This is a genomic window from Streptomyces sp. NPDC001594, assembly GCF_042893675.1.
In the GTDB taxonomy this organism is placed as follows: domain Bacteria; phylum Actinomycetota; class Actinomycetes; order Streptomycetales; family Streptomycetaceae; genus Streptomyces.
Window position 1 is genome coordinate 31,552 of record NZ_JBIAVB010000029.1, and the last position, 42,518, is coordinate 74,069.

Sequence of the window (42,518 nt, forward strand, 5' to 3'; positions counted from 1 at the left end):
TCACGACGGAAGCCACCACCGGACGGACGGTCGTCACGGCGGAAGCCGCCACGGTCACCGCGGTCGTCACGGTTGAAGCCACCCGACGGACGCTCATCGCGGCGGAACCCACCCGACGGACGGTCGTCACGACGGAAGCCACCACCGGACGGACGGTCGTCACGGCGGAAGCCGCCACGGTCACCGCGGTCGTCACGGTTGAAGCCACCCGACGGACGCTCGTCACGACGGAAACCACCCGACGGACGGTCGTCACGGCGGAAGCCGCCCGAGGGACGGTCGTCGCGGCGGTCGTCGCGGCGGAAGCCACCACGGTCACCGCGGTCACCGCGGTCGCCCCGGTCGTCGCGGCGGTTGTCGCGGCGCTCGAAGTTGCCGCGGTCGTCGCGGCGGTTGTCGCGCTGCTCCTGGGCGGCGGCCTGCGCGGCCTGCTCGGCCACGGCGGCGGCCAGCTCGGCCTCGGCGGCCTCGACGACCTCGGCGACGGCGGCCTCCGGGTCCTCACCGCGCTCGCGGGCGGAGCGGGCGACGAGGCGGTCGGCCTCCTCGCGCAGCTCGGCGGCGCGACGGGTCGCGCGCTCCAGCTGCTTGGTCAGGTCGGCGACCTCGCGCTCGGCCTGCTTGGCGGCGTTGTTCGCGGAGTCTGCCTGGACCTCGGTGAGCGAGCGCGCACCGGTGATCTCGGCGACCTCCGGGTCGAAGGCGCCGGCCCCGCCGACGATGTGGCGCGAGGCGTCGACGCCCGCGTCCTCCATCAGGCGGAAGATCTGGCGGCGCTGGTGCGGCAGGGCCAGGGAGACCACGACGCCCGACTTGCCGGCGCGGGCGGTACGGCCCGAGCGGTGCAGGTAGTCCTTGTGGTCGCCGGCCGGGTCCACGTTGAGGACCAGGTCGATGCCGTCGACGTGGATGCCGCGGGCGGCGACGTCGGTGGCGACGAGCGCGTTGACGTAGCCGTCCTTGAAGTCGGCCAGGACGCGGGTACGGGCGCCCTGCGTCATGCCGCCGTGCAGCGCGTCGGCCTTCACGCCGGACTCGACGAGCTGCTCGGCGATGCGGTCGGCGCCCAGCTGGGTGCGGACGAAGATGATGGTGCGGCCCTTGCGGGCGGCGATGGCGGCCGTGACCGGGGCCTTGTCCTTCGGCTTCACGACGAGGACGTGGTGGGTCATGGTCGTAACGTTGCCCTGGGCGCTGTCGACCTCGTGGCTGACCGGGTTCGACAGGTAGCGCTTGACCAGGGTGCCGATCTCGTTCTCCATGGTGGCGGAGAAGAGCATGCGCTGGCCGCCGGCCGGGACCTGGTCGAGCAGCTCGGTGACCTCGGGCAGGAAGCCCAGGTCGGACATCTGGTCGGCCTCGTCGAGGACCGAGACCTCGACGTTCTCCAGGGAGCAGGCGCCGCGGTTGATGATGTCGCGCAGACGGCCGGGGGTGGCGACGAGGACGTCGACACCGCGCTCCAGGGCGTAGATCTGGTTGCCCATGGAGGTACCGCCGCAGACGACCTTCATCTTCAGGCCGAGGACGTCGCCGTACGGCTGGAGGGCGTCCGCGACCTGCATCGCGAGCTCGCGGGTCGGGGTGAGGATGACGGCGCGGGGCTTCTTCTTCTCCGTGTGGCCGTCGGCCAGGCGGGCCAGGGTCGGCAGACCGAAGGAGAGGGTCTTGCCGGAGCCGGTGCGGCCGCGGCCGAGGATGTCCTTGCCGGCCAGGGCGTCCGGGATGGTGGCGGCCTGGATCGGGAACGGGGTGGTGACGCCGTTCTGCGCGAGCTTGCGCACGACGCCCTCGGGCAGACCGAGGTCCGCGAAGGTGATCGTGGGCTCGGCGTCGGCGTCGGCGTCCTCGTCGGAGTGGAGGTCCGAGTCGACTTCGTCGGCCGTCACATCGGCCTCGAGCGCCTCGATGATCTCGTTCGCCTCCGCGGCCTCCATGGCCTCGGTGACCACAAGGGCCTCTACGGCGTCGACGATCTCGGTGGAGTCGTTCTCGGGCATGACGGAACGGTCAGAACTGGAAATGGACATGCGAAATGCGAAACCTTCCGGAGTCTCGGCACGCGCCCAAACTCCGTGAATCGCAAATCGACCGCCTCAATGCGGTCAGCCACGGCTAGGGAGAGTACGCGCCACACGGCGCTCTTCGGATTCGGCGCCGGGCAATGGGATCAAACGATCTATAACCATACGCACCCCCCCGGGGGTCTGGCAAGTCGTTCCTGCGGAACCCCCTCCGAGCGGGGTCGCGACACCCCCGTTCCCCCGCCCTCAGGCCACGCTCGGCCCAGGTGAGGCGGGGGGCGGCTCGCTCGGAGTGGGTTGCGTCACAGGGGGCGAGCTCTCCCCTCCGCCGGGCGTGGACCCCCCGGATCCGGACCCCCCGGAACCGCCCGACCCGGACCCGCCGGCCCCACCGGAACCGCCCGCGCCACCCGACCCCGACCCGGAACCGGACCCCCCGGCTCCCGACCCGGATCCCGACCCGGAACCACCCGCACCGGACCCCGAACCCGACCCCGACCCGGAACCGCCCCCGGACGGCACCTGGCCCCCCTGCCCGCCGGCCCCGCCCCCGGGACCGGCCGACGGCGAGGGCTGGCCCGGCCGGCCCGCGGGGGCGCCGGGGGTCGGCGTGCCCCCGGTCGCCCCGGAGGCCTTCCCCGGCTCGCCGGACTTCCCGTCCTGCGGGGTGCCGTCCTTCACCCCGTGCCCGTTGCCGTGGATCCCGGAGCCGTGCCCGGCACCCGCGGCCGCGCCCGCCCCGCCGGGCCCCTTGCCGCCCACCGAGGCGGCCGGCCCCGGCTTCGCGGCGTCCTCCCCGACGCTCATGCAGCCCGCGGTCGCCGCGACCGCCAGGGCGGAGACGGCCAGTCTGAGGGTGGTGGACAGCGAAGCGGGCAACGGGCGCACGGGGGCACCTCCGGGGCGCGGGGCGGGGTCCGCGGTGAGCGGGTCAATGAGCCCAACTCCCTTTACCCCGTAAGAGACACGCCCCTTGCGCGAGTAAGCCGGACGGCGCGGGCGGGCCGGCCCGGCCGCCGCGCCGGGTCAGGCGAACAGCTGCCGCGCCACCTGCGAGCCCAGGGTCACGGCGCCCAGGCCGACGAGCACCGAGGCCGCCACGTTGGCCGCGGCGAGGAACTTCCAGCCGCGCTCGGCCAGCCTCAGCGTCTCGTACGAGAACGTCGAGTACGTGCTCAGCGCCCCGCACAGCCCCGTCCCCAGCAGCAGCGCCGTCCGCGAGGACGCGGCGCCGGCCAGCAGCGCCCCGCTCAGCACCCCCAGCACGAGGCAGGCGCCCGCGTTGACCACGAAGGTCCCCCACGGGAAGACGGAGTCGTGCCGCGCCTGCACGAACCGGTCGGTCAGGTACCGCAGCGGGGCCCCGACGACCGCGCCCGCCACCACCAGCAACCAGTTCACCCGGCCCTCCGCCCGCGCAGCGCCAGCCGGGTCAGCGACGCCGCCGCCCACACCGCGCCCAGCGCGCCCACGAGGGTCAGCCCGGCGTACGCCAGCGCGAGCCCGGCCCGGCCCGCGTCCAGGAGCCGCGAGAAGTCCGTCGCGTACGTCGAGAAGGTGGTGAACCCGCCGAGCACCCCGGTGCCGGCGAAGGGCCGCAGCAGCGGGTGCGGGGAACGCCGGCCGCCCTCGCTGATCAGCGCCATCAGCACGCCGATCAACGCGCAGCCTGCCACGTTGGTCCAGAAGGTGGCCCACGGGAAGCCCTCGGCCGCGGCCGGCCACAGCAGCGCCACCGCGTAGCGCGCGCACGCCCCCAGGGCCCCGCCGGCGGCCACCGCCGCGACGACGCGGCCCTGCGGCTCGGCGCGCTGGGCGGGGACGTGGAGGTCGACGTCCGGGTCGATCGCCTCCGCCCCCGTCAGCGGCCGGGTCACCCGTACCCCAGGGCGTGCAGGCGCGCGTCGTCGATGCCGAAGTGGTGGGCGATCTCGTGGACCACCGTCACCTCGGTCTCGGCGACCACGGCCTCGCGGTCCTCGCACATCCGCAGGGTGGGGTTGCGGTAGATCGTGATGCGGTCGGGGAGCACCCCGGCGTACCACTCGCCGCGCTCCGTGAGCGGGGTCCCCTCGTACAGGCCGAGCAGGTCGGGATCGCCGGCCGGCGGCTCGTCCTCGACGAAGACCGCCACGTTGTCCATCAGCCGCGTCAGCTCCGGGGGGATGCGGTCCAGGGCCTCTGCGACGAGCTCCTCGAACTCCTCGCGCGTCATCTCCAGCACCCGGCCATTGTCGCCCCCGCGCAGGCCGTTCCCCCTGCCGGGCGGGAACCGTTTTGGCGATACCTCCTCCGATCCCATATGCTTCTCACGTCCCCGACGCGCTGAAAAGTGCCCGGCGGGCCTTTAGCCCTCATCGTCTAGTGGCCCAGGACGCCGCCCTTTCAAGGCGGTAGCACGGGTTCGAATCCCGTTGGGGGTACGCAACACCATGTGCAAGACTTGTTCTTGCACACACCAGGTCCTGTGGAGCAGTTGGTTAGCTCGCCACCCTGTCAAGGTGGAGGTCGCGGGTTCAAGTCCCGTCAGGATCGCTGAGGCTGGAAACAGTCTCGTGGCTGGGTAGCTCAGTTGGTACGAGCGATCGCCTGAAAAGCGATAGGTCGCCGGTTCGACCCCGGCCCCAGCCACAAGAGGAAGGCCCCGTCTCCGGACGGGGCCTTCCGCGTTTCACTCCTCCTTCTCCGCCGCCTCCTCGCGCACCGAACGCCGCCGGCGCAGCAGTCCGAAGGCCAGCGCCCCCGCCGCGACCAGGCCGAGCAGCGCCCAGTCCGGTACGGCGTCCGCGACGGCGCCGACCCGCTCCTCGACCGCGTACGAGTCGTCGACGTCCAGCAGCCCCGGCAGCGCGCTCGCCCCGTCGTAGACCAGGAACAGGGCGCCCAGGGTGATGAAGAACAGCCCGGACAGCAGCGAGGTCGTGTGCAGCTCCAGGCGCCCCACGCGCAGGGCGCGGCCGCGCAGCCAGCGCCGCCGGCCCAGGTCGAAGCGCTCCCAGAGCAGGGCGAGCACGAACAGCGGTACGGCCATGCCCAGGGCGTACACCGCCAGCAGCAGCCCGCCGTAGACCGGGCTGCCGCTGACCGCCGCCACCGTCAGCACGCTGCCCAGGATCGGGCCCGCGCAGAAGCCGGCCAGCCCGTAGACGGCGCCGAGCGCGTACACCGACAGGGCGGTGGTCGGGCGGATCCGCCCCGAGAGCTCGGAGAGCCGCCTGGGGGCGAAGCCGAGGCCGAGGATCTGGGCCAGGCCCAGGGCGATGATCAGCCAGCCGCCGGCCAGGACGAGCTGGTCGCGGTGGGAGTGGAAGAACCGGCCCGCGAGCGAGCCGGCCGCCCCGAGCGGGACGAGGGTGGTGGCGAGGCCCGCGTAGAAGATGCCGGTGCGGGCGAGGAGCCGGGAGCGGGAGTCGACGGAGTACGCGAAGAAGGCGGGCAGGAGCAGCGCGCTGCACGGGCTGAGCAGGGCGAGGAGGCCGCCGAGGAGGGCGGCGGCGTACCCGATGCCGCCGCTCACCGCCCGTCCTTCGGCTTCGCCTGCGCCTTGGCCCGGTCGATGGCCGTGGTGAAGGCGGCGAGGGGCTGGGCGCCCGCGATGGGCTGCCCGTTGACGAGGAAGGAGGGGGTGGACTGGACGCCGATGCGGTAGCCCTCCTCGCGGTCGCGGCGCAGGGCGGTGGCGGCCTGCTCGCCGGCCATGTCGGCCTTGAAGCGGTCCAGGTCGGGGACCCCGGCCTCGCGGGCCAGCTCGAGCAGCCGGTCCTCGCCGAAGCCCTTGGCCTTGGCGCCCTCGGCGTAGGCGGCGGTGTGGAAGGCGGTGAAGCGGTCCTGCTGCCCGGCGGCCCAGGCGGCCTTGGCGGCGGCCTCCGACTCGGCGCCGAAGATGGGGAAATTGCGCCACTCGATGCGCAGGGTGCCGTCGGCGACGTACCTCTTCACCAGTTCGGGCTCGGTGTCCCGGGCGAACTTGGCGCAGTAGCCGCACTTGAAGTCGGAGTACTCGATCAGGACGACGGGCGCGTCGGTGCGGCCCACGGCGAGCCTGTCGCCGGCTTCGCGGCGGGCGAGCGCCTTCAGCTCGGCGAAGGCGTCGGGTGCGTCCGGGGCGTCGGACGCGGAGGCGGAGGCGCTGGCGGCCGGGCGGCGCGCCTCGTCCTTGGGCGCGGTGGCCTGCCAGGAGACGAGGCCGAGGGTGATCGCCGCGACGGCGACGCCGGCGGCGTACAGCAGGGGCTTGCGGGAGGACGTGCGGGAGGTGGGCATACGGGTGCTCCTGAGCGGGACGTACGGGGGAACCGGCGGACCGGCTCCCCTACACCCGCATCACGTTCAGCTCCACCGGCCCCGGCGCCCGCTGGTCGGGCCCGCGCACGGGCACCCGTACGCACTCGGCCCGCTGCGCCCGCACCCCGTCGGGCAGGGCCCGCGCCACGAGGACGGACCCGTGCTCGTGCCCGGCCCGGACCGGGACGGCGGGCTCGGTCCCGGCCCCACCGGAGCCGGGCGCACAGGAGGACCCCCGCCCCGGCCCGCCCTCCCCGAACCCGACCTCCACGGCCCCGCCCCGGCCGGAACCGGCCTCCACGGACCCGGGCCGAGCGGCCCCGGCCTGGGCGGACTTGGCCTGGGCGGCCCCGGGCTGGGCGACCCCGGCCTGGGACGGCCCGCCCTGGGCGGACCCGGGCTGAGAAGGCCCGGCCTGGGAAGGCCCGGGATGGGTGGCGGGGGTGGCGGCCGGGCCTCGGGGCGGGCCGGCCAGGGCGACGGCGAGGGACAGCAGGCCCGCCACCACCGCGCACAGGGCGGCGGCCCACGGGTACGGGCGGCGGCGGCAGGACAAGGGTGGGCTGCCTCTCACTCGCCGAACTGGGGGACTCGTCCCGAAATGGTACGGGGAGGGGCACAAATGCGTTCGCCACCCGCCGGGCGCAGGTGAGATCCTCGACCAGGTATGTCTACTTCCTTCGCCGCCCTGCAGACGCTTCTCGGTGAGATCTCCCTCCGCGACGCGCACCGCCTCGGCCGCCGCCTCGAAGGCGCCCGCCGCATCCGCAAGCCCGAGGCCCAGCAGGCCGTGCTCGACGAGATCGCCGCGGAGGCCGAGAAGGCCGCCGGGCGACTGGCCGGCCGCGCCTCGCGCATGCCGGAGGTCACGTATCCCGAGAACCTTCCCGTCAGCCAGAAGAAGGACGAGATCGCCGAGGCGATACGCGACCACCAGGTCGTGATCGTCGCGGGCGAGACCGGCTCCGGGAAGACCACGCAGATCCCCAAGATCTGCATGGAGCTGGGCCGCGGCCTCCGCGGCATGATCGGGCACACCCAGCCCCGTCGGATCGCCGCCCGCACGGTCGCGGAGCGCATCGCCGAGGAGCTGAAGTCCGAAATCGGGCAGACCGTCGGCTGGAAGGTCCGCTTCACCGACCAGGTGAACCCCGACGCGACCTTCGTCAAGCTGATGACCGACGGCATCCTGCTCGCCGAGATCCAGACGGACCGTGAGCTGCGCGCCTACGACACGATCATCATCGACGAGGCCCACGAGCGCAGCCTCAACATCGACTTCCTGCTCGGCTACCTGGCCCAGCTGCTCCCCAAGCGCCCCGACCTCAAGGTCGTGATCACCTCCGCGACCATCGACCCCGAGCGGTTCTCCCGCCACTTCGGCGACGCCCCGATCGTCGAGGTCAGCGGGCGGACGTACCCGGTCGAGGTCCGCTACCGGCCGCTGCTGGAGGAGGACAGCGAGGAGAGCGACCGCGACCAGATCACCGCGATCTGCGACGCAGTCGACGAGCTCCAGGGCGAGGGCCCGGGCGACATCCTGGTCTTCCTCTCCGGCGAGCGGGAGATCCGCGACACCGCCGACGCGCTGATCAAGAAGAAGCTCCGCTTCACGGAGGTCCTCCCGCTCTACGCCCGCCTCTCGCACGCCGAGCAGCACCGGGTCTTCCAGCCCCACACCGGCCGCCGGATCGTGCTGGCCACCAACGTCGCCGAGACCTCCCTGACGGTCCCCGGCATCAAGTACGTGATCGACCCGGGCACGGCGCGCATCTCCCGCTACAGCCACCGCACCAAGGTGCAGCGGCTGCCCATCGAGCGGATCAGCCAGGCCAGCGCCAACCAGCGCAAGGGCCGCTGCGGCCGTACCAGCGACGGCATCTGCATCCGGCTGTACTCCGAGGACGACTTCAACGCCCGGCCGGAGTTCACGGACGCGGAGATCCTGCGGACGAACCTGGCCTCCGTCATCCTCCAGATGACCGCAGCCGGGCTCGGCGAGATCGAGAAGTTCCCCTTCATCGACCCGCCGGACCACCGCAACATCCGCGACGGCGTCCAGCTGCTCCAGGAGCTCGGCGCGCTCGACCCGGCGGAGAAGGACCCGAAGAAGCGGCTCACGGCGATGGGCCGGCAGCTCTCCCAGCTGCCGGTGGACCCGCGCCTGGCCCGCATGGTCGTGGAGGCGGACAAGAACAACTGCGTCCGCGAGGTCATGGTCATCGCGGCGGCCCTGTCGATCCAGGACCCGCGCGAGCGCCCGTCGGACAAGCAGACCCAGGCGGACCAGAACCACGCCCGGTTCAAGGACGAGACGAGCGACTTCCTGTCCTTCCTGAACATGTGGCGCTACGTCCGCGAGCAGCAGAAGGAGCGCGGCTCGTCCTCCTTCCGCCGGATGTGCAAGCAGGAGTACCTGAACTTCCTGCGCATCCGGGAGTGGCAGGACATCTACGCCCAGCTGCGCACGGTCGCGAAGACGATGGGCATCCACGTCAACGAGGCCGACGCCGCCGAGACGAACATCCACGTCTCGCTGCTGGCGGGTCTGCTGTCGCACATCGGCCTGAAGGACACCGACAAGAACGAGTACCTGGGCGCGCGGTCGGCGAAGTTCGCGATCTTCCCGGGGTCGGCGCTGTTCAAGAAGCAGCCGAAGTTCGTGATGTCGGCGGAGCTGGTGGAGACCTCGCGGCTGTGGGCGCGGGTCAACGCCAAGGTGGAGCCGGAGTGGGTCGAGCCCCTCGCGCAGCACCTGACCAAGCGCACGTACAGCGAGCCGCACTGGGAGAAGGACCAGGCGGCGGTGATGGCGTACGAGAAGGTCACCCTGTACGGGGTGCCGATCGTCGCCCAGCGGAAGATCAACTACGGCCGGATCGACCCCGAGGTCTCGCGCGAGCTGTTCATCCGCAACGCGCTGGTCGAGGGCGACTGGCGCACCCACCACAAGTTCTACGCGGACAACCGCAAGCTGCTGACCGAGGTCGAGGAGCTGGAGAACCGGGCGCGGCGCCGCGACATCGTCGTGGACGACGAGACCCTGTTCGACTTCTACGAGCAGCGGATCCCCGAGCACGTGGTGTCGGGGGCGCACTTCGACTCCTGGTGGAAGCACAAGCGGCGCGAGGAGCCCGAACTCCTCGACTTCGAGCGCGAGATGCTGCTGACGGAGAAGGCCGCCGGGGTCACCAAGGCCGACTATCCGGACTCCTGGCGGCAGGGGCAGCTGAAGTTCCGGGTGACCTACCAGTTCGAGCCGGGCGCGGACGCGGACGGCGTGACCGTGCACATCCCGCTCCAGGTGCTGAACCAGGTCACCGAGGAGGGCTTCGACTGGCAGATCCCGGGTCTGCGCGAGGAGGTCGTCACCGAGCTGATCCGCTCACTGCCCAAGCCGATCCGACGGCACTACGTTCCCGCGCCGAACTACGCGTCCCGCTTCCTGGAGAAGCCGCCGGCGCTCCAGGAGCCGCTGCCGGTGGTGCTGGCGCGCGAGCTCCAGCGGATGGTCGGGGTGCCGGTCTCGGCGGAGGACTTCGACCTCTCCCGGCTCCCCGACCACCTGAAGATCACCTTCCGGATCGTCGACGAGCGGCGGCGCAAGCTCGCCGAGGCCAAGGACCTGGAGGCCCTGCGGCTCCAGCTGAAGCCCAAGGCCCGCCAGGCCCTGTCCAAGGCCGCCGCGGCCACCGCCGAGCGGGCGGGCGGGGAGTCGGTGGAGCGCACCGGGCTGACCGACTGGACGATCGGCTCCCTGGTGAAGGTCTTCGAGACCCGGCGGGCCGGCCAGCCGGTGAAGGCCTACCCGGCGCTGGTCGACGAGGGGACGAGCGTCTCGGTGCGGCTCTTCGACACCGAGGCGGAGCAGCAGCGGGCGATGTGGCTGGGCACCCGGCGGCTGATCCTGCTGAACATCCCGGTGAACCCGGCGAAGTTCGCCTCGGACAAGCTGACCAACCAGCAGAAGCTGGCCCTGTCGCGCAATCCGCACGGTTCGATCCAGGCGCTGTTCGACGACTGCGCGACCGCGGCCACCGACAAGCTGATCGCCGACCACGGCGGTCCGGCCTGGGACGAGGCGGGCTTCCGCCGGCTGTTCGACAAGGTCCGGGCCGACCTGGTGGACACCACCGTGCGGACCGTCGCGCAGGTGCAGCAGGTGCTGGCGGCCTGGCAGGCCTGCGAGCGGCGTCTGAAGGCCACGAACAGCCTGGCCCTGATGGCGAACGTCGCGGACGTGAAGGCGCAGCTGGCGGCCCTGATGCCGGCCGGTTTCGTGACGCTGACCGGACTGAAGCGGCTGCCGGACCTGATGCGCTACCTGGTGGCGGCCGACCGGCGGCTCCAGCAGATGCCGACGGGCGCCCAGCGCGACACCACGCGCATGGAGAAGGTCCACGAGATGCGGGACGAGTACCTGTGGCTGCTGGAGCAGCTGCCGAAGGGGCGGCCCGTGCCGGAGGAGGTCACCGAGATCCGCTGGATGATCGAGGAACTGCGGGTCAGCTACTTCGCGCACGCGCTGGGGACGGCGTACCCGATCTCCGACAAGCGCATCGTGAAGGCGGTGGACGCCCTCGCTCCGTGATCCGGTTCGACCGCACCCCCTGACCTGCTGTACAGTCTGACTCGCAGCCGAGCGATCGGCAGCGAACGAGGACCTGTGGAGCAGTTGGTTAGCTCGCCACCCTGTCAAGGTGGAGGTCGCGGGTTCAAGTCCCGTCAGGTTCGCAGAAACGTCAGGGCCCGTATTCCGCAAGGGATTCGGGCCCTGACGCGTTGTCGGGTCCCATGGGACGGCCCTTCGCGGACGCGCTCCGCCACTTCATGATCACGCGGGGCTCACGATGCCCCTGGAGGCCCCTCAGAGGGCCCCGGCCGCCCGTCCCGACCTCCTGGGACCACCCTCACCCCCGCGAGCCCTCCAGGGCCGCCCTGGAAGCTCGGCACCCGTTCGCGCGAGGCGCTCTGTACGGGACGTCCCTTTACGAGGCGCATTGCCGGATGTACAAGAGTCATCAGGTGTGACGGGAGTCACCACACGAGTTTTTGAGACTCGCACGTTTATCGGAGCCCTACGCACGCTCGATTTAATATGTGCAATGGCACCCACCCGGGCAGGGGGGTTCCGGGCACAAAAAAATCGCGCTGGACCCGGCGGAGTCCAGCGCGATCGACGACTGTGCCTGTTGGGGCAGGCCCTGCCGTGTGAAGCTGTGTGGGTTCATCGGATTGGGGGATCCGATACACACCCTTTAAAGCGGTGGTGCTGCGGGACCTCAGGCCTCGCTGCGCTGCTGCGGAATTCCCGCGAGCAGTGCGCGAACCTCGGCCTCGCGGTAACGGCGGTGTCCACCCAGGGTGCGGATGGACGTGAGCTTGCCGGCCTTGGCCCAGCGGGTAACCGTCTTCGGGTCCACGCGGAACATGGTGGCAACCTCAGCCGGGGTCAGCAGCGGCTCGGCATCAGGGGTGCGAGCGGTCATGAGCGGCCTCCTCGGGAGAACCGAACCATCTCGGTTCTTTCCTCTAAATTCTGCACCTTGGCCCGCGTTGCCCGAAATGGACAGACGCAGGCCGAGTCGGTTATAGGACGAACGGCTTGTCCTCGGCACTACAACTACACCATCCGTCCAGCCTCGACGGCCAAACCGATGGAATTGCCCTCCGAGGTGTTCATCAGCGGCGGAAGCCGATGGACCGCCCTATAACGGACAGTCACCCCACTGTGACGATCAGTCACAGAGCGATCAGGAGTCGTCAGACCCCCCATAGAGTGCAATACCGAGCATTCCGCCCTTAGTTGGGCGGAAGGAACCCTCCCCGGACTCCTTGTCCTATTTTGGCATGAGGATAGGGGATGGGCGCAAGGGTGTGGATAGTGCAGTCCGTCACGCTTGAGCCAATGGCCCGGATCGGGACGTAGGTCCTGGAACAAAGACCCTAATACCGTGATCAAGCCCCTGATCTGCGACTTGTGGGCCATTCGGCCGATCATGACCGATACGGGCGATACGCGTAGCGTCCGAACGGGTTCCGAACAGGTGCATCCATGATCTACGCAGACCCCGCCTCCGGAAAGGGTCAAGGCTGCCTCTAGTTCGCGAAAAGTCTCTCCCTCACCACCCTCCAGCGCCCGGCCAGTTCCCCGTACACCGCCGCCGCACCCTCCTCGTCCCCCGCCCGGAGGGCCGCGATCCCCTCCGCGAGGTCGCGCGCCGACCGGTCCGCGGCCAGTCCGTCAGCCGGGAGGGCGTGGAGCAGCCCGCCGTAGTCCAGTTCGACCATCGACCTCGGGTGGAACTCCTCCAACCAGCGCCCGACCTCCGCCAGCCCCTCCGCCAGCGGCCCGTACCCCGGCCGCCCCCGCCCCTCCGCCTCGCGCAGCGTCCGCAGCCCCCGCGCGAGCCGGCGCCGCGCCTGCACCATCGGCGTCCGGTAGCGCAGCCGCTCGCCCGGCAGGTACTCGCGTTCCTCGTCCGCCACCAGCACGAACCAGCGCAGCGGCACCTGCCACACCCCGGTCCGGATCCACGGCCGCGCGTCGGGGTTCCGCTCCCGCCAGGCCCCGTACTCCGCGGCGGCCCTGCGCCGGGCCGAGGGCGGCAGCGCCGCGTCCAGCACCGGCGCCGGGAAGTTCGCCACCAGCTCCTCCAGGGCCAGCCACCCGCGCAGCCGGGTCCGCCACGGGCACACCAGCAGCACCCCGTCCACCTCGGCGGTGAACGCGTCCCCGCTCTCGTGCGCCGGCACCCCGACCACCGGGACCCGGACCAAGTCGGACAGGGACCGCCGCAGTTCATCCTGGGCGGTCGGCGCGGGCCCGCGCCGGGCGTACGCCGCCCAGTGCGTGCGCTCGGGTTCCGGGAAGGAGCCGAGGGGCTCGTAGACCCGCAGGTAGGACGCGTACGGGACCGTCGGCGCGGGTCGCGCCGACGGCGGCCGGAGGTCGGGGGATTCGCTCACCCCCTCGTCCTCCCCGCTTTGGCGGCCCGGTTCACCTCCAACTCGCGGTCCGGCAAGGCGATCCGGGAACCGGGCCGGACCAGCGGCCGGACCCCGGGCGTTCCGATCCCCGGACAACGGCCACCGCCGCCCGCCACAGGTCTTACTCTGCTCCCAGTGCGCCCTCCCCCACCCGCAGGGCGGGCGTCTTTTCCGCCGCATCTCTTCCATGGGAGTCACCACCGTGACCGAAATGACCGACGGCGTCCTGCACACCCTGTTCCGCAGTGAGCAGGGCGGCCACGAGCAAGTCGTGCTGTGCCAGGACCGGGCCACCGGACTCAAGGCCGTCATCGCCATCCACTCCACCGCCCTGGGCCCCGCCCTCGGCGGCACGCGCTTCCACGCGTACGCCTCCGACGAGGAGGCCGTCCGCGACGCGCTGAACCTCTCGCGCGGCATGTCGTACAAGAACGCCCTCGCCGGTCTCGACCTCGGCGGCGGCAAGGCCGTGATCATCGGCGACCCGGCCGTCCTCAAGAGCGAGGAACTCCTGCTGGCCTACGGCCGCTTCGTGGAGTCCCTCGGCGGCCGCTACGTCACCGCCTGTGACGTCGGCACGTACGTCGCCGACATGGACGTCGTCGCCCGCGAGACCCGCTGGGCCACCGGCCGCTCCCCCGAGAACGGCGGCGCCGGCGACTCCTCGGTGCTCACCGCGTTCGGCGTCTTCCAGGGCATGCGCGCCAGCGCCCAGCACCTGTGGGGCGACCCGACCCTGCGCGGCCGCAAGGTCGGCGTCGCGGGCGTCGGCAAGGTCGGCAAGCACCTGGTGCGCCACCTGCTGGAGGACGGCGCCGAGGTCGTGATCACCGACGTCCGCGAGGAGTCGGTCCAGGAGGTCCTCGGCCTCCACCCGGAAGGGAAGATCAGCGCCGTCGCCGACACCGAGGCCCTGATCCGCGCAGAGTCCATGGGGGGGCTCGACATCTACGCCCCCTGCGCGCTGGGCGGCGCCCTGAACGACGCCTCCGTCCCGGTGCTCACGGCCTCGGTCGTGTGCGGCGCGGCCAACAACCAGCTGGCCCACCCGGGCGTCGAGAAGGACCTCGCGGACCGCGGGATCCTCTACGCCCCGGACTACGTGGTCAACGCGGGCGGCGTGATCCAGGTCGCCGACGAGCTGCACGGCTTCGACTTCGACCGGTGCAAGGCCAAGGCGTCGAAGATCTTCGACACCACGCTGGCGATATTCGCACGTGCGAAGGAAGACGGCATCCCGCCGGCCGCCGCGGCCGACCGGATCGCCGAGCAGCGGATGGCCGACGCCCTCGCCGCGCGCGCCGCGGCCCGCAAGGCATAGCCCCGCCGGGGTCCGGGCAGACGCCGAACGGACCCGTGCCGGTGACCCGCCGGAGCGCGGCGAGACGGAACTCACTGCGCTTCGGCGGGTCGGCGGCCAGGAAAGCGTTAATATCGCAGCTGACCAGCGAGTACGGGGTGTCCCGCTGGTTCTGTGGAGAGGCACGTCATGCGGGCGGCGTACCGTATGGCCGCGGAAGCAGGTACCGTTAAACCCCTACGGACGGTCTCTCCACGGAGAGCCCGCTCCGAACCATGAACGCGTGTCAGACTCTGGGGCCGTCGAGCCCCGTCACCGAGGGGGTCGAGCCATGGGGCGCGGCCGGGCCAAGGCCAAGCAGACAAAGGTCGCCCGCCAGCTGAAGTACAACAGCGGCGGGACTGACCTCTCGCGTCTGGCCAATGAGCTGGGCGCATCGCCGACAGAGCCGCTGCCTATCAGCGCGCCGGTCGAAGTCGATGACGATCTGGATGACGACGACCCGTACGCCAAGTACGCGGAGCTGTACAACAGCGATGACGACGAGGACGAGGACGAAGAGTCCGGTCCGACGGCGCACCGTCGCGGGGCTTGACGCACAGCACCTCTGCAGTGAGCGGCTGCACAGCCCAGCTCTTGCTGGCTGAAAGCCGAAAACGCCGAAACCCGGTCCAGGGCCATGCCCCGGACCGGGTTTTAGCGCTGCTCAGACGGCGTAGTCGCCGGTCAGGGTCGCACCCTCGGCGTGGTCTCCCCGGTCCAGGATCTCGCCGGCGACCCAGGCCTCGACGCCCCGGTCGGCCAGTGCGGTCAGGGCCACGTCCACCGACTCCTGCGGGACCACGGCCATCATGCCGACGCCCATGTTCAGGGTCTTCTCCAGCTCCAGGCGCTCGACGTCCCCGGCCTTGCCGACCAGGTCGAAGATCGCACCGGGGGTCCAGGTGGAGCGGTCGACCGTGGCGTGCAGGTGGTCCGGGATGACCCGGGCCAGGTTCGCGGCGAGGCCGCCGCCGGTGATGTGCGAGTAGGCGTGGACCTCGGCCGTGCGGGTGAGGGCCATGCAGTCCAGCGAGTAGATCTTGGTGGGCTCCAGCAGCTCCTCGCCGAGGGTGCGGCCGAGTTCCTCGACGTGCCGGTCGAGGGACATCCCGGCGCGGTCGAAGAGGACGTGCCGGACGAGCGAGTACCCGTTCGAGTGAAGGCCGGACGAGGCCATCGCGATGACGGCGTCCCCCGTACGGATGCGATCGGCGCCCAGGAGGCGGTCGTACTCGACCACGCCGGTGCCGGCGCCCGCGACGTCGAAGTCGTCCGGTCCGAGCAGGCCCGGGTGCTCGGCGGTCTCGCCGCCGACCAGGGCGCAGCCGGCCAGGACGCAGCCCTCGGCGATGCCCTTGACGATGGCCGCGACCCGCTCGGGGTGGACCTTGCCGACGCAGATGTAGTCCGTCATGAAGAGCGGCTCGGCGCCGCAGACGACGATGTCGTCCATGACCATGGCGACCAGGTCGTGGCCGATGGTGTCGTAGACGCCCATCTGGCGGGCGATGTCCACCTTGGTGCCGACGCCGTCCGTGGCCGAGGCCAGCAGGGGGCGCTCGTAGCGCTTGAGGGCGGAGGCGTCGAAGAGGCCGGCGAAGCCGCCGAGGCCGCCGAGGACCTCGGGGCGCTGCGTCTTCTTCACCCACTCCTTCATCAGCTCGACGGCGCGGTCGCCCGCTTCGATGTCGACGCCGGCGGCTGCGTAGCTGGCCCCGGTGGTCTTCTCAGTCATGACAGGCGAGAGCTTTCGTGTCGTTGCTGCGTGTGGTGCCGGGCCCCGGGAGAAGCCTCAAAGACAGGGCGCGGCGCAGGTGGAGCCGGGCCGGCCCGGGAAGGGCCGGCCCACGGGCCTACGGGCGGCGGAGCGCGTCGGCGGCGTCGGTGCCGCCCGCGAGCTCGTTCTCCAGGAGCTGCTTGCCCAGGAGCTGCGGGTCGGGCAGGTCCATGGGGTACTCGCCGTCGAAGCAGGCACGGCAGAGGTTGGGCTTCTGGATGGTGGTCGCCTCGATCATCGCGTCGAGCGAGATGTACGAGAGCGAGTCGGCGCCCAGCGACGTGGCGATCTCGTCGACCGTCATGCCGTTGGCGATCAGCTCGGCCCGGGTGGCGAAGTCGATGCCGAAGAAGCACGGCCACTTCACCGGCGGCGAGGAGATCCGGATGTGGACCTCGGCCGCGCCGGCCTCGCGGAGCATCTTCACGAGGGCGCGCTGGGTGTTGCCGCGGACGATCGAGTCGTCGACGACGACGAGGCGCTTGCCCCGGATGACTTCCTTGAGCGGGTTGAGCTTGAGGCGGATGCCCAGCTGGCGGATCGTCTGCGAGGGCTGGATGAAGGTCCGGCCGACGTAGGCGTTCTTGACCAGGCCGGAGCCGTACGGGATCCCGCTGGCCTCGGCGTAGCCGACGGCGGCGGGCGTGCCCGATTCCGGCGTCGCTATCACGAGGTCGGCTTCGACCGGGGCTTCCTTGGCGAGGCGCCGGCCCATCTCGACGCGCGAGAGGTAGACGTTGCGGCCGGCGATGTCGGTGTCCGGGCGCGCCAGGTAGACGTACTCGAACACACACCCCTTGGGCTTCGCTTCCGCGAAGCGCGAGGTGCGCAGGCCGTTCTCGTCGATCGCGATGAGCTCGCCCGGCTCGACCTCGCGGACGAAGCTGGCGCCGCAGATGTCGAGGGCGGCGGTCTCGCTCGCGACCACCCAGCCGCGCTCCAGGCGGCCGAGGACCAGCGGGCGGATGCCCTGCGGGTCACGGGCGGTGTAGAGGGTTCCCTCGTCCATGAAGACCAGCGAGAAGGCGCCCTTGACCTGCGGGAGGACCTTGGCGGCCGACTCCTCGATGGTCAGGGGCTTGCCCTCGTCGTCGGTCTGGCCGGCGAGGAGGGCGGTCACCAGGTCGGTGTCGTTGGTGGCCGCCACCTGGGTGGCGCGGCCGTCCTGACGGGGGAGGTCGGCGACCATCTCGGCGAGCTCGGCGGTGTTCACCAGGTTGCCGTTGTGACCCAGGGCAATGGAGCCGTGGGCGGTCGCCCGGAAGGTGGGCTGAGCGTTCTCCCAGACGGACGCTCCGGTGGTCGAATAGCGGGCGTGACCGACCGCGATATGACCCTGGAGGGATCCGAGGGAGGTTTCGTCGAAGACCTGGGAAACGAGGCCCATGTCCTTGAAGACGAGGATCTGGGAACCGTTGCTCACAGCGATTCCCGCGGACTCTTGTCCGCGGTGCTGCAGCGCATACAGTCCGAAGTAGGTGAGCTTGGCGACCTCTTCACCCGGAGCCCAGACACCGAAGACGCCGCAAGCGTCCTGGGGGCCCTTCTCGCCGGGGAGCAGGTCGTGGTTGAGTCGTCCATCACCACGAGGCACGTCCCCGAGTGTAGGCGAGATCGACCACTGGTCCGAATTGGGGAGGGCCGGGAAATGTCACAGCACAGAGGGTGACCGGACGCCTCCGTCTCGCCATTCGATCTTTTGTTGACACCTACGAGGGAATTCGTACAGGCTCTCGCCCCATGCAGCCCCTCGGTGACCGTGCCGTCACCCTCGTCGAGCGCCGACACGTGGACCTGGTCCGTGTCGCGAGCGCCATGTGTCGTTGCTGCGCGTAGCCACAACTCTTCCTCCCTTTTCCTGATTTCGCTCCGCCGTGCCCCGCCCCGCCGTGCCGCGCGCCGTCCCGTGCGCGCCCGGGCCGAGGGCCGCCGAGCCTTGTCCTGGAGTATTCGTGTCTTCGTACAACAGCAAGCTGTCCCGTCGTGCCTTCGGGGGCGCCGTCGGAGCGACCGCGGCGACCGCCGCCGTGGGGCTGGGCGCCGGTCCGGCGCAGGCCGCGGAGGGCCCCGGAGGGGGTCCCCAGGAGCGTGAGTTCCGGGCCGCGAGCGGCCGCGGCTCGCGCCGCCCCAACATCCTGTTCATCCTGGGCGACGACCTGGGGTGGGCCGACCTGTCCTCGTACGGCTCCCCGCACATCAAGACCCCGAACCTGGACCGGCTCGCCCGCCAGGGCGTCCGGTTCACCGACGCCTACGCGGGCTCGGCGACCTGCTCCCCGACCCGGTTCAGCCTCTACACCGGGCGCTACCCGGCCCGTACCAAGGGCGGGCTGGCCGAGCCGATCGCGGACCGGACGGTGGGCCTGGACCCGACGCACCCGACGCTGGCCTCGCTGCTGCGCGACGCCGGGTACGCCACCGCGCTGATCGGCAAGTGGCACGCGGGCTACCTGCCGGACTACGGCCCGACCAAATCGGGCTGGGACGAGTTCTTCGGGAACTTCGGCGGGGCCCTGGAGTACTACTCCAAGCTGGGCCTGGCCGGCGAGTACGACCTGTACGAGGGCGACGCCGAGTACAAGGACCTGCGCTACTACACGCGGATCATCACGGAGCGGGCGAGCGAGTACGTCTCCCGCGACCACCACGGCAAGCCGTGGCTGCTGAACCTGAACTTCACCACCCCGCACTGGCCGTGGATCGCCGACGGGGACACCGCGCAGAGCGCCGAGATCGTCCGGCGGATCAAGGCGGGCGACGCGCGGGCGCTGTGGCACCAGGACGGCGGCTCCGTGGAGAAGTACAAGCAGATGGTCGAGGACCTGGACCGTTCGGTGGGCCGGGTGCTGGACGCCCTGAAGCGCTCGGGGCAGGAGGAGGACACCCTGGTCGTCTTCGGCAGCGACAACGGCGGCGAGCGCTTCTCGTACAACTGGCCGCTCTCGGGCAACAAGGCCTCCCTCCAGGAGGGCGGCATCCGGGTCCCGAACATCCTGCGCTGGCCCGCCCGGATCGACGGCGGCCAGGTCAGCCGGGTCCCGCTGTTCAGCCCGGACTGGACGGCGACCCTGCTGGAGGTGGCCGGGACCCGGCCGCACCGGGCCTACCCGCTGGACGGGGTGAGCCTGGCCGGGTACCTGCTGCGCGGGGAGACGCCGGCCGAGCGGGACCTGTTCTGGCGGGTGCGCGGGGAGCGGGCGCTGCGGCGCGGGAACTGGAAGTACTACCGGGGCAAGTCCGGCCGCGACCAGCTGTTCGACCTGGCCGGGGACCTGCGCGAGCAGGCCGACCGGGCGGCGGCGGAACCGGCCCGGCTGGCGGAGCTGCGCACGGCCTGGGAGCGCACGGACGCCACGCTCCTGCCGTACCCGTCCTGAGCCGTCCCGCTCACTCGGCGGCGGAGCCCGCCTCGGCGGTCAGGCCCTGCCCGTCGGCGGCGGTGAGGGTGAGGGTGCGCCCCTGGACCTTCCAGGTGAGCGGTCCCGCGCCGAGCAGCCGGGTCATCGTCCGCTCGACCTCGCCGGCCGGTCCCTCGCAGGCCATGCGGGTGCTGGTGACCGGGCCGAAGGTGACGGTGGCCCCCTCGACGGCGGCCGGGGCGCTGAACCGGTTGCAGCCGAGGCTGCCGCCGGCGGTGCCGTCGGGGGCGAGGGTGAAGCGGGCCCGGCCGGCCGCCGCGGCGGGGACGGGGGCCCCGTCCAGGGCGGTCACGGTCCAGCCGGTCACGGTCAGCGGGGCGTCCGCTTCCGGGGGCGTGGAGGTGATCCGCCCGGTCACCGGCGGGCCGCTCCCGTCCTGCGGGGCCCCGGTGCAGCCGGTCAGCGCGGCCAGTACGAGGACCAGCCCTGCGGCGACGGGGCCGGCGGGGTGCCTGGGGATTCGCATGCCCCTGGGACGGGCCCGGGCAGGGTCCGGTTCCGCCTCAGCTCATCAGGGGCAGCAGCCCGGACAGGTCGGCCCGCTCGCCACTGGCGCGGACCGCGGCCGCGTCCAGGGCCTCGGGCCAGCCGGTGCGGCCGGTGGCGAGCCGGAGCCAGGTCAGCGGGTCGGTCTCGACGACGTTGGGCGGGGTGCCGCGGGTGTGCCGGGGGCCCTCGACGCACTGGACCACCGCGAACGGCGGGATCCGGACCTCCACCGAGCCGCCGGGCGCCTTCACCGCGAGGGCGTCGGCGAGCAGCCGGGTGCAGGCGGCCAGCGCCTGCCGGTCCAGGGGGATGTCCAGGCCGGTGGCCCGGTTCAGGTCGTCGGTGTGGACCACGAGCTCAACGGTCCGGGTGACCAGGAAGTCGGCGAGGGTCATGTCCCCGATCCACAGGTGCAGGACCCGGCTGCCGGGGCCGGCCTCCAGCGCCTCGGCCATCCGGGCGCCGGCCCGCTCGAACAGTTCCGGGACGGGGGCGCCGGTGAGGGTCTCCCGGGCGGCCTCCGAGATCTTCCCGGCGAGGGAGGCGGTGGCGAAGGGCCACTCGACGGCGCTCAGCTCGGCGACGGCGGCCGGCGGCCGGGCCAGCCCCGCGGCCAGCGAGTCCGCGATCCAGGCGACATGCCCGGCGAGCTCCCCGACGCTCCACTCCCCGACCCCACTGGGCCGAGCGAACTCCGCGTCCCCCAACTCCCGCACGGCCGAGGCGACATGCCCGAACTGGGCGGTGACGGCCGCACGGATCTTCGCCTGGTCGTAGGTACGCGTCTTCTTCTTCACGGGCGCCATGCCCCGACCCTACTGGGGGAGGCCGAGCCCGGTGCAGCCCCGACGTGCGGCGGCTTCCGCGGCGTAGGCCTTGAACAGCTCGGCCGTACGGCCGCCCAGTGCCCTGTCGTATCCCGGGGCGATGTCCATCGTGAAGACGGCGGGCCGACCCGAGCACACGGCGGAGGCGTACAGGACGTGACCGTCCCGTCCCGCGCCCCGCAGGATGACGGGGCGGGCGTCGTCCTGTGCGCCGCGTGCGCCGATCACGGTCGCCTCGGCGTCGTCGCCGAAGTAGGACTGGGTGTGTATCCACCACGGACGCGACATCAGTACGTCGCCCAGGTCGTCGTCTCCCCGTTCGTCGCGGCTCAGCTGCGGGAAGCTTCGCCGGACGCCGTCCGGGCTCATCGCCAGCACACAGGATTCGCCGCGGCTCGCGACGGCGGTCGGCGCGCCGGCAGACCGGTCGGGCAGCCTCCGGCGATCCGCGCCGCCCTGCAGGAGTGAGGCGTACCAGCCGCATGTACCCCGGCCCTCCTCGGCCCGGCCGAGGTCGAGGGAGGGCTTGGTGAGCCGGGCGGCCAGCTCCGGCAGCGCGGCCCGGCAGCCCAGCCGCCGCGCGGCGTCCGCAGCCGCGCCACGGGCCATCCGGGCCAGTGCCCGCAGGTCGGCGTCCGTCGGCTCTTCCTCGTACGCTCCGGCAGCCGTGACCAGCACCGATGTCGGGGAGGTCGCGGCCGGTGCCTCGCAGCGGGCCGTGACGGTGACGCTCCTGCGCCCGTGGTCGCCGAGCCGGCCGTCACCCAGCGGGGTCCGGCCGGCGTGGTCCACCCGCGCGGTGGCGTCCTCGTCCGTGCGGAAGTGCCTCTCGCCGAACGGTGCGTCGTCGACGCCGATCTCGTGCAGGTAGGGCGGCCCCTGCTGCGGCAGGGGGTGGACGGTGAGGGAGAAGTGGCCCGAGCGTTCCGTCCGGCCGTCCGTCTCACGGACCCTGTCGAAACCGCACGTGCCGGGCACGCGGCCCAGTTCGAGGCGGTGCCCACGCCATGCGGGTTCCACCCGGTCGGTGCCGCCGTTCAGGCCCAGGACGGCGGCCGGGTCCACCAACCCGTCGCAGCCCGCCTCGATGGCCGCCCGGCTCCCCCGGCGGTCCTGCCACTTCTGCCAGGAGCCGTGCAGCGACCATCCGCTCAGCACGATCCCGGCGGCGCAGACCGCGCACAGGAGCGCGTTCCACCGGTTACGCCACGGCCCCCGGTCCGGCAGGATCTGCACATGGTGCCCCTCGAACCGTCCGGAAGCACCAGGTAAGGGATCGAACACCGGGCCCCCTCGTTCACGCTGCGACGAGCACAGGCTACCGACGGCGGAACGCGCCGAGGCCCCGTCCGCGGAACGCGGGCGGGGCCTCGGGCAGCCGGGGGCGGGATCAGGCCAGGAGGGACGGGATCGTGGCCTCGTGGGCCTTGCGGAGTTCCGTCAGGGGGAGGGTGAACTCGCCCTGGATCTCGATCTCCTCGCCGTCCACCACGCCGATGCGCGTGGCCGGCAGGCCCCGCGCGCCGCACATGTCGGTGAAGCGGAGCTCCTCGCTGCGCGGGACCGACACGATGGCGCGGCCCGCGGACTCGGAGAACAGGAAGGTGAACGCGTCCAGGCCCTCCGGGACGACGATCCGCGCGCCGTTGCCGCCCTTGAGGCAGGACTCGGTGAGCGCCTGGATCACTCCGCCGTCGGACAGGTCGTGCGCCGCGTCGACCATGCCGTCGCGGGAGGCGGAGATCAGGATCTCGCCGAGCAGCTTCTCGCGGCCCAGGTCCACCTTGGGCGGCATGCCGCCGAGGTGGTTGTGGACGACCTGGGACCAGGCCGAGCCGCCGAACTCCTCGGCGGTGTCGCCCAGCAGGTACAGCAGCTGGCCGGCCTCCGCGAACGCCATCGGCGTGCGGCGGTTGACGTCGTCGATGACGCCGAGGACCGCCACGACCGGGGTCGGGTGGATCGCGACGTCGCCCGTCTGGTTGTAGAGGGAGACGTTGCCGCCGGTCACCGGGGTGCCCAGCTCCAGGCAGCCGTCCGCGAGACCGCGGCAGGCCTCGGCGAACTGCCACATGACGTCCGGGTCCTCGGGGGAGCCGAAGTTCAGGCAGTCGGAGATCGCGAGCGGCTTGGCGCCGGTCGCGGCCACGTTGCGGTACGACTCGGCCAGCGCCAGCTGCGCGCCCGTGTACGGGTCGAGCTTCGCGTAGCGGCCGTTGCCGTCGGTGGACATGGCGACGCCGAGGTTGGACTCCTCGTCGATGCGGACCATGCCCGCGTCCTCGGGCTGCGACAGGACGGTGTTGCCCTGCACGAAGCGGTCGTACTGGTCGGTGACCCAGGACTTCGACGCCTGGTTCGGGGAGGAGACCAGGGCCAGGACCTGCGCGCGGAGCTCCTCGGAGGTCTGCGGGCGGGGCAGCAGGCCCGCGTCGTCGGCCTGGAGGGCGTCCTGCCAGGAGGGACGGGCGTACGGGCGCTGGTAGACCGGGCCCTCGTGGGCGACGGTGCCCGGGGGCACGTCCACGATCTGCTCGCCGTGCCAGAAGATCTCCAGGCGCTCGCCGTCGGTCACCTCACCGATGACGGTGGCGATGACGTCCCACTTCTCGCAGATCTCCATGAAGCGGTCGACGTGCTGCGGCTCGACGATCGCGCACATGCGCTCCTGCGACTCGCTCATGAGGATCTCCTCGGGCGAGAGCGTCGCGTCGCGCAGCGGCACGGTGTCCAGCTCGACGCGCATGCCGCCGGAGCCGGCCGAGGCCAGCTCGGAGGTGGCGCAGGAGAGCCCGGCGCCGCCGAGGTCCTGGATGCCGGCGACCAGCTTCTCCTTGAAGATCTCCAGGGTGCACTCGATGAGGAGCTTCTCCTGGAAGGGGTCGCCGACCTGGACGGCGGGGCGCTTGGTGGGCTTCGTGTCGTCGAAGGTCTCGGACGCGAGGACCGAGACGCCGCCGATGCCGTCGCCGCCGGTGCGGGCGCCGTAGAGGATGACCTTGTTGCCGGGGCCGGAGGCCTTGGCGAGGTGGATGTCCTCGTGCTTCATCACGCCGATGCAGCCGGCGTTGACCAGCGGGTTGCCCTGGTAGCACTCGTCGAAGACGACCTCGCCGCCGATGTTCGGCAGGCCCAGGCAGTTGCCGTAGCCGCCGATGCCCGCGACGACGCCCGGCAGGACGCGCTTGGTGTCGGGGTGGTCGGCGGCGCCGAAGCGCAGCGGGTCCACGACGGCGACCGGGCGGGCGCCCATCGCGAGGATGTCGCGGACGATGCCACCGATGCCGGTGGCCGCGCCCTGGTAGGGCTCGATGTACGAGGGGTGGTTGTGCGACTCGACCTTGAAGGTCACCGCGTAGCCCTGGCCGACGTCGACGACGCCGGCGTTCTCGCCGATGCCGACGAGCATGGCGTCGTTCTTGGGGGCCTTCTTGCCGAACTGGGCGAGGTGGACCTTGCTGCTCTTGTACGAGCAGTGCTCGGACCACATGACCGAGTACATGGCCAGCTCGGCGCCGGTGGGACGGCGGCCGAGGATCTCGCGGATCCGGGCGTACTCGTCCTCCTTGAGGCCGAGTTCCTTCCAGGGCTGGGAGGCGTCCGGGGTCTCGGTGGCGTTCTTTACGGTGTCGAGGCTCATGCGCTGACCAGCTTCTTCAGGACCGACGTGAAGAACGGGAGGCCGTCGGTGCGGCCGGTCCCGACCAGCGGCTCGACCGCGTGCTCGGGGTGCGGCATGAGGCCGACGACGTTGCCCGCGGCGTTGGTGATGCCGGCGATGTCGCGCAGCGAGCCGTTCGGGTTGACGTCGAGGTACCGGAAGGCCACTCGGCCTTCGGCCTCCAGTTCGTCGAGCACGCGCTCGTCGGCGACGTACCGGCCGTCCATGTTCTTGAGCGGGACCGAGATCTCCTGGCCGGCGGTGTAGTCGCCGGTCCACGCGGTGTCCGCGTTCTCCACCCGCAGCTTCTGGTCGCGGCAGATGAAGTGGAGGTGGTTGTTGCGGAGCATCGCCCCCGGCAGCAGGTGGGCCTCGGTGAGGACCTGGAAGCCGTTGCAGATGCCGAGGACCGGCATGCCGCCCTTGGCCTGCTCGATGATGGTCTCCATCACCGGCGAGAACCGGGAGATGGCTCCGGCGCGCAGGTAGTCCCCGTAGGAGAAGCCGCCCGCGAGGACGACCGCGTCGACCTGGTGCAGGTCCTTGTCGCGGTGCCACAGCGAGACCGGCTCGGCCCCCGCGAGGCGGACGGCGCGCAGCGAGTCACGGTCGTCGAGCGTTCCGGGGAACGTGACGACACCGATGCGAGTGGTCACCGTCAGGCCTCGACCTTCACGGTGAAGTCTTCGATGACGGTGTTGGCGAGGAACGTTTCGGCCATCTTGTGGATGCGGTCGAGGGCGGCCTGGTCGACCGGTCCCTCCACTTCCAGTTCGAAGCGCTTCCCCTGGCGGACGTCGGCGATCCCCTCGAAGCCCAGGCGCGGCAGTGCACGCTGCACCGCCTGGCCCTGGGGGTCGAGGATCTCCGGCTTGAGCATGACGTCGACTACGACGCGTGCCACTGGCACTCCCGATGAGGTGGTTGGTGCAAGGCGGTTCCCTCAGCGTACCCGGCCGAAATTTCTACGCGGGTAGATATCGGGCGGGGGTGAGCCGGGCGGGGTTCCGGCTTCACCAACGCTTCGCAAAATCCACCGGAAAACCACTCGCCCGGCATTGCGGCGGGACACGCGGGAGGAATTAACTGGGCTTCGCAATTCAATGGGAATCGCGGTACAAAGGAATCAGCCGGGATTCCTACGGTTTGACGTATTCCACCGAAACATCCACACAGGCGACATCACCGCACGTCAGCGCGCGGCGAGGCGCACGAAGGGACCGATATCCGTGGCGCAGCGCGTAGTAGTCACGATCTCCGACGACCTCGACGGCGGGGAAGCGTCGGAAACGGTCACGTTCGCCCTGGACGGTAAGTCCTACGAGATCGACCTCAATGTGGCGAACGCAAAGAAACTGCGGAAGGGCCTGGCCCCCTTCGTGGCCGCCGGCCGCCGCCAGTCCCGCTCGGGCAAGGCCTTCAAGCACACCGCCGTCGCCCCCGACCCGGCCGTCGTCCGGGCCTGGGCGCGCTCCAACGGTCACGACGTGCCCCCGCGCGGGCGCATCCCGAAGGCGGTCTACGCGGCCTACAACGAAGCCCACTGACCCCGGATTTGCCATGCACCCCCTCCGATCGGCTAGTGTGTGGATCACGCCGAGGGGCCAGGCCGGAAGGCCGGGAACCGAAGTCGTGCGGGTGTAGTTCAGTAGCAGAACACCCCCCTTCCAGGGGGGAGGCGCAGTGTGCAATCCCTGTCACCCGCTCTGCATCGCTTTACCGACCACGGTCGTGGATCAGGTAGAGTGAGGCACACAGCCAACGGCTCTCGGGTCGTAGCTGGGTATGCGGACGTAGCTCAGTTGGTAGAGCACCACCTTGCCAAGGTGGATGTCGCGCGTTCGAGTCGCGTCGTCCGCTCAGATGACAAAGGCCCCGATCTCTGATCGGGGCCTTTGTCGTTGTCGTTGTGTCGTGGCTCACCCGCGATGACAAATGTCATCGGTGGCCGTGACAGCGCGCACTGCTCCCCCGCCCGGCCCGCCGGGAGGCTTGGGGCATGACCACCGACACAGTGATCCGGGCCGAAGGGCTCCGCCGCGGCTACTCCGGCGGCTTCGAGGCCGTGCGCGGCGTCAGCTTCTCCGTGGCCCGCGGCGAGGTCTTCGCCCTCCTCGGCACCAACGGCGCCGGCAAGACCTCCACCGTCGAACTGCTCGAGGGGCTCGCCGCCCCCACCGGCGGCGAGGTCCGCGTGTTCGGGCTCGACCCGTACGCCCGCCGCTCCGAGGTCCGCCCGCGCACCGGGGTCATGCTCCAGGAGGGCGGCTTCCCCTCCGACCTGACCGTCGCCGAGACCCTGCGCATGTGGGGCGGCGTCACCACCGGCGCCCGCCCGGCCGCGGAGGTGCTGGAGCTGGTCGGACTGGCCGCGCGGGCCGCGGTACGGGTCAAGCAGCTGTCCGGCGGCGAGCGGCGGCGCCTGGACCTGGCGCTGGCCCTGCTCGGGCGGCCCGAGGTGCTGTTCCTCGACGAGCCGACCACCGGGATGGACCCCGAGGGCCGCCAGGACACCTGGGACCTCGTACGGGAACTGCGGGCCGGGGGCACCACCGTGCTGCTGACCACGCACTACCTGGAGGAGGCCGAATCCCTCGCGGACCGGCTCGCGATCATGCACGAGGGGGAGCTGGTGCTGACCGGCACCCCCGAGGAGGTCACCGCGACCCGGCCCTCCCGGATCCGCTTCACCCTGCCCGACCGGGTGCCCGCCGGGCGGCTGCCGCTCGCCCTGCACGCCGCCGCCGACGGCCCGCGCGTGGAGATCCGTACCGAGAGGCTGCAGGCCGACCTGACCGCGCTGCTGCGCTGGGCCGAGGACGCCGGGGTCGAACTGGGCGGCCTCGACGCCCGCCACGCCTCCCTGGAGGAGGCCTTCCTGGAGATCGCCCGCGGCCGCCGCGACACGGCCGACGACACGATGGCGGGGACCCGGTGAACGCGCCCACCCTGAACCCCGGCCGGCTCGCCGCGCTGGGCCGGTCCGAACTGACCCTGCTGGTCCGCAACCGGGCCACCCTCAGCGTGGCCGTGCTGATGCCCGCGGCGACGCTCCTCGTCCTGCGCACCGTCGTCGGCGGCGACAGCACGGCCGCGGTCGCCGAGGCCACCCTCATCGGGGGCATCGGCATGGTGCTGCTCCTCGTCGTCTACATGAACCTGGTCTCGGCCTACGTCGCCCGCCGCGAGGAGCTCGTCCTCAAGCGGCTGCGCACGGGCGAGGCCGGCGACCTGGAGATCCTCACCGGTACCGCGCTGCCCGCTGCGGTGATCGCCCTCGCCCAGATCGCCGCCCTCGCGGTGGCCGGGGCGGCGGTCCTGGGCGCGCCGCTGCCGCGGAACCCGTTGCCGCTGCTGGCGGGGGTCCTCGCCGCCCTTCCGCTGCTCGCCGGGATGGCCGCCCTGACCAGCGCCTTCACCCGGAACGTGGAGACCGCCGGGCTGACGACGCTGCCGCTGTTCCTGCTGACGGCGCTCGGCTCGGGAGTGTTCACGGCACCGGACGCCCTGCCCGACACCGTGGCCTCGGTGTGCGAACTGCTGCCGCTGAGCGGGGTGATGGCCCTCGTACGGGCCGGCTGGAGCGGGGGGAGCGGCTGGTACGAGCTGCTGGGGGCCGCGCTCACCACGCTGGCCTGGATCATGGTCACCGTGTTTGCTGTCCAGCGGCGGTTCCGCTGGGAACCGCGCCGTTAGGCAGAGGGAAGATCCGGGGGGACGGGGCCGTGTCGAAGCTGACCGGGTGGTGGAAGAACCGCAGTAGCGCGGGCAAGGTCGAGGTGTACACGCGCTGGTCGTTCCACTTCTTCGTGCTCGTGGAGATCGGCTCCTTCGGGTCCATGGCCTTCACGGTCCCCGACCCGGCCTCCCCCGGGCCGTCGGCCGTGGCGGTGGCCGCCTTCCTGGTGGTCTGCGCGCACTCCGTCCTCGTCGGGTACCTCTCCTCCAGGGCCCTCGACGGGGTGACCGGCCGCCGCGAACGGCCCGTGCGCCTCTCGCTGGTGGCCTCCGCCCTCACGGCCGCGGTCGTCGTCCTCTTCCTGTGCCTGCGCAGGTTCGGGGTGATGGAAGCGACCGTGGCGCCCGGACTGGTGCTCGGGGTGAGCTGCTTCGGCTGCGGGTCGCTCGTGCTGACCCTGGAGAAGGCCCGCCACATGGCGTACGTGCCCCTGGCCGCCGCGGCCGGGACGGCGGCGGTCGTCGGCGCGCTGGGCCTGCCGCCGACGGAGGCCCTCGGGTACTTCGTCGGGATGCTGCTGACCTGTGCCTTCCTCGCCTTCACCTGCGGTTTCTCCGGCTGGCTGCTGCGCACCGTCTACGAGCTCGACCACGCCCGGGAGCTCCAGGCCCGGCTGGCCGTGGCGGAGGAGCGGCTGCGGTTCGGGCGGGACCTGCACGACGTGATGGGCCGCAACCTGGCCGTCATCGCGCTCAAGAGCGAGCTCGCGGTGCGGCTGGCGCGGCGCGAACGCCCCGAGGCCGTGGACCAGATGATCGAGGTGCAGCGGATCGCGCGCGAGTCGCAGATGGAGGTGCGCGACGTGGTGCGCGGCTACCGGGAGGCGGACCTCGCGGTCGAGCTGGAGGGCGCCCGCGGGGTGCTCAGCGCCGCCGGCATGGACTGCCGCGTCGAGTTCGCCACGGCCGCCCGGGAGCTGCCGGCCGAGGTGCAGTCCGCGCTCGGCTGGGTGGTCCGCGAGGCGACCACGAACGTACTGCGGCACGGGGACGCCCGCAGCTGCCTGATCCGGCTGACGGACCGGGAGGCCTCGGGCACCCTGACGCTGCTGGTGGAGAACGACGGGGTGGCCGAGGCCCCCGCCGGACCGCCCGGATCCGGGCTCGCGGGGCTGCGGGAGCGGCTCGCGGCCGTGGACGGGACCCTGCACGCGGGGCCGGCCGGCGGCGGCCGGTTCCGGCTGCGGGCCGAGATACCGCTGGACGCACGAGGAGTGGAGGTGCGGGCGTGAACCCCGTACGGGTACTGCTGGCCGACGACGAACACCTGATCCGGGGCGCGCTGGCCGCCCTGCTGGGCCTGGAGGACGACCTCGCCGTCGTCGCCGAGGCGGCCTCCGGGCCCGAGGCCCTGGCCATGGCGCGGGCGCACCGGCCGGACGTGGCGGTGCTGGACCTCCAGATGCCGGGGGCGGACGGTGTGAGCGTCGCCACGTCACTGCGGGCCGAACTGCCCGACTGCAAGGTCATGATCGTGACCAGCCACGGCCGCCCCGGGCACCTGAAGCGGGCCCTCGCGGCGGGGGTGCGGGCCTTCGCGCCGAAGACGGTCTCGGCGCAGCGGCTGGCCGAGCTTATCCGTACCGTGCACGCCGGAGGCCGTTACGTGGACCCGGAGTTGGCGGCCGACGCGATCAGCGCGGGCGACTCGCCGCTGACGGCCCGTGAGGCCGAGGTGCTGGAACTCGCGGCCGACGGGGCGCCCATCGCGGAGATCGCGGAACGGGCCTCGCTGTCGCAGGGGACCGTACGGAACTACCTGTCCTCGGCGGCGACGAAGCTGGGCGCCGAGAACCGGCACACCGCGGTGCGTCTCGCCCGGTCCCGGGGTTGGGTATAGTAGTTCTCGCGCTACGGCGCACAGGCGGACATAGCTCAGTTGGTAGAGCACCACCTTGCCAAGGTGGATGTCGCGCGTTCGAGTCGCGTTGTCCGCTCAGCGAACGAAGGCCCCGATCGGTTGATCGGGGCCTTCGTCGTGTCAGCTCCAGGCCTGGCCGGTCAGGCGCTCGTAGGCCTCGACGTACTTGGCGCGGGTCTGCGCCACGACCTCCTGCGGCAGGACCGGCGGCGGGAGCTCGCCCTTGGAGTCCCAGCCGGAGGCCGGGGAGGCCAGCCAGTCGCGGACGTACTGCTTGTCGAACGAGGGCTGCGTGCGGCCCGGCTGCCACAGGTCGGCGGGCCAGAAGCGGGACGAGTCCGGGGTGAGGACCTCGTCGGCGGCGACGAGCGTGCCGTCCCCGTCGAAGCCGAACTCGAACTTGGTGTCCGCGAGGATGATGCCGCGCTCGCGGGCGATGTCGCGGGCCCGCCCGTACACGGCGAGGGTGGTCTGGCGCAGCAGCGCCGCCGTCTCGGCGCCGGTGGTGCGGGCGACCTCCTCGTAGGAGACGTTCTCGTCGTGGTCGCCGACCTCGGCCTTGGCGGCCGGGGTGAAGATCGGGGCGGGCAGCTCGGAGCCGTCCACCAGGCCCTCGGGGAGGGCGAGTCCGCAGACGGTGCGGGACTGGACGTACTCCTTGAGGCCGGAGCCGGTGAGGTAGCCGCGGGCCACGCACTCGACCGGGACCATGTCGAGGCTCTTGCAGACCAGCGTGCGGCCCGCCCAGTCGGCGGGGGCGCCGGCGGGCAGGTCGGTGCTGATGACGTGGTTCGGGACCAGGTCCTGAAGCTGCTCGAACCACCAGAGGGAGAGCTGCGTGAGGATGCGGCCCTTCTCCGGGATCTCGGTGGGCAGCACCCAGTCGGCGGCGGAGATGCGGTCGCTGGCGACCATGACGAGGTTGCCGTCCTCACCGCGGTAGAGGTCGCGGACCTTGCCGGTGTGGAGGTGGACGAGGCCGGGCACCTGCACGGGCTCGGGCTTTTCGACGAATCCGGGCACGGGGTCTCCCTGTGGTTCTGTACGAGCGCGGGGCGCGGCACCATTCTCCCGCACGGGGCGCCGTGCCCGGGGCAGGGGGGTGCGCCGGGGCGGGGCGGGGGCCCGGCGGGGGTCAGTCGCGCTTGCAGATCCGGTCGAGGAGGTTGGCCGTGGCCTTCTGGATCCGTTCGTCCACGTGCCCGGGGCGGTCCAGGGCGGGGGACCAGGCGAAGGTGCCGGAGGCGAAGACGAGGGCGCCGCTGGGGGCCCGGTAGAGGGAGGTCTCCTGGTGGCGCTTGGCGCCCTCGCCGTCGAGGTAGGGGGAGTGGGCGAGCAGGATCCGGTCCTGGTGCTCGGGGAGCTGGGTGCGCGGGAAGTACCGGTCGGCCTCGCCCGCCACCAGGCCGTCGAGCTCGTCGTTCTCGGCGGCGCCGGTGGAGTCCCAGAGCCAGTGCGTGGCGTTGCGGACGATCAGGGGCGCGGGCTCCGGGACGCGGCCCGCGTACTGGATGCCGAGCAGCTGCTGCTCCGGGCGGTCGACCTCGCGCCAGAGGCTGGGGCGGCCGGGGCCGCGGCGTTTTCGGCAGGTCAGGAGCCGGTCGGGCACCCCGGAGGGGGAGGGGGCCAGTTCGACCTGCCAGTACATGGTGTTGGCGGAGAGGAAGACGAGGGAGGTGCCGTGGTCGCGGGCGCGTTCGACGGTGCGGCGCATGGGGAGCGACCAGTACTCGTCGTGGCCGGGGAAGACCAGGCCCCGGTAGCGGGTGGGGTCGACGCGGCCGGCGTGCAGGTCGCGGGTGTCGGCGTAGGCGAGGTCGTAGCCGTAGCGCTCGGCCCAGCGGATGAAGTCGTAGGCGTGGCCGACGTGCAGGGGCAGGCCGGCGCCCGCGTACGGGCGGTCGAAGGAGACCGTGATGGCCGCGTCCTGCTCGCCGAGGAGCCGGCCCTCCTCGTCCCAGGCGTGGTAGAGGCTGGCGCCGGTGCGGCCGTCCTCGGGGTAGAGGTTGTAGGCCTGCCAGGTGATGTCGGGGAGCAGGAGCAGGAGGTCGGCGGGGTGGTCGTCGCGGACCGTGAAGGGGATGTGGGAGCGGTAGCCGTCGGCGGTGGTGAGCACGGCCACGTAGGCGCCGATGCTCCAGTAGGAGGGGACCTGGAGCCGCCAGGACTGCCACCAGTGGTGGCAGGAGACCGTGCGGTCGGCGGTGAGCGGGGGCGGCTGGACGATGCCGGAGAGCCGGGGGCTGGTGGTGATCTTCGAGGCGCCGTCGCCGCCGTAGTGGCCGATGCGGTAGACGTCGACCTGGAACTGCTGGGGCGGGTCGACGGTGATGTGGAAGTCGATGGCCTCGCCCGGGGCGACGGCTCCGGTGGAGGTGAAGCCCTTGATCTGCCGGTGCACGTCGTCGGCGGTCCGGGGGCCGCCGCCCCGGCCGGGGGTGGTCTGTCCGGGGGCCAGGGCGGGGTCCACGTACCAGGGGACGACCTGGCCGGTGTCGCCGAAGTACACCTCGCTGCCCCGGAACCAGGGCAGTGGGCCCTGGCCGAAGGGATCGTTCACCGCGTGCGCGAGCGCACCCGATTCCCAGCGCCGGATCTGGTCCGCACCCATTCCGCTCCCCTCCCTCGCGCCCCCGAACGCGTCTGTCGAACACGGTGGCGCGAGGCGGGATTCGGACACCCGCGTCGCGACCGGTCCCAGCACATCACATAACGCACTCACTCCGTCACCGTTCGTCGCGAATTGACGGGAACGGAACCTGAGACGCCGCTTCGTGTGGCGGGACGGGGTGGCGCCGGGGTGGCCCGGGGGTGGCGCTTCCGCCCTGGCCAGCGGGGGCCGCGTACGGGTGGGCCCGCGGTGGCTCAGACCAGGCGGACGGGCTTCTCCGGGCGGACGCCCAGTTCCGCGAGCAGGTCGCGCAGGGGGGCCGGGTCTCCGTCCTCGACGAGGGAGAGGACCCGGGGGGCCAGGTCCACCCGGCGCTCGCCGCCGACCAGCAGGACCGGGCCGTCCAGCCAGTCCAGGCCGGGGCCGGCGCCCGCCGAGTCCACGGCCGCACAGCAGACCAGGGCCGTGACGTGGTCGGCGAGCAGGTCCCGGCCGCTGCGCGGGGGCTGGAGCGGGAACAGGGGGAGGGTGTCGGCGCCCCGGCCGGGGCCGGCCCGGTGCGGGCCGGCGGTACGTTCCTCCCGCGCGAGGTCCCCGCTGAGCCGCCCGGCCAGGGCCTCCCCGGCGGCCCCGTCACCGGCGGGGTCCGTGAGGTAGCCGAGCACGCGCTCCAGCGTCGGCCCGCCGAAGGCGTCGCGGCCCGGCTCGGGGACGGGCGGGGCGCCTTCGGCCCCGGGCGGCGCGGTCGTGGCCCGGGCCGTACCCCGGGGGGCGGCCTGCGGGGTGGGCGGAGCCACGGACTCCGGCGCGGGGGCACCGGGCGCGGTGGCGGCTTCGGCGCGGGCCGCCGTCATGGCCGGCGCCGACGGAGCGGGCCGGCCGGCCGCGCGGGGCGCCTGCCGCTCGCTCGGGGCGGGGGCCTCGGCCCGGGCGCCGGCCAGCGCCGCCGCCGAGGCGGGGGGCGGCTCGCTCCCCGAGGGGACGGCGAGGGCGTCCAGGGCCGCGTGCAGGCGGGCCGCCTCCACGCGCCACTTGCGGTCGACGACCTCCTGCGGGTAGGCCGCCCAGTCCACCGGCGACCACTGCGGCCCCGCCTCCGCCGGGCCGCCGTGGAACAGCCGGGCCGCCAGCAGCGAGGCGGCCTCGTCGATCAGCCCGGGCTGCTCCAGTAGATCGCAGGCGGGGCGCTCGCCGAGCCGGGAGGCGAAACCGTCGGCCAGCCGGTCGCGCCGGGACAGCTCGGTCAGGGCGGAGACCACCCCGGTGTCCAGGTGCGCGGGCCAGCGGCCCATCCGCCAGGCGGGCAGCGCGACCCGGGTCAGCAGCCGGTCCCAGCCCGCGTAGGCGAGGCCGACCTGCTCCTGGGCGGCGGTGCGCATCGCCTGGTCCACACCCTGTGCACGCTCGGAGGCCGCGGCGGCCACCCCGCGCTCCATCTCGGCGGCGTCCGCCCCGCACAGCCGCAGCAGCAGCCGCGCGGGCCGGCCGACGAGCCAGCCCAGGCCGGGCCGCCCGCCCACGTCCGCCGCCGCGTCCAGCCCCCGCACGAAGCCGCGGGCGTCGGCTATGTCCGGGTGCGCGGAGGGGCCCGTACCGGCGACGACCGGCGCCAGGAGGGCGCGCAGCTCCGCGACCCGCATCCACCACAGGAACGGCGAGCCGATCACCAGCACCGGCGCCGCGCCGGGCCGCGACTCGGGGCCGTCGGATATGCCCGCGCGGCGGTGCGCCCCGTGACTGCGGTCCTCCAGCCAGCTGTCGCAGTCCGGGGTCAGGGCTATCGCGGACGGGGCGGGGACGCCCATCCGGTCGGCCAGGTCCCGTACGAGCCGGTACAGGTCGGGCGCCGCGGCCTCGGGCAGCGGCACGGTGGGCGTCACGGCGGGGCCCGCCCGCAGCACCACGGCACCGAAGATCCCGCCCGCCAGCAGCACCAGCGCGGCCACCGCGCAGACGGCCAGCGTCACGGCCGGCCAGGGGTCGCCGGCCAGCCGGCCCGTCATCCGGGCGGTGACCAGGACCACCGCGAGGGCGGCGGGCAGCAGCACGGCGGCCAGCGCCCTGCTGCGGACCCGCAGCACCGCGAGGGCCAGGGAACGCGCGGACGGCACGCCCACTTCTGCGATCGAACCGGTTCCGGACACGGCCGGACCTCACCCCCTCTGCCCTGCGGCGGCTTTGCTCACTCCCCCACTGTGACACCCGCCACTGACATCGCAATGCCGGTGGGCCATGTGCCGGAATGCTTGCGCCGCACCCTAGTTGGAGCGCACGCGGCCGTCAGGCGGACAAGGGGACCATCACCCGATGGAATGGCTTTGGGCAAAGGTGGATGCGCTCGAGCGCCACTGGAGGCAGGCGCACGCGGGCGCACGCGAGGGCCCGGTGCGCGCCCTCGCGCCCCGGGCCCCCGGTCCTCACGGGCCTGCTGTCCAGCGGCAGGTCAGCGGCCCTCGGCCGCCTTCGCGGCGATGTCCGTACGGTGCTGGGAACCGTCGAGCCGGATCCGCGCGACGGCCTTATACGCCCTCTCGCGCGCCTGCGCCAGGTCCGTACCGGTCGCCGTCACGGACAGCACGCGACCGCCCGCGCTGACGACGGAGCCCCCCTCCTGCCGGGTCCCGGCGTGCAGCACGTAGGCCTCGGGGCCGTCCTCGGCGGCCACCTCGGCGAGCCCCTCGATCGGGTCGCCGGTGCGCGGGGTGCCGGGGTAGTTGTGCGAGGCGACCACCACCGTGACGGCGGCCTCGTCGCTCCAGGTCAGCGGCGGCAGCGTGTCCAGGGTGCCGTTCGCCGCGCCCAGCAGCACCGCCGCGAGCGGGGTGCGCAGCCGGGCGAGGACGACCTGGGTCTCGGGGTCGCCGAAGCGGGCGTTGAACTCGATCACCCGGGTGCCGCGGCTCGTGAGGGCGAGACCGGCGTAGAGCAGGCCGGAGAAGGGGGTGCCGCGGTGGCGGAGCTCGTCCACGGTCGGCTGGAGGACGGTCTCCAGGACCTCCTCGACCAGCTTCGGGTCGGCCCACGGGAGCGGGGAGTAGGCACCCATGCCGCCGGTGTTGGGCCCCTCGTCGCCGTCGAGCGCGCGCTTGAAGTCCTGCGCGGGCTGGAGCGGGAGCACGGTGACGCCGTCGGTGATGGCGAACAGGGAGACCTCGGGGCCGTCGAGGAACTCCTCGATGACGACCCGGTCGCAGCCGGCGGCGTGCGCCCGGGCGGCCTCGATGTCGTCGGTGACGACGACGCCCTTCCCGGCGGCGAGGCCGTCGTCCTTGACCACGTACGGGGCGCCGAAGGCGTCGAGGGCCGCGTCGACCTCCTCGGCGGTGGTGCAGACGTAGCTGCGGGCGGTCGGGACGCCGGCGGCGGCCATCACGTCCTTGGCGAAGGCCTTGGAGCCCTCCAGCCGCGCCGCCTCGCCGGACGGGCCGAAGACGGGGATACCGGCCGCGCGGACGGCGTCGCCGACCCCGGCGACCAGCGGTGCCTCCGGGCCGACGACGACCAGGTCGGCGCCGAGTTCCGTGGCGAGCGCGGCGACCGCGCGGCCGTCGAGGGCGTCGACCGGCCGCAGCTCCGCCACCTCGGCGATGCCGGCGTTGCCGGGGGCGCAGTACAGCGCGGAGACGTCGGGGTCGAGGGACAGAGAGCGGCACAGGGCGTGTTCGCGGGCGCCGCCGCCGATGACGAGGACCTTCACGCCGCCCAGGGTAGCCCGGACGGGGTGGCCGGTTTCGTGCGGCCACCCCAATACCGGCGGGCTACTCGTTCGTGTATTCCTCCACAACGGTCGCTCCGAGCTCGCGCACGATCAGGTCGTGTCCCGTCAGGGCGCTGTCGACGAGGTCGGGGTCGTCCGCCTCGGGCACGTCGTCCTCGGGGGCCACGGGCGGGGGTCCCTGCTGCACGGGCGGCTGGGGCGCGGCCGCCTGCGGGGACGGCGGCCGGGGCGCCTGCTGCTGCGGGGCGGGGGCCTGCGGAGCCTGCGGGGGCGGGCTGTGGGCGGGCGCCGGGGGCGGGCTGTAGGCCGGGGCGGCCGGGGCCCCGTACGCGGGCGCCGAGGGCGCGGGGCCCCCTCCGCCCACGACGGCGTCGATCTTCCAGTGCACCTGGAACTGCTCGGCGAGCACCGCCTTGAGCACGTCCTCGCTGCCGCTGCTCGCGAAGTTGTCGCGGGCCCCGGGGTTGGGGAAGCCGAGCTGCAGGGTGGTCCCGTCGAAGCCGGTGACCTGGGCGTTCTGGCTGAGCAGGATCCAGGTGAAGCGGCGGCGGTTCTTGACGGCCTCCAGCACGCCGGGCCACATCGCCTGCACCTGCCCGACCCCGGCCGCCATCTCGGCGGAGGGCGCGGCGGAACCGGCCGCGGCGGAACCGGCCGCGGCGGGCGCGGCCTGCGCGGGGGCGGGTGCGGGCGCGGGGGTGCGCGCGGGGCCGCCGCTGCCGGGCGCGGCGGCGGTGGGCCAGGCCCCGGCGGCGGGCGCGGCCGATGCGGCGGCGCCGGCACCGGGCCAGGCGCCGGGGGCGGAAGCGGCGGGGGCCGGAGTGGCGGCGGCGGGCGCGGAGGCCCCGGGCCACGCCCCGGGCGCCTGCGCGGGGGCACCGCTGCCCGGCTGGGCCGCGCCGGGCCAGGCACCGGCGGCGGGCGCCGGGGCGGCCGGAGCCTGCTCCGGAGCGGCGGCCTCGACGGGAGCCGGGGCGGCCGGAGCCTGCGCCGGGGCGGGCACCTGCGGCGGGGCGGCGGCCGGGGCCGGGGCGGGGGCGGGCTGCACCGGCCCGGAATCCGCCGCGGGACCCCGTACGGCGGCACGCGCGGCGGCGACCCCGCCCCCCGGACCGGCCGGGGCCATCCCGTGGACGTCGGGTCCGGGCACGTACCCCATCGCGACCGAACCGGCGGGCGGACCGCTGCGCTCCAGCCGGTCGAGGCGGGCCTGGACGGACCGCTCGTCGTCGAAGGCGGCCGGGAGCAGCACCCGGGCGCAGATCAGCTCCAGCTGGAGCCGCGGCGAGGTGGCCCCGCGCATCTCCGTGAGCCCGGCGTTGACCAGGTCGGCGGCGCGGCTGAGCTCGGCGGCGCCGAACACCGACGCCTGTGCCTGCATCCGCTCCACCACGTCGGCCGGGGCGTCGATGAGCCCCTTCTCCCCGGCGTCGGGCACGGCGGCCAGGATCACCAGGTCGCGCAGCCGCTCCAGCAGGTCGGCGACGAACCGGCGCGGGTCGTTCCCGCCCTCGACCACCCGGTCGACGACCTCGAAGGCCGCGGCCCCGTCCCCGGCGGCGAAGGCGTCCACGACGGAGTCCAGCAGCGAGCCCTCGGTGTAGCCGAGCAGGGAGGTGGCCATGGCATACGTCACACCCTCCTCACCCGCACCGGCGAGGAGCTGGTCCATGACGGACATCGAGTCACGCACGGAGCCCGCGCCGGCGCGCACGACGAGCGGCAGCACCCCGTCCTCGACCCGCGCCCCCTCGCGGCCGCACACCTCGCCGAGGTAGTCGCGCAGGGTGCCGGGCGGCACGAGCCGGAAGGGGTAGTGGTGCGTGCGCGAGCGGATGGTGCCGATGACCTTCTCGGGCTCGGTCGTCGCGAAGATGAACTTGAGGTGCTCCGGCGGCTCCTCGACCACCTTCAGCAGGGCGTTGAAGCCCGCCGAGGTGACCATGTGGGCCTCGTCGATGATGTAGATCTTGTACCGGCTGGACGCGGGCCCGAAGAAGGCCTTCTCGCGCAGGTCGCGGGCGTCGTCGACACCACCGTGCGAGGCGGCGTCGATCTCGATCACGTCGATCGACCCGGGGCCGTTGCGCGCCAGGTCCCGGCAGGACTGGCACTCGCCGCAGGGGTCGGGAGTGGGGCCCTGCTCACAGTTGAGGCAGCGGGCCAGGATGCGCGCGCTGGTCGTCTTCCCGCACCCGCGCGGCCCGCTGAACAGGTACGCGTGATTGACCCGGTTGTTCCGCAGGGCCTGCATCAGCGGGACAGTGACATGCTCCTGCCCGATGACCTCGGCGAACGACTCGGGGCGATAGCGGCGGTACAGCGCAAGGGACGACACGTCTACGAGGTTATCCGGGCCCACCGACAACAGCCGCCCGCCGCCGCCCCCCGGAACGCAAAGCGCCCCTCACGCACCCGCCAGAGCCCACTTACCCTTGCTGCCTTCCGGCCCTGGGGGAGTTGGGTGAGATAGCGCCACGTGAGGGGCTGGGCCCCACCCTAGCGGATGGAACCCCCCGGAATCGACCCCGCCCCCGCCGCCCTCCCCGCCCAGGTCACCGTCCGGACCCCCGATCCGGATCGTGTTCGCGAGCACCCCTCAACGTCTTGTATTGTTTGCGGCGGAGGATTCGCCTAGAGGCCTAGGGCGCACGCTTGGAAAGCGTGTTGGGGGCAACCCCTCACGAGTTCGAATCTCGTATCCTCCGCCAGCTCAGAGGGCCGGACCGCGCAAGCGGACCGGCCCTCTGGCGTTTCCCCGTCTCAGTTTCCGTCTCAGTCGCCCGGCGGCAGACCCCAGAGGGCTTCCCCGACCTGACTGGCGGCCCGCTTCAGCAGAGGGCCCGTGACGTGCATGTACCGGGCCCGCATCCGAGCAGCTCCCCCAGGCTCCCAACCCATGATCGCGTCGACGACCACATCAGGAACCCCGAGCAGCAGGAGCACGGTGGCAGCGGTGTGGCGGGCGTCATGCAGCCTGCCGTCCCGGACCCCGGCATCCTTCAGCAGCTGCTTCCAGCGGTGGTAGTCCGTGTTCGGGATCAAGGGCCCGCCGGTCGGAGAGGCGAAGACGTACCCCGATCCCTCCCAGTCGGCTCCAGCAGCCTCCCGCTCGCGCTCCTGCTCCTCCTGGTGGGCTCTCAGCAGTTTGATCACCGGCTCGGGCAAGCCGATGGTCCGGCGTCCCGCTCGGGACTTGGTGTTCTTGAATTCGCGACGGATCTGCTCACGCTGCAGGCAGTAGCCCGCATGCCGGCCGCAGGGCTCGGTACAGCCGTGGCGGTACTTCGGGCGCAGGCGGTTCTTCCTGGTACGCAGGTAGCCCGCATCAAGGTCGAGGTCTTCCCAGTGCAGCCCGAGCGCCTCCCCCTGCCTGAGGCCGAGCGCCAGGGCTACGACCCAGCGGGCGCTGTTTCGGAGCTTGGAGGCCTCCAGCAGCAGCCGCTGCACCTCTTCGATGTCGTACGGCTCGATGTCCTCCTCTTCGAGCCGGGGAGCCTTGGCGATCTCCGCCGCGTTCGTGGCGATGTGCCCGCGCCGCACGGCTTCACCGAGCGCGACCCGGATCGTGCGGTGCACGTGGTGCGCGGTGGCGGCCTTGCTCCCGGACTTCTGCATCTTCGCGTAGAAGGTCTCCAGGTGTTCCGGCTCCAGGCGGTCCAGACGATGGGCTCCGAGCCCGGGGACCAGGTGCACGCGGACGTCCACCTCGTAGCCGTCGTACGTGTTCTCCGAGACGTATTTCTGGGCGATGTTGTAGACCCAGTGCTCCGTCCAGGTCTTGACCGTCCAGCGCTGTCCGGCCTTTGGCAGCTTGTTGGCGTCCCGCTTCTTCTCCATCTCGCGGACGGCCTTGACCACCTCAGCCTGAGTCTTGCGCTCGACGTGGCGCCGGTCCGGCCGGCCGTCGTCCCGAACTCCGACGGTCACGCGGCCATGCCACTTGCCGTCCTTGCCGAAGTAGATCGAGGACGCTCCGTTGGGCTGCCTGGTCCGCTTCTTCTCGCTCACGAGGCCCCCCTCAAGCCGCGGCACGAAGCTTGGCGACGTACGCGGGCAGGGCGTCCGGCGGGATGCGCCGCAGACGGCCCACGGTTACGGATTCGAGCGCCCCGGAGGCCACGAGGGCGAAGCATGTCGTACGTCCGATCCGCAGACGGCGAGCAGCTTCTTCGACCGTCAGCAGGACGAGCGTGGGGTCGTGCGGGTCGTTCACGGGCCCTCCTCAGGGTCGAGTGCGGCGCAGGCCTCCCGGGCAGCGTCGCGGTTGGTTCGGATGTCACGGGCGATGGTCTGGGCGAGCCAGGACTCCCCGGGGGTGTGTCCGTGTCCGGCGAAGGTCCAGTGGGCGAGGACGAGCGTGGAGTCCTCCTCGGAGTCGCCCAGGTCGGGGAGTCCTCGTTCGCGTCGCTCTTGCGCGGCGCGGTAGTCAGCGCGGGTCTGGCGCAGAGCGCCGAGGGTGGTGGAGTAGGCGCGGGACTTGGTGGAGAAGTGGCCCCGGAAGCCGAGCATGTGCGACCAGTGCGCGAGGAGCCGGTCCGGGTAGGCGACATCGAGCGCCCAGCAGGCTTCGATGAGGCGGCGGGTGTGGGCGGGCATGTGGAGCTTGTCCAGTTCGGCGAGTTCGCCGATGCGGCGGTCGGCGGTACCGGTGGTCTCGGCGGCTTTGGTCGCGTACTTCGCGACGTAGGAGGCCACCGCGACTTCGGTCAGGTCCTCGTGGCCGAGCCCACCGATGGGCTGGACGTCCACCTGCGTGCCCCAGCCGAGGGTGCGGGTACGGAAGCCGCCGGAGGCGGGGACGCTCACGGCGACTCGGCCGGCGGCGGCCCGGATCGCATCGTCCAGGAGGCCGACAGAGGCCCAGGAGGGTGGAGGAGTCTGCGGTCCGTCCGGTCCGTCGAGGCGTACGACGGTGTGGAAGTGGACCGCTCCGCGCTTCTGGAACTCGGCGACCTTCCCGAAGGAGACCCGGCAGGACTCCTTCAGAGCCGTCTGCGTGATCCCGGCGCGGGCGGCGATCTCGCGGCGGAGGTAGATCGTGAAGCGCTGCCAGAGCTGTCCGGCGTAGTTGTTCCAGAGCACCGCGCCCGCATAGTCGTACCGATCCGGGTACAGGGCCGTGCCCAGGAGAGGGTCGGTCTCGGGGTGGATGGTGCCGCAGCGGCAGCGGCCGGAGGCGGGGCGGTTGTGGACGGGTCCGAAGGAAGGGGCGGTGAGGGTGGCGAAGACCCGGGGGTGGGAGCGGACCGTGAGGGGGACGTCCTTGCCCTCGTCGCCGGTGATCCCGGCACGGATCAGGTGGTAGGTATCCCCCGCGTAGGTCCAGGCGCACGAGGGGCACCGGGAGGCCCGCCGGTTGCCGCAGGCGACCCGTAACCGGCCGCCGGGTTCGTCGGCGGTCGAGTACGAGTAGAGGACCTCCCCGGTGCGACGGTCGCGGGTCACGGTCGAGCCGAACAGGTGGATCGGGTCCGAGCAGCCACCGGTGCGGCGCACCTGTTCCTGCCAGCGGTCGAAACCGGGAGCGGAGGCGACGCGCAGGAGATCGGCGAGGGTGAGCGGGTCGGTGCCCAGAGAGGCCGCAGCACCGGCCACGGCCTCAGGGGCGACGGGAAAGACCGTCACGCTGCCACCGCCATGCGGGTAGCGGACCGAGCCATGATGTTGTGCTGGGGGCACGGGTCTGCCGCACGATCGGGTGACATCTGAACTGGCTTGCCCTGTGGGGCAGGTGGGAAGGATGTCGCTGTGCCCAAGCCCTATCCGGAAGAGTT

General features: G+C 72.5%; 35 protein-coding genes, 8 tRNA genes and 1 other RNA gene. 18 read left to right on the plus strand and 26 right to left on the minus strand.

Annotated features, from left to right (window positions below; all coding sequences use genetic code 11):
• The 4 genes from ACFY0O_RS36475 to ACFY0O_RS36490 all read right to left on the minus strand — a co-directional run.
• Positions 1–2,000, minus strand: a 2,000-nt coding sequence (locus ACFY0O_RS36475; protein WP_388955109.1) for a DEAD/DEAH box helicase, incomplete at its 3' end; no start/stop codon positions are given.
• A 1,050-nt stretch (positions 2,001–3,050) separates the two neighbouring features.
• On the minus strand, positions 3,051–3,425 hold the full coding sequence (locus ACFY0O_RS36480; protein ID WP_388955112.1) for a fluoride efflux transporter FluC: 375 nt from the start codon (positions 3,423–3,425) through the stop codon (positions 3,051–3,053).
• Positions 3,422–3,901, minus strand: coding sequence for a fluoride efflux transporter FluC (locus ACFY0O_RS36485; protein WP_388955115.1), 480 nt, complete (start codon positions 3,899–3,901; stop codon positions 3,422–3,424). Before ACFY0O_RS36485 ends, ACFY0O_RS36480 begins: the two co-directional genes overlap by 4 nt.
• Positions 3,898–4,248 (minus strand): metallopeptidase family protein, encoded by a 351-nt coding sequence (locus ACFY0O_RS36490; protein ID WP_358891646.1) that lies wholly within the window; start codon positions 4,246–4,248, stop codon positions 3,898–3,900. The genes ACFY0O_RS36485 and ACFY0O_RS36490 overlap by 4 nt, the downstream gene beginning before the upstream one ends.
• A 126-nt stretch (positions 4,249–4,374) precedes the next feature.
• On the opposite strand from ACFY0O_RS36490, the gene ACFY0O_RS36495 reads away from it, so the two are divergent.
• The 3 genes from ACFY0O_RS36495 (at position 4,375) to ACFY0O_RS36505 (ending at position 4,655) form a co-directional block, all read left to right on the plus strand.
• A tRNA-Glu gene (locus tag ACFY0O_RS36495) sits at positions 4,375–4,447 on the plus strand.
• Positions 4,448–4,485: 38 nt separating this feature from the next.
• Positions 4,486–4,559 (plus strand) — tRNA-Asp (locus ACFY0O_RS36500).
• 22 nt (positions 4,560–4,581) lie between these two features.
• Positions 4,582–4,655: transfer RNA gene (locus ACFY0O_RS36505), tRNA-Phe, on the plus strand.
• Between the two features lie 40 nt (positions 4,656–4,695).
• On the opposite strand, the gene ACFY0O_RS36510 is transcribed toward ACFY0O_RS36505, so the two are convergent.
• From ACFY0O_RS36510 to ACFY0O_RS36520, 3 genes are read right to left on the minus strand one after another with little or no spacing between them, the layout of a single operon-like run.
• Positions 4,696–5,541, minus strand: a complete 846-nt coding sequence (locus ACFY0O_RS36510; RefSeq protein ID WP_388955118.1) for a cytochrome c biogenesis CcdA family protein — start codon at positions 5,539–5,541, stop codon at positions 4,696–4,698.
• The gene (locus ACFY0O_RS36515; RefSeq protein WP_388955120.1) at positions 5,538–6,287 is read right to left on the minus strand and encodes a DsbA family protein; all 750 of its coding nucleotides are present in this window, start codon (positions 6,285–6,287) and stop codon (positions 5,538–5,540) included. The genes ACFY0O_RS36510 and ACFY0O_RS36515 overlap by 4 nt, the downstream gene beginning before the upstream one ends.
• 49 nt (positions 6,288–6,336) lie before the next feature.
• Complete coding sequence (locus tag ACFY0O_RS36520; RefSeq protein ID WP_388955122.1) at positions 6,337–6,864, minus strand: hypothetical protein; 528 nt, start codon at positions 6,862–6,864, stop codon at positions 6,337–6,339.
• Positions 6,865–6,975: 111 nt separating this feature from the next.
• Between ACFY0O_RS36520 and hrpA the strand changes: the two genes are divergently transcribed.
• Both hrpA and ACFY0O_RS36530 read left to right on the plus strand, forming a co-directional pair.
• Complete coding sequence (gene hrpA, locus ACFY0O_RS36525; RefSeq protein WP_388955124.1) at positions 6,976–10,899, plus strand: ATP-dependent RNA helicase HrpA; 3,924 nt, start codon at positions 6,976–6,978, stop codon at positions 10,897–10,899.
• Positions 10,900–10,968: 69 nt separating this feature from the next.
• A tRNA-Asp gene (locus ACFY0O_RS36530) sits at positions 10,969–11,042 on the plus strand.
• A gap of 548 nt (positions 11,043–11,590) precedes the next feature.
• Here ACFY0O_RS36530 and bldC read toward each other — a convergent pair.
• Together bldC and ACFY0O_RS36540 are read right to left on the minus strand one after the other, a co-directional pair.
• Positions 11,591–11,797, minus strand: coding sequence for a developmental transcriptional regulator BldC (gene bldC / locus ACFY0O_RS36535; RefSeq protein WP_003949541.1), 207 nt, complete (start codon positions 11,795–11,797; stop codon positions 11,591–11,593).
• A gap of 610 nt (positions 11,798–12,407) precedes the next feature.
• Positions 12,408–13,277, minus strand: coding sequence for a hypothetical protein (locus tag ACFY0O_RS36540; protein ID WP_358891641.1), 870 nt, complete (start codon positions 13,275–13,277; stop codon positions 12,408–12,410).
• A gap of 223 nt (positions 13,278–13,500) precedes the next feature.
• On the opposite strand from ACFY0O_RS36540, the gene ACFY0O_RS36545 reads away from it, so the two are divergent.
• Together ACFY0O_RS36545 and ACFY0O_RS36550 are read left to right on the plus strand one after the other, a co-directional pair.
• A complete protein-coding gene (locus ACFY0O_RS36545; protein ID WP_388955127.1) occupies positions 13,501–14,619 on the plus strand; it encodes a Leu/Phe/Val dehydrogenase in 1,119 nt (372 codons plus the stop codon).
• A 310-nt stretch (positions 14,620–14,929) separates the two neighbouring features.
• Complete coding sequence (locus ACFY0O_RS36550) at positions 14,930–15,193, plus strand: DUF3073 domain-containing protein (protein WP_358891639.1); 264 nt, start codon at positions 14,930–14,932, stop codon at positions 15,191–15,193.
• Positions 15,194–15,304: 111 nt separating this feature from the next.
• Here the strand turns inward: ACFY0O_RS36550 and purM are convergent, their stop codons facing one another.
• Both purM and purF read right to left on the minus strand, forming a co-directional pair.
• A complete protein-coding gene (gene purM, locus ACFY0O_RS36555; RefSeq protein ID WP_388955129.1) occupies positions 15,305–16,375 on the minus strand; it encodes a phosphoribosylformylglycinamidine cyclo-ligase in 1,071 nt (356 codons plus the stop codon).
• Positions 16,376–16,493: 118 nt separating this feature from the next.
• Positions 16,494–18,011, minus strand: coding sequence for an amidophosphoribosyltransferase (gene purF, locus ACFY0O_RS36560; RefSeq protein ID WP_358891638.1), 1,518 nt, complete (start codon positions 18,009–18,011; stop codon positions 16,494–16,496).
• Positions 18,012–18,157: 146 nt separating this feature from the next.
• On the opposite strand from purF, the gene ACFY0O_RS36565 reads away from it, so the two are divergent.
• Complete coding sequence (locus tag ACFY0O_RS36565; RefSeq protein WP_388955132.1) at positions 18,158–18,253, plus strand: putative leader peptide; 96 nt, start codon at positions 18,158–18,160, stop codon at positions 18,251–18,253.
• Positions 18,254–18,369: 116 nt separating this feature from the next.
• The gene (locus tag ACFY0O_RS36570; protein WP_388955134.1) at positions 18,370–19,794 is read left to right on the plus strand and encodes a sulfatase-like hydrolase/transferase; all 1,425 of its coding nucleotides are present in this window, start codon (positions 18,370–18,372) and stop codon (positions 19,792–19,794) included.
• A 10-nt stretch (positions 19,795–19,804) separates the two neighbouring features.
• Here the strand turns inward: ACFY0O_RS36570 and ACFY0O_RS36575 are convergent, their stop codons facing one another.
• From ACFY0O_RS36575 to purS, 6 genes are all read right to left on the minus strand, one after another.
• A complete protein-coding gene (locus tag ACFY0O_RS36575) occupies positions 19,805–20,302 on the minus strand; it encodes an META domain-containing protein (RefSeq protein WP_388955137.1) in 498 nt (165 codons plus the stop codon).
• 37 nt (positions 20,303–20,339) lie between these two features.
• Complete coding sequence (locus tag ACFY0O_RS36580; protein ID WP_388955140.1) at positions 20,340–21,131, minus strand: sterol carrier family protein; 792 nt, start codon at positions 21,129–21,131, stop codon at positions 20,340–20,342.
• Between the two features lie 9 nt (positions 21,132–21,140).
• On the minus strand, positions 21,141–22,388 hold the full coding sequence (locus ACFY0O_RS36585) for a hypothetical protein (protein ID WP_388955142.1): 1,248 nt from the start codon (positions 22,386–22,388) through the stop codon (positions 21,141–21,143).
• A 154-nt stretch (positions 22,389–22,542) separates the two neighbouring features.
• Complete coding sequence (gene purL, locus ACFY0O_RS36590; RefSeq protein WP_388955144.1) at positions 22,543–24,792, minus strand: phosphoribosylformylglycinamidine synthase subunit PurL; 2,250 nt, start codon at positions 24,790–24,792, stop codon at positions 22,543–22,545.
• Positions 24,789–25,469 carry a phosphoribosylformylglycinamidine synthase subunit PurQ gene (gene purQ / locus ACFY0O_RS36595; protein WP_388955147.1) on the minus strand — a complete coding sequence of 227 codons (681 nt, stop codon included), beginning with the start codon at positions 25,467–25,469 and terminating at the stop codon, positions 24,789–24,791. The genes purL and purQ overlap by 4 nt, the downstream gene beginning before the upstream one ends.
• A gap of 2 nt (positions 25,470–25,471) precedes the next feature.
• Positions 25,472–25,723, minus strand: a complete 252-nt coding sequence (gene purS, locus ACFY0O_RS36600; protein WP_008740952.1) for a phosphoribosylformylglycinamidine synthase subunit PurS — start codon at positions 25,721–25,723, stop codon at positions 25,472–25,474.
• 319 nt (positions 25,724–26,042) lie between these two features.
• On the opposite strand from purS, the gene ACFY0O_RS36605 reads away from it, so the two are divergent.
• The 8 genes from ACFY0O_RS36605 to ACFY0O_RS36640 all read left to right on the plus strand — a co-directional run bounded on the left by ACFY0O_RS36605 (position 26,043) and on the right by ACFY0O_RS36640 (position 30,488).
• Positions 26,043–26,360: an Lsr2 family protein gene (locus ACFY0O_RS36605; protein WP_358891631.1), complete on the plus strand. Its 318-nt coding sequence runs from the start codon at positions 26,043–26,045 to the stop codon at positions 26,358–26,360.
• A gap of 87 nt (positions 26,361–26,447) precedes the next feature.
• Positions 26,448–26,519, plus strand: a tRNA-Gly gene (locus tag ACFY0O_RS36610).
• A gap of 81 nt (positions 26,520–26,600) precedes the next feature.
• Positions 26,601–26,673 (plus strand) — tRNA-Gly (locus ACFY0O_RS36615).
• A 139-nt stretch (positions 26,674–26,812) separates the two neighbouring features.
• Positions 26,813–27,751: an ABC transporter ATP-binding protein gene (locus ACFY0O_RS36620; RefSeq protein WP_388955149.1), complete on the plus strand. Its 939-nt coding sequence runs from the start codon at positions 26,813–26,815 to the stop codon at positions 27,749–27,751.
• Positions 27,748–28,509: an ABC transporter permease gene (locus ACFY0O_RS36625; protein WP_388955151.1), complete on the plus strand. Its 762-nt coding sequence runs from the start codon at positions 27,748–27,750 to the stop codon at positions 28,507–28,509. Before ACFY0O_RS36620 ends, ACFY0O_RS36625 begins: the two co-directional genes overlap by 4 nt.
• 29 nt (positions 28,510–28,538) lie before the next feature.
• Positions 28,539–29,783, plus strand: a complete 1,245-nt coding sequence (locus tag ACFY0O_RS36630) for a sensor histidine kinase (RefSeq protein WP_388955154.1) — start codon at positions 28,539–28,541, stop codon at positions 29,781–29,783.
• Positions 29,780–30,391: a response regulator gene (locus tag ACFY0O_RS36635; RefSeq protein ID WP_388955157.1), complete on the plus strand. Its 612-nt coding sequence runs from the start codon at positions 29,780–29,782 to the stop codon at positions 30,389–30,391. The genes ACFY0O_RS36630 and ACFY0O_RS36635 overlap by 4 nt, the downstream gene beginning before the upstream one ends.
• A 24-nt stretch (positions 30,392–30,415) precedes the next feature.
• Positions 30,416–30,488: transfer RNA gene (locus ACFY0O_RS36640), tRNA-Gly, on the plus strand.
• Between the two features lie 44 nt (positions 30,489–30,532).
• On the opposite strand, the gene ACFY0O_RS36645 is transcribed toward ACFY0O_RS36640, so the two are convergent.
• The 6 genes from ACFY0O_RS36645 to ffs all read right to left on the minus strand — a co-directional run bounded on the left by ACFY0O_RS36645 (position 30,533) and on the right by ffs (position 39,233).
• Entirely contained in the window at positions 30,533–31,435 is a 903-nt protein-coding gene (locus tag ACFY0O_RS36645) for a phosphoribosylaminoimidazolesuccinocarboxamide synthase (RefSeq protein WP_388955159.1), read from the minus strand.
• A gap of 112 nt (positions 31,436–31,547) precedes the next feature.
• Positions 31,548–33,023: a N,N-dimethylformamidase beta subunit family domain-containing protein gene (locus ACFY0O_RS36650; protein WP_388955162.1), complete on the minus strand. Its 1,476-nt coding sequence runs from the start codon at positions 33,021–33,023 to the stop codon at positions 31,548–31,550.
• Between the two features lie 254 nt (positions 33,024–33,277).
• Positions 33,278–35,167: a hypothetical protein gene (locus ACFY0O_RS36655; protein WP_388955164.1), complete on the minus strand. Its 1,890-nt coding sequence runs from the start codon at positions 35,165–35,167 to the stop codon at positions 33,278–33,280.
• A gap of 299 nt (positions 35,168–35,466) precedes the next feature.
• Entirely contained in the window at positions 35,467–36,720 is a 1,254-nt protein-coding gene (gene purD / locus ACFY0O_RS36660) for a phosphoribosylamine--glycine ligase (RefSeq protein WP_388955167.1), read from the minus strand.
• Positions 36,721–36,781: 61 nt separating this feature from the next.
• Positions 36,782–39,079, minus strand: a complete 2,298-nt coding sequence (locus ACFY0O_RS36665; RefSeq protein WP_388955170.1) for a DNA polymerase III subunit gamma and tau — start codon at positions 39,077–39,079, stop codon at positions 36,782–36,784.
• Positions 39,080–39,134: 55 nt separating this feature from the next.
• Positions 39,135–39,233, minus strand: an RNA gene (gene ffs / locus ACFY0O_RS36670) — signal recognition particle sRNA small type.
• Between the two features lie 131 nt (positions 39,234–39,364).
• Here ffs and ACFY0O_RS36675 point away from each other — a divergent pair.
• A tRNA-Ser gene (locus ACFY0O_RS36675) sits at positions 39,365–39,452 on the plus strand.
• Between the two features lie 64 nt (positions 39,453–39,516).
• On the opposite strand, the gene ACFY0O_RS36680 is transcribed toward ACFY0O_RS36675, so the two are convergent.
• The 3 genes from ACFY0O_RS36680 to repSA are packed head-to-tail and all read right to left on the minus strand — an operon-like array spanning position 39,517 to position 42,369.
• The gene (locus ACFY0O_RS36680) at positions 39,517–40,752 is read right to left on the minus strand and encodes a tyrosine-type recombinase/integrase (protein WP_388955172.1); all 1,236 of its coding nucleotides are present in this window, start codon (positions 40,750–40,752) and stop codon (positions 39,517–39,519) included.
• A gap of 10 nt (positions 40,753–40,762) precedes the next feature.
• Positions 40,763–40,957, minus strand: a complete 195-nt coding sequence (locus tag ACFY0O_RS36685; RefSeq protein WP_385875250.1) for an excisionase family DNA-binding protein — start codon at positions 40,955–40,957, stop codon at positions 40,763–40,765.
• Positions 40,954–42,369, minus strand: coding sequence for a replication initiator protein RepSA (gene repSA / locus ACFY0O_RS36690; RefSeq protein WP_388955175.1), 1,416 nt, complete (start codon positions 42,367–42,369; stop codon positions 40,954–40,956). The genes ACFY0O_RS36685 and repSA overlap by 4 nt, the downstream gene beginning before the upstream one ends.
• Between the last annotated feature and the right edge of the window lie 149 nt (positions 42,370–42,518).

What these genes read in the sequence shown, in the direction of transcription:
- ACFY0O_RS36515 (WP_388955120.1), bottom strand. Translation starts at nt 6,287, where the DNA reads ATGCCCACCTCCCGCACGTCCTCCCGCAAGCCCCTGCTGTACGCCGCC.
- hrpA (WP_388955124.1), top strand. Translation starts at nt 6,976, where the DNA reads ATGTCTACTTCCTTCGCCGCCCTGCAGACGCTTCTCGGTGAGATCTCC.
- bldC (WP_003949541.1), bottom strand. Translation starts at nt 11,797, where the DNA reads ATGACCGCTCGCACCCCTGATGCCGAGCCGCTGCTGACCCCGGCTGAG.
- ACFY0O_RS36550 (WP_358891639.1), top strand. Translation starts at nt 14,930, where the DNA reads ATGGGGCGCGGCCGGGCCAAGGCCAAGCAGACAAAGGTCGCCCGCCAG.
- purM (WP_388955129.1), bottom strand. Translation starts at nt 16,375, where the DNA reads ATGACTGAGAAGACCACCGGGGCCAGCTACGCAGCCGCCGGCGTCGAC.
- ACFY0O_RS36565 (WP_388955132.1), top strand. Translation starts at nt 18,158, where the DNA reads ATGCAGCCCCTCGGTGACCGTGCCGTCACCCTCGTCGAGCGCCGACAC.
- ACFY0O_RS36575 (WP_388955137.1), bottom strand. Translation starts at nt 20,302, where the DNA reads ATGCGAATCCCCAGGCACCCCGCCGGCCCCGTCGCCGCAGGGCTGGTC.
- ACFY0O_RS36580 (WP_388955140.1), bottom strand. Translation starts at nt 21,131, where the DNA reads ATGGCGCCCGTGAAGAAGAAGACGCGTACCTACGACCAGGCGAAGATC.
- purL (WP_388955144.1), bottom strand. Translation starts at nt 24,792, where the DNA reads ATGAGCCTCGACACCGTAAAGAACGCCACCGAGACCCCGGACGCCTCC.
- ACFY0O_RS36620 (WP_388955149.1), top strand. Translation starts at nt 26,813, where the DNA reads ATGACCACCGACACAGTGATCCGGGCCGAAGGGCTCCGCCGCGGCTAC.
- ACFY0O_RS36650 (WP_388955162.1), bottom strand. Translation starts at nt 33,023, where the DNA reads ATGGGTGCGGACCAGATCCGGCGCTGGGAATCGGGTGCGCTCGCGCAC.